Source organism: Streptosporangium sp. NPDC050148, assembly GCF_055586505.1.
In genome coordinates, this window is sequence record NZ_JBVJIA010000028.1 from 56,916 (window position 1) to 114,586 (window position 57,671).

Annotated in this window: 37 protein-coding genes, 4 tRNA genes and 1 pseudogene (2 of these 42 cut by a window edge); 15 read left to right on the forward strand and 27 right to left on the reverse strand. The window is 73.3% G+C overall.

The features are described from left to right. The 5 genes and pseudogenes from ACZ6RT_RS27795 to pgsA form a co-directional block, all read right to left on the reverse strand. Positions 1-255: the beginning of a DUF3048 domain-containing protein gene (locus ACZ6RT_RS27795; protein ID WP_470157038.1), read on the reverse strand. Its footprint begins 765 nt before the window's first position; only the first 255 of its 1,020 coding nucleotides appear in the window; the start codon lies at positions 253-255; its stop codon lies off the left edge, out of view. Between the two features lie 105 nt (positions 256-360). Beyond that, positions 361-897, reverse strand: coding sequence for a hypothetical protein (locus ACZ6RT_RS27800; RefSeq protein ID WP_399196018.1), 537 nt, complete (start codon positions 895-897; stop codon positions 361-363). A gap of 284 nt (positions 898-1,181) precedes the next feature. Continuing rightward, positions 1,182-2,273 (reverse strand): annotated as a pseudogene (locus ACZ6RT_RS27805) (glycosyltransferase family 4 protein); the annotation flags it as partial. Further along, positions 2,270-3,184, reverse strand: a complete 915-nt coding sequence (locus ACZ6RT_RS27810; RefSeq protein WP_470157039.1) for a phosphatidylinositol mannoside acyltransferase — start codon at positions 3,182-3,184, stop codon at positions 2,270-2,272. The gene ACZ6RT_RS27810 and the pseudogene ACZ6RT_RS27805, both read right to left, overlap by 4 nt. A 12-nt stretch (positions 3,185-3,196) precedes the next feature. Continuing rightward, complete coding sequence (gene pgsA, locus ACZ6RT_RS27815; protein WP_399196012.1) at positions 3,197-3,814, reverse strand: phosphatidylinositol phosphate synthase; 618 nt, start codon at positions 3,812-3,814, stop codon at positions 3,197-3,199. Positions 3,815-4,223: 409 nt separating this feature from the next. Between pgsA and ACZ6RT_RS27820 the strand changes: the two genes are divergently transcribed. The 3 genes from ACZ6RT_RS27820 (at position 4,224) to ACZ6RT_RS27830 (ending at position 10,405) form a co-directional block, all read left to right on the forward strand. Continuing rightward, positions 4,224-6,356: an elongation factor G-like protein EF-G2 gene (locus ACZ6RT_RS27820; RefSeq protein ID WP_399196010.1), complete on the forward strand. Its 2,133-nt coding sequence runs from the start codon at positions 4,224-4,226 to the stop codon at positions 6,354-6,356. 198 nt (positions 6,357-6,554) lie between these two features. Continuing rightward, positions 6,555-8,186 carry a glycoside hydrolase family 10 protein gene (locus ACZ6RT_RS27825; protein ID WP_399196008.1) on the forward strand — a complete coding sequence of 544 codons (1,632 nt, stop codon included), beginning with the start codon at positions 6,555-6,557 and terminating at the stop codon, positions 8,184-8,186. A gap of 92 nt (positions 8,187-8,278) precedes the next feature. Further along, on the forward strand, positions 8,279-10,405 hold the full coding sequence (locus tag ACZ6RT_RS27830; RefSeq protein WP_470157040.1) for a hypothetical protein: 2,127 nt from the start codon (positions 8,279-8,281) through the stop codon (positions 10,403-10,405). Here the strand turns inward: ACZ6RT_RS27830 and ACZ6RT_RS27835 are convergent. Continuing rightward, positions 10,348-10,899 (reverse strand): HIT family protein, encoded by a 552-nt coding sequence (locus tag ACZ6RT_RS27835; RefSeq protein ID WP_470157041.1) that lies wholly within the window; start codon positions 10,897-10,899, stop codon positions 10,348-10,350. The genes ACZ6RT_RS27830 and ACZ6RT_RS27835 overlap by 58 nt on opposite strands. Positions 10,900-11,081: 182 nt before the next feature. Between ACZ6RT_RS27835 and ACZ6RT_RS27840 the strand changes: the two genes are divergently transcribed. After that, a complete protein-coding gene (locus tag ACZ6RT_RS27840; protein WP_470157042.1) occupies positions 11,082-11,933 on the forward strand; it encodes an Asp23/Gls24 family envelope stress response protein in 852 nt (283 codons plus the stop codon). 151 nt (positions 11,934-12,084) lie between these two features. On the opposite strand, the gene thrS is transcribed toward ACZ6RT_RS27840, so the two are convergent. After that, positions 12,085-14,052: a threonine--tRNA ligase gene (gene thrS / locus ACZ6RT_RS27845; protein ID WP_399196001.1), complete on the reverse strand. Its 1,968-nt coding sequence runs from the start codon at positions 14,050-14,052 to the stop codon at positions 12,085-12,087. 176 nt (positions 14,053-14,228) lie between these two features. Between thrS and dapD the strand changes: the two genes are divergently transcribed. Both dapD and ACZ6RT_RS27855 read left to right on the forward strand, forming a co-directional pair. After that, on the forward strand, positions 14,229-15,206 hold the full coding sequence (gene dapD / locus ACZ6RT_RS27850; protein ID WP_399195999.1) for a 2,3,4,5-tetrahydropyridine-2,6-dicarboxylate N-succinyltransferase: 978 nt from the start codon (positions 14,229-14,231) through the stop codon (positions 15,204-15,206). 98 nt (positions 15,207-15,304) lie between these two features. Continuing rightward, positions 15,305-16,018: a hypothetical protein gene (locus ACZ6RT_RS27855; RefSeq protein WP_470157043.1), complete on the forward strand. Its 714-nt coding sequence runs from the start codon at positions 15,305-15,307 to the stop codon at positions 16,016-16,018. A gap of 105 nt (positions 16,019-16,123) precedes the next feature. On the opposite strand, the gene ACZ6RT_RS27860 is transcribed toward ACZ6RT_RS27855, so the two are convergent. The 9 genes from ACZ6RT_RS27860 to ACZ6RT_RS27900 all read right to left on the reverse strand — a co-directional run bounded on the left by ACZ6RT_RS27860 (position 16,124) and on the right by ACZ6RT_RS27900 (position 32,541). Then, the gene (locus tag ACZ6RT_RS27860) at positions 16,124-17,023 is read right to left on the reverse strand and encodes a TIGR03564 family F420-dependent LLM class oxidoreductase (RefSeq protein ID WP_470157044.1); all 900 of its coding nucleotides are present in this window, start codon (positions 17,021-17,023) and stop codon (positions 16,124-16,126) included. A gap of 108 nt (positions 17,024-17,131) precedes the next feature. Beyond that, positions 17,132-17,794, reverse strand: a complete 663-nt coding sequence (locus ACZ6RT_RS27865) for a potassium channel family protein (protein WP_399195993.1) — start codon at positions 17,792-17,794, stop codon at positions 17,132-17,134. Between the two features lie 132 nt (positions 17,795-17,926). After that, entirely contained in the window at positions 17,927-19,873 is a 1,947-nt protein-coding gene (gene recQ / locus ACZ6RT_RS27870; protein ID WP_470157045.1) for a DNA helicase RecQ, read from the reverse strand. Between the two features lie 291 nt (positions 19,874-20,164). Continuing rightward, positions 20,165-23,761, reverse strand: coding sequence for a galactose-binding domain-containing protein (locus ACZ6RT_RS27875; RefSeq protein ID WP_470157046.1), 3,597 nt, complete (start codon positions 23,759-23,761; stop codon positions 20,165-20,167). A 643-nt stretch (positions 23,762-24,404) separates the two neighbouring features. Next, positions 24,405-25,988 (reverse strand): S1 family peptidase, encoded by a 1,584-nt coding sequence (locus tag ACZ6RT_RS27880; protein WP_470157047.1) that lies wholly within the window; start codon positions 25,986-25,988, stop codon positions 24,405-24,407. Positions 25,989-26,306: 318 nt separating this feature from the next. Further along, entirely contained in the window at positions 26,307-27,833 is a 1,527-nt protein-coding gene (locus ACZ6RT_RS27885; RefSeq protein WP_470157048.1) for a S1 family peptidase, read from the reverse strand. Between the two features lie 708 nt (positions 27,834-28,541). Then, a complete protein-coding gene (locus tag ACZ6RT_RS27890) occupies positions 28,542-28,739 on the reverse strand; it encodes a trypsin-like serine protease (RefSeq protein ID WP_470157066.1) in 198 nt (65 codons plus the stop codon). Positions 28,740-28,751: 12 nt separating this feature from the next. Continuing rightward, positions 28,752-29,150: a S1 family peptidase gene (locus ACZ6RT_RS27895; RefSeq protein ID WP_470157049.1), complete on the reverse strand. Its 399-nt coding sequence runs from the start codon at positions 29,148-29,150 to the stop codon at positions 28,752-28,754. A gap of 487 nt (positions 29,151-29,637) precedes the next feature. Continuing rightward, positions 29,638-32,541: a helix-turn-helix transcriptional regulator gene (locus tag ACZ6RT_RS27900; protein WP_470157050.1), complete on the reverse strand. Its 2,904-nt coding sequence runs from the start codon at positions 32,539-32,541 to the stop codon at positions 29,638-29,640. Positions 32,542-32,741: 200 nt separating this feature from the next. Here ACZ6RT_RS27900 and ACZ6RT_RS27905 point away from each other — a divergent pair, with 200 nt between their 5' ends. Beyond that, positions 32,742-33,149 (forward strand): hypothetical protein, encoded by a 408-nt coding sequence (locus ACZ6RT_RS27905; protein ID WP_470157051.1) that lies wholly within the window; start codon positions 32,742-32,744, stop codon positions 33,147-33,149. Positions 33,150-33,310: 161 nt separating this feature from the next. Here the strand turns inward: ACZ6RT_RS27905 and ACZ6RT_RS27910 are convergent. Continuing rightward, positions 33,311-33,382, reverse strand: a tRNA-Val gene (locus tag ACZ6RT_RS27910). Between the two features lie 460 nt (positions 33,383-33,842). On the opposite strand from ACZ6RT_RS27910, the gene ACZ6RT_RS27915 reads away from it, so the two are divergent. Next, positions 33,843-34,259, forward strand: a complete 417-nt coding sequence (locus tag ACZ6RT_RS27915; protein WP_344903725.1) for an SsgA family sporulation/cell division regulator — start codon at positions 33,843-33,845, stop codon at positions 34,257-34,259. Between the two features lie 146 nt (positions 34,260-34,405). Here ACZ6RT_RS27915 and ACZ6RT_RS27920 read toward each other — a convergent pair whose 3' ends face one another. Then, on the reverse strand, positions 34,406-35,044 hold the full coding sequence (locus tag ACZ6RT_RS27920) for a DUF305 domain-containing protein (protein ID WP_470157052.1): 639 nt from the start codon (positions 35,042-35,044) through the stop codon (positions 34,406-34,408). A 70-nt stretch (positions 35,045-35,114) separates the two neighbouring features. Between ACZ6RT_RS27920 and ACZ6RT_RS27925 the strand changes: the two genes are divergently transcribed. Beyond that, positions 35,115-36,518, forward strand: coding sequence for an LVIVD repeat-containing protein (locus tag ACZ6RT_RS27925; protein WP_470157053.1), 1,404 nt, complete (start codon positions 35,115-35,117; stop codon positions 36,516-36,518). A gap of 18 nt (positions 36,519-36,536) precedes the next feature. Here the strand turns inward: ACZ6RT_RS27925 and ACZ6RT_RS27930 are convergent, their stop codons facing one another. The 3 genes from ACZ6RT_RS27930 to pdxR form a co-directional block, all read right to left on the reverse strand. Beyond that, on the reverse strand, positions 36,537-37,427 hold the full coding sequence (locus ACZ6RT_RS27930; RefSeq protein ID WP_399195971.1) for a class I SAM-dependent methyltransferase: 891 nt from the start codon (positions 37,425-37,427) through the stop codon (positions 36,537-36,539). A 117-nt stretch (positions 37,428-37,544) separates the two neighbouring features. Further along, positions 37,545-38,147: a helix-turn-helix domain-containing protein gene (locus ACZ6RT_RS27935; protein WP_399195969.1), complete on the reverse strand. Its 603-nt coding sequence runs from the start codon at positions 38,145-38,147 to the stop codon at positions 37,545-37,547. A 128-nt stretch (positions 38,148-38,275) separates the two neighbouring features. Continuing rightward, positions 38,276-39,853, reverse strand: a complete 1,578-nt coding sequence (gene pdxR, locus ACZ6RT_RS27940) for a MocR-like pyridoxine biosynthesis transcription factor PdxR (protein ID WP_470157054.1) — start codon at positions 39,851-39,853, stop codon at positions 38,276-38,278. 47 nt (positions 39,854-39,900) lie between these two features. Here pdxR and ACZ6RT_RS27945 point away from each other — a divergent pair, with 47 nt between their 5' ends. Together ACZ6RT_RS27945 and ACZ6RT_RS27950 are read left to right on the forward strand one after the other, a co-directional pair. Then, positions 39,901-40,353 carry a carboxymuconolactone decarboxylase family protein gene (locus ACZ6RT_RS27945; RefSeq protein WP_399195965.1) on the forward strand — a complete coding sequence of 151 codons (453 nt, stop codon included), beginning with the start codon at positions 39,901-39,903 and terminating at the stop codon, positions 40,351-40,353. A gap of 318 nt (positions 40,354-40,671) precedes the next feature. Beyond that, complete coding sequence (locus ACZ6RT_RS27950; RefSeq protein ID WP_470157055.1) at positions 40,672-41,865, forward strand: MFS transporter; 1,194 nt, start codon at positions 40,672-40,674, stop codon at positions 41,863-41,865. A gap of 91 nt (positions 41,866-41,956) precedes the next feature. On the opposite strand, the gene ACZ6RT_RS27955 is transcribed toward ACZ6RT_RS27950, so the two are convergent. From ACZ6RT_RS27955 to ACZ6RT_RS27965, 3 genes are read right to left on the reverse strand one after another with little or no spacing between them, the layout of a single operon-like run. Next, positions 41,957-42,787 carry an aminotransferase class IV gene (locus ACZ6RT_RS27955; protein WP_399195962.1) on the reverse strand — a complete coding sequence of 277 codons (831 nt, stop codon included), beginning with the start codon at positions 42,785-42,787 and terminating at the stop codon, positions 41,957-41,959. After that, positions 42,784-43,833: a chorismate-binding protein gene (locus tag ACZ6RT_RS27960; RefSeq protein WP_470157056.1), complete on the reverse strand. Its 1,050-nt coding sequence runs from the start codon at positions 43,831-43,833 to the stop codon at positions 42,784-42,786. Before ACZ6RT_RS27960 ends, ACZ6RT_RS27955 begins: the two co-directional genes overlap by 4 nt. After that, positions 43,826-44,725, reverse strand: coding sequence for a LysR family transcriptional regulator (locus tag ACZ6RT_RS27965; protein WP_470157057.1), 900 nt, complete (start codon positions 44,723-44,725; stop codon positions 43,826-43,828). Before ACZ6RT_RS27965 ends, ACZ6RT_RS27960 begins: the two co-directional genes overlap by 8 nt. A 73-nt stretch (positions 44,726-44,798) precedes the next feature. Between ACZ6RT_RS27965 and ACZ6RT_RS27970 the strand changes: the two genes are divergently transcribed. Then, complete coding sequence (locus tag ACZ6RT_RS27970) at positions 44,799-46,037, forward strand: NAD(P)-binding domain-containing protein (protein ID WP_399195956.1); 1,239 nt, start codon at positions 44,799-44,801, stop codon at positions 46,035-46,037. Between the two features lie 102 nt (positions 46,038-46,139). On the opposite strand, the gene hutH is transcribed toward ACZ6RT_RS27970, so the two are convergent. Beyond that, positions 46,140-47,696, reverse strand: a complete 1,557-nt coding sequence (hutH, locus tag ACZ6RT_RS27975; RefSeq protein WP_470157058.1) for a histidine ammonia-lyase — start codon at positions 47,694-47,696, stop codon at positions 46,140-46,142. A gap of 152 nt (positions 47,697-47,848) precedes the next feature. Here hutH and ACZ6RT_RS27980 point away from each other — a divergent pair. The 3 genes from ACZ6RT_RS27980 (at position 47,849) to ACZ6RT_RS27990 (ending at position 48,105) form a co-directional block, all read left to right on the forward strand. Then, positions 47,849-47,920: transfer RNA gene (locus ACZ6RT_RS27980), tRNA-Gly, on the forward strand. 26 nt (positions 47,921-47,946) lie between these two features. After that, positions 47,947-48,017: transfer RNA gene (locus tag ACZ6RT_RS27985), tRNA-Cys, on the forward strand. 13 nt (positions 48,018-48,030) lie between these two features. Continuing rightward, positions 48,031-48,105, forward strand: a tRNA-Val gene (locus ACZ6RT_RS27990). Positions 48,106-48,276: 171 nt separating this feature from the next. Here the strand turns inward: ACZ6RT_RS27990 and ACZ6RT_RS27995 are convergent. Both ACZ6RT_RS27995 and ACZ6RT_RS28000 read right to left on the reverse strand, forming a co-directional pair. Then, positions 48,277-53,958, reverse strand: a complete 5,682-nt coding sequence (locus ACZ6RT_RS27995) for a type I polyketide synthase (RefSeq protein ID WP_470157059.1) — start codon at positions 53,956-53,958, stop codon at positions 48,277-48,279. 84 nt (positions 53,959-54,042) lie between these two features. Beyond that, a protein-coding gene (locus ACZ6RT_RS28000; protein WP_470157060.1) for an SDR family NAD(P)-dependent oxidoreductase crosses the window boundary here: on the reverse strand, positions 54,043-57,671 show its 3' portion. Its footprint extends 649 nt past the window's final position; only the last 3,629 of its 4,278 coding nucleotides appear in the window; its start codon lies off the right edge, out of view; the stop codon is at positions 54,043-54,045.

A 57,671-nucleotide genomic window follows, 5' to 3' on the forward strand; every position in this document is an offset into this window, starting at 1 on the left:
CTTGAGGCCGAGCTGCGGCTTGCCCGCCGCGGTGTTCTCGATCTTCACCGCGACCACCGGCCTGCGGGCCGCGCCCGGCATGCCGGTGAAGGGGTGCGTCGGCTCGGGCTCCGGGGTCGGGGTCGCGCCGGGCTCGGCGCCCGAACCCTGGGCGTTGCCCGCGGGGGCCGCCGGCTCGTCGGAGGAGCAGGCGGCGGCCGGCGCGAGGAGCGCGACTCCCGCCACCGCGGCGGTGATCATCCGGGGCACCCGCACGACTCGTCTCCTCCAGGTAGGCCTCTGGCGCGAACGCCATGAGCCTACCGGTGTCCGACTTATCAGATACGCGGGTTTATGCACCGCCTATTAGGCGTATTTGGGCTATTCGGCGGCGAGCGCCTTGGGCGGCGCGTCGTCGATCTCGAAGAACTCCGGGTAGGCGGTGTGCCCGGCCAGCCGCAGCGTGCGGGCCAGCCAGCGGCGCTGCGCGGTACGGGTCACGCCCACCGCGTTGTTGTAGAACCGGCGGGCGTAGAGGACCTTCGCCACCGCGGCGCCCAGCTCCTCCAGCAGATCGGACCCGGCCCGCGTACCGGCCAGCCGGTCCCGGAAGCGCTCCTGGTCGACGACGGCCCGCAGGGTGCGCGACAGGTCGCTCTCGGCGTGCTCACGCTCCTCAGGGCCCGCGGTACGGGCCTCGTGGGCGGCGGCGGCCAGCACCAGGCTGGTCGCCGGGTCCAGCATCCGGGAGGCCGCCAGCTCCAGGCTGACGGCCGTCCGCCGCACCAGCGCGGCGTCCAGCGACTCGCGGGCCAGCTCCAGCCGGATGTGCAGCCGGTCCAGCCGGCCCGCCCGCCAGGAGACGTAGACGGCGAGGAGCACGACGAACGCGCCCGCCACCAGGATCGTGGTCGTCACGCCGTGCCGTCCCCTTCGGTCGCCGTGCCGACCAGCGCGGCGCCCGCGGGCTGTCCGGCCCCGCCGGACCGGGGAGCGGCCACCGCCACGCCACCGGTGGCACCGGTGGCACCGGTGGCACCGGTGGCACCGGTGGCACTGCTGTCGCCGGGACCGGCGGTGCCGCCGATGCCTTCAGGGCCGGTCGCCTCGCCGGTGCCGCGGGCGTCGGGGGCGTCCCCGAGGCTCTCGGCGTCCTCGGCGTCCTCGTCGTCCTCCTCGACGCCGGTCGTGCTCGCCGTGCTCGCGACCGTCTCGTAGACCCTCAGCACGTCGCGGGCGACGGTGGACCAGTCGTACTTGCGCACGGCCTGGCGGGCCTCCCGCGAGAGCGTGGCCCGGCGCTCGGGGTCGTCCAGCAGGGCGGCGGCCTCGCGGGCCAGCGACGCCGCGTCGCCCGTGGTGAACAGCGCCCCGGCCCGGCCCTCGTCGAGCACCTTGGCGAAGGCCGGGATGTCGCTCGCCAGGATCGCCGCCCCCGCCGACATCGCCTCGGTGAGCACGATACCGAAGCTCTCGCCGCCCAGGTTGGGCGCGCAGAAGACGTCGACCGTGTGGTAGGCGCGGACCTTGTCCTCCTCGCTCACCATGCCGAGCAGCCCGATCCGGTCGTGGTAGGCGGCCGGGACCCGCTCCAGCACCTCGGCGGCGTCCCCGGGGCCGGCCAGCAGCAGGCGCAGCGCCGGTCGTTCGGCGGCCAGCAGGGTGAAGGCCTCCAGCAGCACCGGCAGGCCCTTGCGCGGCTCGTCCATCCGGCCGAGGAAGCCGATCACCTCGCCCTCGTCCCAGCCGGGCAGCGGATCGCCCTCGGCGTAGCGGGCGACCGCCACCCCGTTGGGGATCAGCACGGCGTCGCCGCCCATGAACTCGACCAGGGTCTTCCTGGCCGCGTCGGAGACGGCGATCCTGCCGGTGATCTTCTCCAGTGCGCTCATGATGATCGCCACCCCGGCCGAGAAGGACCGGGAGTTGCCGTAGGAGGCGTGGAAGGTGGCCACGATCGGCCCCTTGGCCACCCAGCAGGCGAGCAGCCCGAGCGACGGGATGGCGGGCTCGTGCACGTGCAGCACGTCGAACCGGCCCTCGCGCACCCAGCGCCGTACCCGGTTCGCCGACAGGAACCCGAACGACATCCTGGCCACCGACCCGTTGAAGGGCACCGGGACGGCGCGGCCGGCCGAGGTCACGTACGGGGGCAGCGGGGCGTTGTCCGCCGCCGGGGAGATCACCGAGACGTGGTGGCCGTCGGCCATGAGCGCCTCGGCCAGGTCGCGGATGTGCACTTGGACGCCGCCGGGAACGTCCCAGGTGTAGGGGCAGACGATGCCGATCCTCATGCCCGGGGCTCCAGGTCCTCGAGCCAGAGGCGCTGCAGCATGTGCCAGTCCTCGGGGTGCTCGGCTATGCCCTTCTCGAAGACGGTGGCCAGGCTCTGCATCGCCGCGGCCACCCTCTCCTTCCTGTCGCCCTCGGCCGGGATCGCGATCTCGTCGTAGAACTGCAGGCCCCAGCCGGACTCGGTGAAGTAGGGCAGGGCCGGGATGAGCGGGGCCCCGGTGTGCACGGCCAGCAGGCCGGGTCCGGCGGGCATCCGGGTGGCCGCGCCGAAGAACTGCACCTGGACCCCCTTGGCGGTCAGGTCCCGCTCGGCCGGCAGGGCCACCGGCAGGCCGGCGCGCAGGCGCTGCGCCAGGGTGCCGAAGGTGTGGCCCTCCCCGCCGGTGAGCGGGAGCACCTCCATGCCCAGGCCCTCGCGGAAGGCGGTGTAGCGGTGGAAGAGCGACTCGGGCTTGAGCCGCTCGGCGACCGTGGTGAACGGGTGGCCCGTCTTGGCGAACCAGGCGCCGGCCTGGTCCCAGTTGCCCGTGTGCGGCAGGGCCATGACCACTCCCCTGCCCGCGGCCAGGTGGTCGTAGACCGCCTCGGCCCCGACCACGTGCATCCGGGAGACGATCTCCTCGATGGGCATCGAGGGCAGCCGGAACACCTCGTGGAAGTAGCGGAAGTAGGAGCGCATGCCGGCGCGGCTGAGCTCCCGGATCGCCGGGTCCGAGGGCGAGGTGCCCTTGACGCGGGCGAGGTTGGCCTCCAGCCTGAGCACGGACTTGCCCCGGCGCTTCCACAGCCGGTCCGCGGCGACGCGGAAGGCGGCGGCGGTGAGCCGCTCGGGCAGGCGGGGAACGACCGTCCAGCCGGCGCCGAACGCGGCCGCGACGAGACGATCCTGGAGGGAGGGCGTGTCGGTCATCGATCTTTCCGATCAGCGGAGGGTGCGGGGCGGGGCGGAGACGGCCTGCCGGCGCACGTGCAGCAGGCGCTGGCCCACGGTGACCGCGCTGGCCACGGCGAGCAGCCAGAGTCCCACGGGCAGGACGTACGGCACGCCGAGACCGCCGAGCCCGGTCGAGACCAGGCCGACGACCAGGCGTTCGGGCCGCTCGGCGAGGCCGACGTCGCACGTCATGCCGAGCGCCTCGGCCCTGGCCTTGACGTAGGAGACCACCGCGCCCGCCGCGAGGCAGAACAGCGCGACCCCGGCCAGCACCGGCTGGTCGCTCACGATGAACCAGCACACCAGCCCGGAGAAGATCCCGGCGTCGCCGACCCGGTCGAGGGTGGAGTCCAGGAAGGCGCCCCAGACGCTCCCCGGGCCCGTCATCCTGGCCATCACCCCGTCCAGGAGGTCGGCCAGCACGAAGAAGGTGATCACCACCGTGCCGACGAACAGCTGGCCCCTGGGGTAGAAGAACAGGGCCGCGGCGACGGTCCCGAGCGTGCCCGCCGCGGTGACCGCGTTGGGGCTGACCCCATGACGGGTGAGGGCCCGGCCCAGCGGGGTCAGGACTCGGGTGACGGCGGGGCGCAGAAGTTTCAACATCGCGCTCCGATCGTAGGCCAACCGGCCTGCACCCGCGCTACGGCCACCCGATGATCACGCACCGCTCGCGCGCCGTCCCGGCGACGGCCGCACGGGCGGCACGGGCGGCGGCACGGGCGGCGGCACGGACGGTCATACGGTGACGGCACGGGTGACGGCCGCGGGACGGCCGCACGGGTGACGGCGCGTCGGCCGGGACGCGCTCCGGAGTCGCCCGGCCATCCGTACGAACCGGATCAATAGCGATTCGATCTTCTTCTCGCAAGAGGATCGCCTCACCCCTCTTGTGATATTCGCCACATGGGTATTTGGTGAACAGACCGCGTCCGTCGGCGTACGGGCGCGGCTGCGACCCCCGGGGTGTGGCCCCACCGGGCCGTGCTCCTTCGGCAACGACGCGGGAGGCGATGTGGCGGAGAGAACATCCGGCGGAGCAGCGGGAGCCGCGGGGAGGGCACCCGCGGCCGACCGGCCGGACATGATCAGAAATGTCGTGCTGGTCGGCCATTCCGGTGCCGGGAAGACCACGCTGGTGGAGGCCCTGTTAGAGGCGACACGGACCGTCTCGCGGCCGGGCCGGGTCGAGGACGGAACCACCGTGAGCGACTTCGACGAGGTCGAGGTGCGCCAGCAGCGCTCGGTGAACCTCACCGTGTCCCCGGTGGTGCACAACAGCATCAAGATCAACCTCCTGGACACCCCCGGCTACGCCGACTTCGTCGGGGACCTGCGCGCCGGGCTGCGCGCGGCCGACGCGGCGCTGTTCGTGGTCTCGGCCTGCGACGGCGTGGACGGCCTGACCAGGATGCTCTGGGAGGAGTGCGCCGCGGTCGGCATGCCGCGCGCCGTGGTGATCACCAAGATGGACCACCAGCGGGCCGACTTCGAGGCCGCCCTGGCGGCCTGCCAGGACGCCTTCGGCGACGGGGTGTCCCCGCTGTACCTGCCGGTGGTGACCAACGGCCGGGTGAACGGCCTGATCGGGCTGCTGAGCCAGAAGTTCTACAACTACGCGACCGGCACCCGGACCGAGAACGCCCCGGGCCCGGCCTACGCCGACCAGATCGAGCTCTACCGCGGCGCCCTGATCGAGGGCGTCATCCAGGAGAGCGAGGACGAGTCCCTGATGGACCGCTACCTCTCCGGCGAGGAGATCGAGACCAAGGCCCTCGTCGAGGACCTGGAGAAGGCGGTCGCGCGCGGCGGCTTCCACCCGGTGCTGGCCGCCGGGGCGGGGGTGGGCGCGACGGAGATCCTGGAGCTCGTCACCCAGGGGTTCCCCTCGCCGCTCGAACACCCGCTGCCCGAGGTCGTCACCCTCGACGGCACCCCCGTCCCCGGCATCACCTGCGACCCCGAGGGCCCGCTGGTCGCCGAGATCGTCAAGACCACCAGCGACCCGTACGTGGGCCGGATCAGCCTGGTCCGGGTCTTCTCCGGCACCCTGCGCCCCGACATGACCGTGCACGTCTCCGGGCACGGCCTGGCCGACCGCGGGCACGAGGACCACGACGTGGACGAGCGCATCGGCGCGCTGTCCTGCCCGCTGGGCAAGCTCCAGCGCACCGTCGGCACGTGCGTGGCCGGGGACATCGTCGCGGTCGCCAAGCTGTCGCGCGCCGAGACCGGCGACACCCTCTCCGACCGGGAGAACCCGCTGCTGATGACGGCCTGGACGATGCCGGAGCCGCTGCTGCCGGTCGCGATCCAGCCCCGGTCCAAGGCCGACGACGACAAGCTCGGCCAGGCGCTGCAGCGGCTGGTCGCCGAGGACCCGACGCTGAGGCTGGAGAACAACCCCGAGACCCGCCAGCTCGTGCTCTGGTGCATGGGCGAGGCCCACGCCGACGTGCTGCTCGACCGACTGAGCAGACGGCACGGCGTGGAGGTGGAGAAGGTCGAGCTGCGGGTGCCGCTGCGGGAGACCCTGGGCGGCAGCTGCCGCGTCCTGGGCCGCAACGTCAAGCAGACCGGCGGCCACGGCCAGTTCGCCGTCTGCCACCTGGAGGTCGAGCCCCTGCCCTCCGGCGGCGGCTTCGAGTTCGTGGACAAGATCGTCGGCGGGGTGGTGCCGCGCCAGTTCATCCCCTCGGTGGAGAAGGGCGTGCGCACCCAGATGCAGCGCGGGGTCGTCGCCGGCTACCCCATGGTGGACGTGCGGGTGACCCTCTACGACGGCAAGGCCCACTCGGTCGACTCCTCCGACATGGCCTTCCAGATCGCCGGGGCGCTCGCGCTCAAGGAGGCCGCGGCCAAGGTGCCCACCCTGCTGCTCGAACCGGTCGACGAGGTCGGCGTGCTGGTCGCCGACGAGCACGTGGGCGCGGTGATGTCCGACCTGTCCTCGCGCCGGGGCCGCGTGCTGGGCACCGAACCGGTGGGCGCGGGCCGCACCCTTGTCAAGGCCGAGGTGCCCGAGCTGGAGATCACCCGCTACTCGATCGACCTGAGATCGATGTCACACGGCACCGGCACGTTCCGCCGGACCTTCCTGCGCTACGAACCACTCCCGTCCCACCTGGTGGAGAAGGTCACCGCCTGAGACCGCGGGAGGCGTGCGCCGGACGGGGGCCGACCGGTTCCGGGCCGGAAACGCGCCCCGCCGGGCACACGTTCCGGGCCGGGAACGCGCCCCGCCGGGCACACGCCTCCCACCCCGCACTTCCGTAACGAAGTAATCACGAAACGATTTCTTTTTTCTGGCCGGAGCACACCGGTCCGGATGCCAGACTGAGGAATCATGCGAAACGGACGCCCTCTGCTGGCCGCTACCGCACTCGCCGTTCTGACCACCGGCGCCGCCTACACGTTCGGCCCCGACGCCCCGCCCGGCAAGGCCGAGACCGCCGGGCGCGCACCGGCCCGGACCGGCGCGGACGGCACCGCCGACACGAAGGAGACCACCGGCGCCACCGACGGTGCGACGACCACCGCCTCGGCCTCGGCGCGCTGCGACGTCGACCCCAGGTATCCCAAGCGCCAGCTGCGCGGGGTCTGGATCGCCACGGTCAAGAACATCGACTGGCCCTCGCGGACCGGCCTGTCGGTCGCCCGCCAACAGGCCGAGTACGTCAGGATCCTCGACAACGCGGCCAAACGGCGGTTCAACGCGGTGTTCGTCCAGATCCGCCCCGCCTCCGACGCGCTGTACCGATCGTCGCTGGAGCCCTGGTCGCAGTACCTGACCGGCACCGCGGGCAAGGACCCCGGCTGGGACCCGCTCCCCTTCCTCATCGCCGAGGCCCACCGGCGCGGCATGGAGTTCCACGCCTGGTTCAACCCCTACCGGGCCTCCTACGACGGGAACCTCGCCGCGCTGCCCGCGGGTCACCCCGCCCGGCGGCACCCCGGCTGGATCGTCAAGTACAACGGCCTGGCCTACTACAACCCCGGCCTGCCCTCGGTCCGCGAGCACGTCACCAAGGTCGTCACGGACGTGGTGACGCGCTACGACGTCGACGGCGTCCACTTCGACGACTACTTCTACCCCTACCCCGTCGCGGGCGCCACGTTCGACGACCGCGCCGCCTTCGCGAAGTACGGCAACGGCAGGAAGCTGGCCGCCTGGCGCCGCTCCAACGTCAACACGCTGATCGCCCAGGTCGACAAGGCCGTGCACGCGACCAGGAACAGCGTGAAGTTCGGGATCAGCCCGTTCGGCATCTGGCGCAACAAGGCCCAGGACCCCACCGGCTCGGCCACCGGCGGCATGTCCGCCTACGACTCCATCTACGCCGACGCCCGGCACTGGATCCGCAAGGGCACGGTCGACTACGTCATCCCGCAGCTGTACTGGCCCCGCGCCTTCGCCGTCGCCGACTACGACGTGCTGATGCCGTGGTGGGCGAACGAGGTCAAGGGCACCGGCGTCCAGCTCTACATCGGCCAGGCCCTGTACCGGGTGGGCACCACCGACACCCCGGCCTGGACCAGGCCCGGCGAGCTGCCCTCCCACCTGGCCCGCAACCGCGCCTACCCGCAGGTCTCCGGCGACGTCTACTTCAGCGCCAAGCAGCTGTCCACCAACCCGCTGGGGGTGCTGGACCGCCTCGTCAAGAACCACTACTCGCGCCCGGCGCTGCTGCCGCTGATGAAGGACCGCGGCGGGCAGGCCCCGCCCAGGCCCTCCGACGTGCGGCTCCAGGGCACCTCGCTGGGCTGGAAGGGCTCGGCCGGGGCCCGCTCGTACGCGGTCTACCGGATCGCCTCGGGAAAGCCCGGCGAGTGCGCCACCGCCGACGCCCGCAACCTGATCGCGGTCGTGCCCGCGGCCGCCGGGGAGCGCCAGACCCTCGCCGTTCCCGGTGGCGGTTCCTACCTGGTCACCTCGCTGGACCGGCTGCAGAACGAGAGCGAGCCGGGCGGGACCTGAGCCCGGCCGCCGCCCGGCCCGCCCCGGCTGGACCCGGACGCGATCTTCCCCTACGGTGCCAGCCTTGACCGAAGCTGAAGGGGAGGTCGTTCGTGAAGCGGACGCTTGTCGCGTTTGCGGTGGTACTGGGCATGTTGTGGCCGGGGGCCGCGCACGCCGCCACGCAGGCGGACGAACGGGTGATGCTGATCGGCGTCCCCGGCCTGCGGTGGAGCGATCTCGATCCCGCCACCACCCCGAACCTGTGGCGGCTCGCCGGGCGGAGCGCCGTCGGATCGCTCTCGGTGCGCACCGTCGGGCGGGTGACCTGCCCCTACGACGGGTGGCTGACGGTCTCGGCCGGGGTGAGGTCGGCGGTCGGCTACGGCTGCGGCCTGCCGCCGGTGCCCGAGCCCTCCGGCACGGGCGCGGCCATCCCCGAGTACGGCTACCTGCACGAGGTCGCCGGGCAGCGCTACGCGGGCGCCCTGGGCGAGGCCGTGCGCGTCGCCGGGCAGTGCACGCTGGCGATCGGCCCCGGCGCCGCGCTGGCCCTGGCCGACCGGGCGGGCCGCGTCGGCGTGTACGCCCCCTCCCCCGAGCAGATCCCCTCCGGGGCGCTGACCAGGTGCCGGGTGATGGCCGCCGACGTCGACGACCTGATCAGGCCGTACGTGACCGGCGGGCGGCTGCCGGCGGACGGGGAGCCGCTCGGGCCGCAACAGCGGGCGGCGGCGCTGCGGCTGGCCGACGCCAAGGCCGGAGCGGTGCTGAGCGTGCTGCCCCGGGAGACGACCGTGCTGCTGGCGGGCCTGTCCGACCACGGCGGCGACCCGCACCTGCGGGTGGCCATGATGAGCGGCGAGAACGGCGGGCGGTTCTCCGGCCACTTCCTGGGGGCGGCCTCCACCCACCGCGACGACATCACGATCCTGCCGGACGTCACCGCGACCATGCTCTCCCTGGCCGGGGTGGCGACCCCTCCGACGGTGATCGGGGTGCCCTGGCAGGCGAGCGAGCGGCGTACCGGAGGCGTCGAGGCGGCGCGGGTGGAGCTGGACCGGGCCGACGTGGCCGGGCAGACGATCAGGCAGGCGGGCGGGGTGTTCTTCACCACGGTCGCCGTGCTCCAGGTCGCCTTCTACCTGGCAGCCTTCCTGCTGCTGCGCCGCGGGCGCGGCCTGACCGCCATCCGGGTGGCCGCGGTGGCGCTGGCCTCGGTGCCGGTCTCGACGTACCTGGTCAACCTCGTCGGCTGGCACCGCACGGGGACCCCGGTCGTGGCGCTGGCCGGTGGGATCGTCGTCTCGGCGCTGCTGCTGACCGCGGTGGCGCTGGCCGGTCCCTGGCGGCGCGCCCCGCTCGGCCCCCTGGCGGTGGTGGCGGGCGTGACCGCGGCGGTGCTCGCCGGTGACCTGCTGACCGGGACGACGTTGCAGCTCAACAGCGTGATGGGCTACAGCGCGGTGGTCGGGGCCCGCTACTACGGGCTGGGCAACATCCCCTTCGCGCTCTTCGCCACCTCGGTGCTGCTGCTGGCGTCCACGATCGCGCACCGGCTGACGCGCCGGGGCCGCAAGGGCGCGGCGGTCGCCGTGGTGGCGGGCCTGGGCGGCTTCGCGATGATCCTGGGCGGCTGGCCCGGCGTGGGCAGCGACTTCGGCGGCGTGATCGCGTTCGTGCCGGGCATCGCGGTGACCGCGATGCTGATCGCGGGCAGGCGGGTCTCGATCGTCAGGCTGGGCGCGCTCTGCGTGGCGGGCGGCGTCACCGTGATGGCCATCGCCTACCTGGACTACCTGCGCCCGCCGGGCTCGCAGACCCACCTGGGACGTTTCGTCGGCCAGGTGTTCACCGGCGAGGCCCTGGAGGTGATCGGCCGCAAGTTCGGCGCGATGATCGGCACCCTGCTCAACCCCAACCTGATGCCGGTCGTGATCGCCGCGGTGGCCTTCCTGGTGTACGCGCTGCTGCGGCCCGAGCGGGCGACCGCCGGGGTGCTGCCCGCGGCGTTCACGCACTCCCCCGCGCTGCGGGCCGGGCTGATCGGCACCTTGATCAGCGGCGTGGTCGGCATGCTGGTCAACGACTCGGGCGCCGCGGTTCTGTCGATGGCCCTGGCGCTGGCGGTCCCGCTGACGCTCTCGGTGGGGATCAGGGCCCTGGGCGCCGGCGACCCGCCCTACGAGGAGGAGGGCCAGGACCCGGCGAGCAGCTCCCTGGTGTCGCGCAACAACTGAGGCAGGACCTTGGTCTGGCCGACCACGGGCATGAAGTTGGTGTCGCCGCCCCACCTGGGGACCACGTGCTGGTGCAGGTGGGCGGCGATGCCGGCGCCCGCCACACCGCCCAGGTTCATGCCCACGTTGAAGCCCTGCGCGCCGCTGGCCTTGCGCAGGGCGACCAGGGCCCTCCGGGTGAAGTCGGCCAGTTCGGCGGTCTCGGGCCCGTCCAGGTCGGTGTAGTCGGGGACGTGCCGGTAGGGGCAGACCATCAGGTGGCCGGAGTTGTACGGGTAGAGGTTGAGCAGCGCGAAGACCGACTCGCCCCGGGCCACGACGAGCCCGTCCTCGTCGCTCATCCGGGGGATCTCGCAGAACGGGCAGCCGTCCTCAGGACCCGAGCCGCTCGGCTTGCTGGCCCCCTTGATGTACGCCATCCGGTGAGGAGTCCAGAGTCTCTGGAACGCGTCCGGTGTCCCCGCCCCGTGCTGCGCCTCCGGCTCGTTGCTCATGGCCGCCAGCATATTGCCACGCCGATCCGGCCCGGCTCGCGCCTCCCCGCCTTCCCTGCCCGGTCGCCCCGCCTCCGCGGAGCCCGGGAGGCCCCTTCCCGCATGTCCCGGTATCGGCGAACGAATACGGGGGATTTCCGGCAGAATCCCCCTGCACCACCAACGACAGCCGAGGAGTACCCATGACCGACGTCTCCGTCGAGGAACCGACCGAGAAGACCGCGTCTCCCGCCGAGGCGAGCGGCAGGCCCGCCCGCCCGTTCTCCCTGAGCCTGTCCCTGTCCACCCCGGAGCCGTCGCAGCCGTCCCCGGGCGGGCCCGCGCCCCTCCGGGACGAGCCGGACGCCTCCCCGGACGAGCCCGTCCTGACCGTGGTCGAGGAGGACCCCTCCCCGGCACCCTCGACGCCGTCCTCCCTGTCCTCCCTGTCCCCCATGTCCCCCGTGTCCCAGGGGTCCCCCGCGTCCTCGACGTCCCCCGCGCCTTCCGCGTCCTCGGTGTCCTCGGTGTCGTCGGCTTCGTCGGGCGCGTCTGACGAGCCGCTCCCCCCGTCCCCCGGCGACGACGCGGACGTCCCGGAGACCCCGCCCCAGTCGGTCTCGGTGATCTCCGCGGCCCCGCCGGCACCCGCGCCCTCCCCCGTGGCCGGGGCCGTGGTGAAGGGCCGGATCAAGGTGGCCGACGAGGTGGTGGAGAAGGTCGCCGCCCTCGCCGCGCTGGAGGTGGCGGGCGTGGCCGAACTCTGCGACGAGGCCGCTCTGGCCGCGGAGACGGTACGCCACCGGGCCGGCTCCGGCCCCGGCGTCAGGCGTGGCCCGCGGGGCGTCAGCGCGCACGTGCAGGACCGCACGGCCGCGGTGGACGTGACGATCGTGACCGAGTACGGGCACGTGGTGATGGACGTGGCCAACGAGGTCAAGACCAACGTGGCGCGGACGATCAGCAGGATGCTGGGCATGCGGGTCGTCGAGGTCAACGTCACCGTGGACGACGTCCGCCTGCCCGGTGAGACCGGCCGCACGACACCGGCCTGACCCGGCCGTCCGGGACGGTCGGGGATCCGGGACGGCCGGGACGTCCCGGCCGTCCGGGGGCCCTCCCGGCGAGGGCGTCGAGGGCCGGGGGGATCAGACGTGGCGGGGAGGCCCAGACCTGGGCGGGAGGGCTCAGAGCCGGCCGGGAGGGTCAGACCTGGGCGCGGCGCTCGATCGCGTCGACGATCTCCGCGAGCGCCTCGTCGACCGGCACCCCGTTCTTCTGCTCGCCGTTGCGGAAGCGGAAGGAGACCGCACCGGCCGCGATGTCCTCGTCGCCCGCCAGCAGCATGAACGGCACCTTGGACTTCTGCGCGTTGCGGATCTTCTTCTGCATCCGGTCGTCGGAGGCGTCCACCTCGATCCTGATGCCCCGGGCGCGGGCCTTCTCCGCGAGGTCCTGGAGGTAGGACACGTGGGCCTCGGCGATCGGGATGCCGACCACCTGGACCGGCGCGAGCCAGGGAGGGAACGCGCCCGCGTAGTGCTCGACCAGGACGCCGAAGAAGCGCTCGATCGAGCCGAACAGCGCCCGGTGGATCATGACGGGCTGCTGCCGGGAGCCGTCGGCCGCCTGGAACTCCAGGTCGAAGCGCTGCGGCAGGTTGAAGTCGAGCTGGATCGTCGACATCTGCCAGGTCCTGCCGATCGCGTCCCGGGCCTGGACGGAGATCTTCGGCCCGTAGAAGGCCGCTCCGCCCGGGTCGAGGACCAGCTCCAGGTTCTCCGACTCGGCGACCTCGCGCAGCGTCGCGGTCGCCTCCTCCCAGTCCTCGTCGCTTCCGACGAACTTGACCGGGTCCTTGGTCGACAGCTCCAGGTAGAAGTCGTCCAGGCCGTAGTCGCGCAGCAGGTCCAGCACGAAGCGCAGCAGCGACGCCAGCTCGTCGCGCATCTGCTCGCGGGTGCAGTAGATGTGCGCGTCGTCCTGGGTGAGGCCGCGCACCCGGGTCAGGCCGTGCACCACGCCGGACTTCTCGTAGCGGTAGACCGTGCCGAACTCGAACAACCGCAGCGGCAGCTCGCGGTAGGAACGCCCGCGCGCCCGGAAGATCAGGTTGTGCATCGGGCAGTTCATCGGCTTGAGGTAGTACTTGGCGCCTTCCAGCTCCATGGGCGGGAACATGCCGTCGGCGTACCACTCCAGGTGGCCGGAGGTCTCGTACAGCTTCTGCTTGGTGATGTGCGGGGTGTTGACGAAGGAGTACCCGGCCTCCTCGTGGCGGGCGCGCGAGTAGTCCTCCATGGCGCGGCGGATCACGCCGCCCTTGGGATGGAAGACCGGCAGGCCCGAGCCCAGCTCGTCGGGGAAGGAGAACAGGTCGAGCTCGGCGCCCAGCTTGCGGTGGTCGCGCTTCTCGGCCTCCTCCAGCAGGTGCAGGTACTCGTCCTGCTTCTCGCGCGACTCCCAGGCGGTGCCGTAGATCCGCTGGAGCTGCGGGTTCTTCTCGCTGCCGCGCCAGTAGGCGCCGCCGGAGCGCATCAGCTTGAACGCCGGGATGGACCGGGTGGTCGGCACGTGCGGGCCGCGGCACAGGTCCTTCCAGCGCAGCTCGCCGCTCTTGGCGTCGAGGTTGTCGTAGATGGTCAGCTCCGCGCCGCCCACCTCGACGCTCTCCTCGTCGGCCGCCCCGCCCTTGAGGCCGATCAGCTCCAGCTTGTACGGCTCGGCGGCGAGCTCGGCGGTGGCCTCCTCGTCGGAGACGGGCCTGCGGGAGAACAGCTGTCCCTGCTTGACGATCTCGCGCATGCGCTTCTCGATGCGCTTGAGGTCCTCGGGGGTGAACGGGTCCTTGACGTCGAAGTCGTAGTAGAAGCCGTTCTCCACCGGCGGGCCGATGCCCAGCCTGGCCTCGGGGAAGATCTCCTGGACGGCCTGGGCCATGACGTGCGCGGCGGAGTGGCGGACGATGGCGCGCCCGTCGGGGCTGCCCGCCTCGACCGGCTCGACCACGTCGCCGTCGGCCACCCGGGCCGCGAGGTCCTTGAGCTCGCCGTTGGCGCGGGCGGCGACCACGGAGCGCCCGTCGGCCTCCAGCGCCTCGCCGTACGTCGTGCCCTCCGCCACCACGCGCGCGGTTCCGGCGAGGGTGATCTGAAGTTCTGGCACGGCGGACACGGTTGCTCCCGAGAGGACGTCGTCGGATGTGACGAAAGCTGTAGGGAGTCGATGCTACCGGTGCCGGGGACGCCTTTTCCCGGCCCTGCCGGCGTGGTGCCGGCGTGGTGCCGCCGTGGCGCCGGCGCTCCCTCGGCGTACCGCCGTGGCGGTGGCTCTGGCTAGGCTTGGCCGATGTGAACGCAGCAGCCCAGACCTCCGGCGCGCACGCGGCCGGCATCGCGACCATCACCTCCGGCGGGACCGTGCTCGACACGTGGTTCCCGTCCCCGCAGCTGGGCGAGCCCCCCTCCCCCGGCACCGTGCGGCTGACCGAACGGGAGGCCGCCGAGGAGCTCGGCTCCGGGGTCGCCGCGCTGCTCGGTCCCGACGAGGACCGCGGCGTGGAGGTGGTGGCCGTACGGACCGGCATCACCAAGCTGTCGGAGGCCCCCGCCGACGCGCACGACGCCTACCTGCGCCTGCACCTGCTCTCGGCCCGTCTCGTCCAGCCGCACGGCCAGAACCTGGACGGGTTGTTCGGCCTGCTCAGCAACGTGGTGTGGACCAACCACGGCCCGTGCGCGGTGGAGGGCTTCGAGGAGGTACGGCTCCGGCTGCGCGCCCGGGGCCAGGTGACCGTCTACGGCGTGGACAAGTTCCCCCGCATGGTCGACTACGTGGTGCCCACCGGGGTCCGGATCGCCGAGGCCGACCGGGTCCGTCTCGGCGCGCACCTGGCGAGCGGCACGACCGTGATGCACGAGGGGTTCGTCAACTTCAACGCCGGGACGCTGGGCGGCTCCATGGTCGAGGGCCGCATCTCGGCGGGCGTCGTCGTGGGCGACGGCTCCGACGTGGGCGGCGGCGCCTCGATCATGGGCACCCTGTCCGGCGGCGGCAAGCAGGTCATCTCCATCGGGCGGCGCTGCCTGCTGGGCGCCAACAGCGGCATCGGCATCTCCCTGGGCGACGACTGCGTCGTGGAGGCGGGACTGTACGTGACCGCCGGGACCAAGGTGGCCCTGCCCGAGGGGCGGACGGTCAAGGCCGCCGAGCTCTCCGGCGCCTCGGGGCTGCTGTTCCGGCGCAACTCCACCTCCGGAGCGGTCGAGGTCGTGCCCCGCCATGGCACGGGCGTGGAGCTGAACAGCATCCTGCACGCCAACGACTGAGCACCGCGGCCCGTGCCGCGGCCCGTGCGGGCCCGCACGGGCCGCACGGGCCGCACGGGCCGCGGTGAGAACACCATCGGAACGCCGGAAGGGCGGAGATGACCGATCGACGGACCGCCGAGGACGCCGGGGACGTCCAGGGCGTCCAGGGCGCCGAGGGCTCTGAAAGCACTGAGGGCTCTGGAAGCGCCGGGGCCGCTGAGAGCCGGAGCCGCGCGGAGGGCGGGAACCGCGCGGACGCGACGGCGCGGCTGATCACCGGGCTGTTCGCGCCGCAGGTGCTGGTGATCGTGCTGCCCCCGCTCGTGGGGCTGATGGCCGACGCCCCGGCCGGCGCGGCCTGGGGTTTGCTGGCCTCGGTCCTGTGCGGCGGGGTGCCGGCCGCGGTGATCCTGGCCGGGGTCCGTGCCGGGCGCCTGGACTCCCACCACCTGGTCGACCGGGCGAGCCGGACCGGGCCGTTGCTGGTGGCGGTGGCCGGGGTGGTCGTCGCGCTGGTGCTGCTGGTCCTGCTGGGCGCGCCCCGGCTGCTGGTGGCCACGGTGACCGCGATGCTGGCCGCGCTCGCGGTGACGGTCCCGATCACGCTCAGGTGGAAGATCTCCTTCCACGCGGCCGTGTCGGCGGGCACCGTGGTGGTGCTCGCCCGGGTGCTGCCCGCGGTGCCCACCCTGGTCGTGGGCGCGCTGGTGGTGGCGGCGATCTGCTGGGCGCGGGTCCGGCTGACCCACCACACGCCCGCGCAGGTGGCCGCCGGAGCCGCCGTCGGCGCCGGGACGGCCTGGGCCGCGCTGAGCGCCTTCGGCCTCTGAGCGGGCCGGTCCCGCGGGACCGGCCCGTGTCACCCCCGGATCACCGGGGGCCGGACCTCGGGCCCGTGCCACCCGGGGTCGAACCCGGGCCGCGGGGACCCGGCCTCACAGCAGGCTCTTGAGGAACTCCCGCGTCCGGCCGTCGCCCGAGGAGTACTCGGAGGCGACGAAGTCGGTGACCCCGGCCTTGGCGAGCTCCTCGATCCGCGCCGACACCGCGTCCTCGTCGCCGACGATCGCCACGTCGGCGGGTCCGGCCGCGCCCTCCCGGTCGAGCACCGCCCGGTACGACGGCAGGTGGCCGTAGACCTCGAAGCGCTCGGCGGCCAGCGCCCTGGCCGCGCCGGCGTCGTCGGTGACGCAGACGGGCAGCGCGCAGACGATCCTCGGCGCGGGCCGTCCGGCGGCCCGGGCCGCCTCGGTGACCGCGGGCGCCACGTGCTCGGCCACGGTCCTGGGACCGGTCATCCACAGCACCGTGCCGTCGGCCACCTCCCCGGCCAGCCTGAGCATCCTGGGGGCCAGTGCCGCGATGAGGACGGGCATGTCCCTCGGGCCGGGCGTGGTCAGCCCGAGCTTGCCGGTGAGGGTCTCGCCCTCGAAGTCGGCGTTCTCGCCCCGTACCAGCGGCATCAGGATCGACAGGTACTCGCGCATGTGGCGGGCGGGCCTGTCGAAGCTGTAGCCGTACATGCCCTCGATCACGATCTGGTGCGAGAGCCCGATGCCGAGCACGAGCCGTCCGTCGAGGGCGGCGTTGGCGGTGAGGGCCTGCTGGGCGAGGGCGGCCGGGTGGCGCGGGTAGGTCGGGACGACGCCGGTGCCCAGCTCGATGCCGGGCACCTGGCTTCCGGCCACGGCCAGCGCGGTCAGCGCGTCGAGACTGAAGATCTGCGACATCCAGACGGAGGAGAAGCCGTCACCGGCCGCGCGGGCGATGCGCTCCCGCAGTCCGCCGAGTACGTCGGGTCCCTTGGGCTCGTTGATCATCAGTCCGAATCGCATCGCTACCGAACTCCATTCTAGTCGAGTCCGCCCAGTGTAGATCGAGGGGGGCGATCACACACCACCGCCGGGTCACCGGCCGTGCCCGCGACCGGCGAGGGGAAGGCGTCACAGGAGCTCGGTGAACCGCTCCACCTTCTCGATCCGGCCCGCGATCACGATGATGTCCCCGTACCCCAGCACGGTCCCGGCGTCGGCGTAGGTGAACTCCTCGTGCTCGCCCTTCACGCAGACGACGGTCACCTGGTACTTGCGGCGCAGGTTGGACTCGCCCAGGGGCACGCCGACGTACTCGCGGGGAGGACGGGTCTTGACCAGCGCGTAGTCGCCGTCGACCTCCATGTAGTCGAGCATCCGCCCGTTGAGCAGGTGGGCCAGCCGCTCCCCCATGTCGTGCTCGGGCAGGATCACGTGATGGGCTCCGACCCGCTCCAGGATGCGGCCGTGATCGCGGCTGGTCGCCTTGGCCCAGACGTCCTCGATCTCCAGCTCGACGAGCAGGGACGTGGTGAGGATGCTGGACTCCAGGTCGGTGCCGATGGCGACGACCGCCCGGTAGAAGTCGGGCACCCCGATCTGCCGCAGCGCCTCGATGTCGGTGGAGTCGGCGACGACCACGTGGGTGAGCTTCGCCGCCATGCTCTGGACCACCTTGGGACGGTTGTCGATGGCGAGCACCTCGGTCCCCCGGCGGCACAGCTCCATCGCCAGGGAGCCGCCGAAACGGCCGAGCCCGACGACCACCACCGGATCGTTCCTTCTGTCAGCCAACGACCGTCCTCTTCCGGGAGTCCGCAGCACGGCGGTCCGTCAACGAGAGAAGCCCGGAGGCCGACGTCCGCCTCCAGGCTCCCACCTGCGCACCGCTTCGGGCCTCCAGACCCGGATTGCCCCGATTCTACCTCAGGGGAACACCGGCAGACCGTCGTCGTGCTCCTGGGGCTCCCGGTCGGGACCGGCCCCCGGGGCGTCCGGGTCCGGATCGGTCTCTCCGGCCTCCCGCCGCGAACCGGCGAGGGTCTCCAGCACCTGGTCACCGTACTTGGCGAGCTTGTTCTCGCCGACCCCGCTCACCGTGCCGAGCTCCTGCAGGGAGGCGGGGGAACGGGTGGCGATCTCGCGCAGGGTCGCGTCGTGGAAGATCACGTACGCGGGCACGCCCTGTTCCTTGGCGGTGGCGGCCCGCCAGGAGCGGAGCAGCTCGAACACGCCGGCCGCCTCCTCGGGCATCTCGACCGGGTCGGCCTTGCGGCCGGTGGCGGTCTTCGCGGCCCTGGAGGCGCGCGCCGGTCGTTCCGGCTCGCGCCGCAGCGGGACCTGGCGTCGGCGGCCCAGCACCTCGGCGCTCGCCTCGGTCAGCACCAGGGTGCCGTAGTCGCCCTCGACGGCCAGCAGCCCCTGGGCCAGCAGCTGGCGCACCACGCCGCGCCATTCGGCCTCGCTCAGCTCCGTGCCGATGCCGAACACCGTCAGGGTATCGTGGTCGTGCTGGATGACCTTGGCCGTCTTCTTCCCCAGCAGGATGTCGATGATCTGGCCCGCGCCGAACTTCTGGCGGCGCTCGCGCATGAGGCGGAACACCGTCGACAGGACCTTCTGGGCGGCGACCGTGCCGTCCCAGGCCTCGGGCGGCGACAGGCAGGTGTCGCAGTTGCCGCAGGCGGTGCCCTCCTGGCCGAAGTAGGCCAGCAGCCGCGCGCGGCGGCACTCGACCGCCTCGCAGAGCGCGAGCATGGCGTCCAGGTGGGTGCCCAGGCGGCGGCGGTGGACGTCGTCGCCCTCGGAGGTGTCGATCATCTTGCGCTGCTGCACGACGTCCTGCAGGCCGTAGGCGAGCCAGGCCGTGGAGGGCAGGCCGTCGCGCCCGGCCCGGCCGGTCTCCTGGTAGTAGCCCTCGATGGACTTGGGCAGGTCCAGGTGGGCGACGAACCGCACGTCGGGCTTGTCGATGCCCATGCCGAACGCGATGGTGGCGACCATCACGAGACCGTCCTCGCGCAGGAACCGCGCCTGGTTGGCCGCCCGGGTGCGCGCGTCGAGTCCCGCGTGGTACGGCAGCGCCGGGATGCCGTTCGCCACCAGGAACTCCGCGATCTTCTCGACCGAGTTGCGGGACAGGCAGTAGACGATGCCCGCGTCCCCGGGGTGCTCGGCGCGCAGCAGCTCCAGGAGCTGCCGCCTGGGCTCGTTCTTGGGCACGATGCGGTACTGGATGTTGGGGCGGTCGAAGCTGGCCACGAAGTGCCGGGCCCGCTCCAGGTCGAGCCGGGAGGCGATCTCGGCGTGGGTGGCCCTGGTGGCGGTCGCGGTCAGCGCGATGCGCGGCACGTCGGGCCAGCGCTCGTGCAGCGCGGACAGCGCCAGGTAGTCCGGCCTGAAGTCGTGCCCCCACTGGGCCACGCAGTGCGCCTCGTCGATGGCGAACAGCGAGATCACCCCGCTGTCCAGCAGCCGCATCGTCGCGTCGACCCTCAACCGCTCCGGGGCCAGGTAGAGCAGGTCCAGCTCGCCGGCGAGGAAGGCCGACTCCACCCGGCGGCGCTCGTCGAAGTCCTGGGTGGAGTTGAGGAAGCCGGCCCGTACGCCGAGCGTGGTGAGGGCGTCCACCTGGTCCTGCATGAGCGCGATGAGCGGCGAGATCACCACCCCGGTGCCCTTACGGACCAGCGCGGGGATCTGGTAGCACAGCGACTTGCCGCCACCGGTCGGCATGAGCACCAGGGCGTCCCCACCGGCCACCACGTGATCGATGATCTCCTGCTGCCCGGCCCGGAACGAGTCGTAGCCGAAGACGCGCTGCAGGACCCTCGACGCGTCGCTCACCTCGGGGCCGTTCTCGGGGGAGATCATCGGATCAGTGTACGAGGGATCCTCCCCCGGATGACGGGGAACCCGAGGTCGACCGGCCGCGAAGGCCGGGCCCGGACACGGCCGGGCCCGGACACAGGAGGCGCGACGCGGCACGGCGGAGGTCACGGGAGACGCGACGCCGCCGGGCGCGCACCGCGGGGAGGCGCGACGCGGCCGGGCGGGGACGCGGGACACCGCCGGGAGGCGGGGCCTCCCGGCGGTGCCGGGCCGTCACCGGTCCCGCGGTCGCCCGCGGGTCACCGGCCGTCGGTGATCACCCGTGAACGGTGATCACGGGTTGACGTTGATCGTGAAGGTGGACGTGGTGTTCCTGATGTTCTGGGCGTTGTTGCTCATCTGGAGGTTGTTGAAGGTCGCCGAGCCGACCGCGGGCCCCTGGTTGGGCTCGGGCATCTCGTTGGCCCAGATGGCCCAGCCGGACTTGGCGTCGAAGGCGTCCCCGCTCTTGCGGGCACCGGTGATCGTGACGTTGGTGAAGATCGTGTCCTTGACCGGGTTCTGCGGCTGGCCCCCGACGTAGTTCGTCTGGAACATGATGCCGCCGTAGGTCGGGTCCACGATGTCCACGTTGCTGACGCGGATGCCCTGGAAGACCTTGGAGGCGGAGAACACCCAGATCGCCGGGAAGACCTGCTGGCCCCAGAAGTGGCCGCCGGCGCGGACGATCGAGATGTTCTCGAACCGGGTCGGCGGGCTGGCGCCGAAGCCGTTCATCGGGTAGCCGAAGTCCAGCGAGCTGATCGTGATGCCCGAGTAGACCAGCGTGTCGGCGATGTAGATGTTGCGGAAGACGTTGTCGTACCCGCCGTAGACCGCGACGCCCGCGGCCCGCCAGGTCAGGATGGAGGTCAGGTTCTCGTAGACGTTGCCCTTCATGTCGGCCCCGCCGGCGTCGATGGCCGAGAACAGCGCGAAGCTGTCGTCACCGGTCGCCCGGGCCTCGTTGTTGCTGACCAGGTTGTCGGTGCTGCCGTTGGTCATGTTGATGCCGTCGGCGAACATGTTGCGGATCCGGGAGTTCTTGATCGTCACCCGGTCGGTGTTGGCGCCCCAGTAGAGGCAGATCATGTGCTCGTTCCAGATGTTGTCGATCACCACGTCGGCGACGTTGGCGAAGTCGAACACCTTGCCGGGACCGTCGATGCGCGAGGTGTAGTTGCCGAAGTAGGCGAAGTTCGCGAACGACGAGCCGTTCGCGGTCCCCTCGGCACGGAACCCGATGTCGGTGTTGTCCTGGTTCGAGGGAGCGCGGAACTGGGTGTACCAGGGGCCCGCGCCGACCACCTTGACCGGCTTGCCGTAGACCTGGAACTTGCTCGCGGTCTGGTAGGTGCCCGCCGGCAGGTAGACGCCGACCAGCGTGCCGGTGGTGTCCATCCGCACCTTGTCCAGCGCGTTCTGCACGTCCTGGTGGGTGAACCCGGCCGGGACGGTGTAGCGGGCGGGGTCGGGGTTGGCGACCGGCGCGACCTGCTCGGTGTTGATGAAGTCGATCGCGTACGTGGTGGTGTTGGCGGGGTCCTTCTGCAGCCTGATCCTGCTGCCGGCCGGGACGGTGGTCCCGAGCATGAGATTGGCCTCGTCGTAGATGTGACGCGGCGGGCCTGCGCCGGGCGAGTTGCCCGGGGACGCCTCGGCGCCGTACAGCCAGGCGTACCTGGACGTCAGGTTGATCGCCTTGAGGAAGGTGTCGTCGACGTAGACGTTCAGCGTGGAGTCGATGCCGCCGCCGCCCGGGGCGTCGGGGATGGAGAAGCGGGTGACCAGGGTGTTGGTGCTGGCCTTGGTGGTGAACTCGACATAGCTGCCGGTGGTGTTCAGCGTCACCGCCCTGCGGCCCGACGCCTCGCCGGCCACGTCGCCGATGGTGCGGTTCGGGCCGACCACGGCCGCTCCGCCGCCGACCACGGCGTCCTCGGCCTCCAGCATGTCGTACGGCATGTTGGCGCCGCGGCCGACGAAGAACGGCCGGGTGGAGGTGTTGTTGGCGCGCTTGACCGGGAGCTCGTTGGCGTCGTCGGCCAGGACCGTCCTGACGGTGTACCTGCCGTTGCCGGCCGTCCAGGTGCCCAGGGTGACGGTGCCCGCGGTGGCGCCCGCGGCGATCACGCCGGTGTGCGAGCCGGTCAGGGTCCGCACGACCGTGCCGGACTCGTTGAGCACGGTCAGCGTGATGCCGTGGGCGCCGCCGGCGGAGGCCGCGGTGCCCTGGTTCTTGATCGCCACGGAGAAGGTGACGACGTTGCCCGCCGACGGGTTGCTCGGGGTCCAGCTCGTCGTCGCCACCAGGTCGGCGGTGTCGACGGGCCTGACGACGAGCGGGGAGGAGGCCGAGAAGGTGTTGTTGGACTCGTTCTGCTCGTTGACGCTCCCGCCCTCGTCGACCTTGGCGCTCAGCGGGTAGCTGCCCGCGTCCCGGGGACCGGCGCTCGCCGAGACGGTGACCGACGCCCCCGCGGCCAGCGCGCCGACCGCGGCGGTGCCGACCCTGGTGGTGCCGAGGTAGAAGTTGACGTTCGTCGCGCCTGAGGCCGCGGTGCCGCCGTTCCTGACCGTCGCCGAGAGCGTGACGGAGTCGGTCTCGACCGGGCTCGCCGGGGACGCGGTCAGGCCGGTGATCGTCAGATCCGGGTTCGGCGCCGGGGTGCCGAGGACCTGGAACTCCGCGACCTGCCCGGACGGGGCGCCGGAGTTGGAGGTGATCTTCAGCTGGACGTCGGCGGCGGTGCCGGAGACCGGGATCGTCACGGTGTTGCCCGTGGCCGGGTTGAAGGTGTGCTGCGCCGCCGGTGACAGGGTGGTGTACCCGCTCGCGCCCTGCCCGCGGCCGAGGACCTCGATGGTCTGGGTACGGGTGGCCCAGGCGCTGTCGGGGTTGAGCTTCACCACGACCGAGCCGAGGGTGGCGTTCGACCCCAGGTTCACCGTGAGGGTGGCCGGGTATCCGCCGCCCTCCCAGTAGGTGGCGGTGTTGTTGTCGTTGGCGTTGGCGGCCACGAACGTGAAGATCGAGGAGGAGGCGCTGATCGGCTTGCCCAGGGCCAGGTTGGTGCCGCCCGGCGTGGAGCCGTTGCGGGTCACGGTGTTGCTGTCGCCCGACCGGTTGCCCGCGGCGTCCCTGGCCCTGACGCGGTAGGACACGGTCGCGGTGTCGGGCTGGTTGTCGGTGTAGGTCAGCACGTTGCCCGCCACGCTGGCGCGCAGGGTGCCGTTGGCGTACACCTCGTAGCCGGTCACGCCGACGGCGTCGGTGGAGGCGTTCCAGGTGAGCCTGATCTGCCCGGCGGCGGGCTGGGTGTAGGCCAGGTTCCCCGGCGCGGTCGGCGGCGTGGTGTCACCGCCGGTGCCCTCCGGCCCGTAGATCTCGAACTCCGAGAGCTGCCCGGCGGGCCATCCGGTGTTGGCGGTGATGTTCAGCCGCACGTACCGGGCGCCGGCCGCGGTGAAGTCGATCGTCACCGTGTTACCGGTCGCCGGGTTGAAGGTGCGGCCCGCGGAGGCGGCGAGGGTGGAGAAGGACGAGCCGTTCGTGCTGCCCTGCACCGACAGGGTCTGGGTCCTGGTGGCCCAGTCCGTCGCCGGCGGCAGCTTCAGCACGACCCTGTTCACGGTGGCCGTGGCCCCGAGGTCCACCTGGACCCACTGCGGGAAGGCGTTGTTGGGGCTCTCCCAGTAGGTGGAGGCGTTTCCGTCGTTGACGTTGCCGGCCACGTAGGGGGCGTTGGAGCCGGAGGCCGAGGCCGCCTTGCCCGCCGCCAGGTTCGGGGCGGCCGCCGCCGTGGCCGGTGTGACCGCACCGGCCAGGGCGAGCAGGCTGGTGGCGGCCATCGCCGCCACCAGCCTCAGCGCCAGGTACTGCTTTCTCATTGTTCCTCTATCTCTCGTCTGGAACGACGGGGACGGGGAGAGGCTGGGGGGTGCTGGTCGCCGTGTACGCCGGGATGCCTGCGGGGGGACGGTCGGCGGGACGAGCGGTGCGCAGCGCAACGCTGGCAGAAGTTGCGAAGTAAGGAGAAAATTTAACAGTCATTTGCAATATTTTTGCATTGCGCTGGCCAAATGTTACATACGTGCTACGGGCACGTCAACGGGTCGAGACGGGGGGACGGCCGGAATACGCCGGAAAGACACCGCAGGCGCGACCGGTCCGCTTGCTGGTGGTGGACCCGGTGACTCGGCGCGGCGGGTTCGATCGGCCGAAGGACGTGGCCGGGGCCGCGTCGCCGAGCGAGTTCAAACAGCGGCCGGCGCTGCCGGCGGACTCGAGGCGATCGGGCCGACCCGGGTCCGGCTGGGGGGCGTGCCGCCGGGGAAGGTCGGGCACTTCGCAGGAAAGGCGCACGTCACCGACGTCGCCAGCATGCGCAAGGGGGCACCGGCAAGCAGCCGACGTCGCCGGCCGGCTTCGTGCACACGGCCGCGGCCGGGGCCCGCGACGACGTGGTGACGATGTTCTGCAAGCGGACCGCGGCCGTCCACGGGTCTGTCCAGTGAACGGCTCTGGCACGAGTCACGGCGACGTGTAGCTCAACGTGTAGGGGCCGGCGCCTTTGTAGGAGAGCAGCAGGTAGCGGTAGAGGCCGGGTGGGCCCCAGTAGCCGAGCTCCTCGAAAGGGCTGGGGGTCTCGGCGACCGCAACGGTTCTCCAGCTGGAGCCGTCGTGTTTTTGCAGGTGGAGATCGAAGTCACCGCTGGGACTGGCCTCTAGACAGCCGTAGTGGTTGCCTGCGACGGTCGTACGGTAGTGCAGGCCGCCGGGCTGGTAGACGGACCGGCCGCTGCTCAGCGCGCCGGTGGCGGAGTCGGGGTAACCGCTGCAGGAACCGGTGCTCGCCCGAGCCTTCGTGTAGGTCAGCAGGGTCAGACCGTAGGCGGTGAGGATGTCGTTGATCGGCTGGACATAGGTGACGCCGCCGGTGGCGCAGGTGCCGGAGCCGCCCGAGACGATGCCCTGGGCCTGGCCGATCGAGAGCATGGATGCGCCCGCGTTGCCGGGGTTGCCGCAGGCACTGGTGCGCATCACGTCCTCGACGACGCCTTCGGGGTAGGTGACGTCGGCCTCGCGCTGGGTGATGGTGCCGCAGTGCCAGTCGAGGCCGGCGGCGGAGGACCCGGCCAGGCAGACCGAGCTGCCCTCGATGGCCTCCTTGGCGCCGTAGACGTACATGATGCCGCCGCTGTCGTTGCCCACCAGCGGCCGGGACGTCCAGGTGTCGTCGAGGGCGACCCAGGAGTGGTCGCCGCCGGGGAACGTCGAGGCCTGCACGGTTCCTTGGGTGAGGCGGTTGAAGCCGACGGTGGCGGTGTGCGGGGTGCCGCAGTGCCCGGCGCTGACGAAGCCCTTCTGGGTTCCCCTGGTCACGGCGAAACCGACCGAGCAGCGGGTCGTGGCGCCGGCGTAGTAGGCCTGGCCGCCCACCAGATCGGTGGGCGGGACGCCGGGCGGGTAGGTCTGCGGGTTGACGGGCGTGCCGGCCTGCAGGAGCCGGGGCTGCTCGGCCGAAAGGACCACGCGCACCGCGGCGGGGGAGACTTTCGCGGCCTTGATCGAGCTCGCGGTGGCCCTGGGCGTGCTCGACGAGATGACGACCTTGTTGGCTCTGACGTCGATGTAGCGCACGCCGCTCACCTCCGCGAGGGCCGGCCGGGCGGTGGTGAGCTTCTCCTTGACCGCCCGCAGTTGCGCCAGCGATCGGCCGACGACGAGGGGCCGGGCGCCCGCGGCGGTGATCTGGGCGGCGTCGGCGCGGCCGGTGGTGGCCACCACCAGCGTTTGCCCGGTGGACCCCTGAAGCCAGGCACCGGCGAAACGATCCTCAAGTCCTGTGCGTAGCTGCACCGCGATCGAGGTCAGATGAGACTCGTTGAGCAGACGGCTGTGGGCCTGGTCCGCGGTGAGCCCCAGATCCCGCTGCATGGCCGCCAGCATGCCCATCGGAGGTTTCCGCGCCGCCGGTCCCCGCTCGGCGGGCTTCACCCCTGAAACGGCGGGGACCGCCTGAGCTGGATGGGCGGCCATGACCGGGGCCGTCATCGAGGCAAGGATGGTGATCGCCAGGGAACATCCCATGGCGGCGGCACGCGTGCGGAACATGACGATCTCCTCGGCCTGGGCTGCGATGAGCGTGAGGGGAGATCGCCGTGCGACACCGATCGATCCGCTATACCGGCGAATGCCACCCTAACCAGGCCGTTGCCGCCTAACTCCGCGAAAGCTCCCGACACATCGATGACGACTTCCGGACACCGGTCATCATCCCCGGGGCGTTGTCGGGGATGGGGGGAACGCGCTCCCGCGTGCGCGGGCTGATCGGCGCCCTGTCAGAGGCCGCGTCCCTGGCGGGGATTACCCCGCCTCCGTTCCCGCAGAGACCGGAGGCGGGGCGTTGAAGGTAGGGGGACCTGGGCGGGGTCAGGGCGCCTTGTAGCCCAGGACATAGGTGCCGGCGCCGCTCGCGGCGGTCACGCGGTAGCGGTAGAAGCCGGGTGCGCCCTGGTAGCTGATCGTCTCGTCAGGATTGGGACCATCAGCGCTGACGACGGTGAGCCATTTGGTGCCGCTGCGCTTTTCCAGGTGCAGGTCGAAGTCGCCGCCGTCGTTGCTGTCGAGGCATCCGGAGTGAATCCCGGCGGCGGTCGTGCGGTAGAAGAGGGTCCTTGGCTGGTAGACGGACTCGTCGACGACCAGGGCGCCGTTGGTCTTCTGCGGGTAGCCGGTGCAGGTTCCCGTGGTCGGCGGGGTGGTGGTGCCGTCGGTGGCCAGGGTCAGGCCGTAGGCGGTGAGGATCTCGTTGACCGGCTGGAAGTAGGTGGTGCCGCCGCTGCTGCAGTCACCTGAGCCGCCGGAGGTGACGCCCTGGGCTTGGTTGAGGGAGATGAAGGAGCCGCCCGAGTCTCCGGGTTCGGCGCAGACGTTGGTGCGGACCAGCTCGTAGACGGTGCCCTGGGGGTAGGTGACACTGGTGTCGAGTTGCTGGATGGTGCCGCAGCGCCAGCCGGTGGTGGAGCCGGATCGACAGACCGAGGCGCCCTCGATGGCGGGGCGGGAACCGCTGATCGACACCACGCCGCCGGTGCCGTTCTTCACCGATGGGGTGGTCGACCACTTGGGGTTGGTGAGGACGAAGGTGTAGTCGCTGACCGGGAAGACCGAGGCCTGGAAGATGCCTTGGGGGGATCGGTTGAAGCCGGTGGTGGTGTTGCCGATCTTGCCGCAGTGGCCCGCGCTGACAAAGCCCTTCTCGGTTCCCCTGGTCACGGCGAAACCGATCGAGCAGCGGTTCGAGGCGCCGATGTAGTAGGGATCACCACCTGTCAGGTCGCCCAACGGGCGGGGTTTCTCGGTGGAGGCGATCACTCTGATTCCCACCGGGTCCACGCCGGCATCGAAAAGGGAGGCCGTGGTCGCGTTGACCGTCGTGGACAACACGACGACCTTGTTGATCTTGGTGTCGATGTAGCGCACGCTCCCCGGTTGCGGAGCCGACGACAAGGGGTTCTGCTGTATGTTCGGCAGGGCGACGTCGACGTGTGCTTTGATCTCTTTCAAGTCCGCGAGCGATCGGGTGACGACTTCGGCCCGGGCGCCCTGGGCGACGATCAGCGGAACGTCGGCGGGAGCGGTGGTGGCCACCACGAGGTTTTGCGCGATCTCCCCGGCGAACCAGGAGCCGGCGAAGCGTTTGCCCAAAGTTCTGCGCAAGTTCGCCTCGACCGGCACCAGACGGGCCTCGTTCAGCAGGCGGGTCTGGGCCTCCTCCCTACTGAGGAACAGATCACGCTGCAGTGCCTGGAGCATGCCCGGCGGCGGTTTGAGAGCGAACTGGGCATAGGAGGCGCTCGCGGAGGTCGCGCCTTGGGCGATGGCGGGAAGGGCCGCCGTGGTGAGTACGCCGACCAGCAAAGCGCGGCCGGCCAGGACGATGTTTCTGCGGGACATGGGTCTCTCCTCGACCTCGGCTTTTACAGCGTGAGGGGGGAGATCACCGCGTATCGCTGACGATCACGCGATATGGGCAGCCTCACTCTAAGACCACCGATGCCGCTTCAGGCCCTAAAAGCCGCACGCCACGCGGGAGATGATCGCACCTGCAACGCAGCAGAACATGTGCGGCGGCGAATCATCCCGGTTTGGATATGCGCACCAGCCGAAGGCGGCCAACGTGTCCCCGCGCCAGGGTCGGCCGCAGGCGCCTGCCCTTCCTCGTTCCGACGGTGATCGCTCCCCATCCCTCGACCGGCTTCAGCCGGCGATCACCCATGGCGCTCCTGGTGCCTCCTTTGGCCCAGAAGGTGAGTCAAGGGGCGCTGAAGCCCAGGGTGTAGGCGCCGGAACCGGCCGTGGCACCCACCTTGTAGCGGTAGCGGCCCGCCGTTCCGGTGTAGCTGATCTTCTCGTCCGGGCCGGGGCCGTCGGCGGTGGCGACGGTCTGCCAGGTCGCGCCGATCAGCTTCTGCAGGTACAGGTCGAGGTCGGCGCCCAGGGGGCCGTCCAGGCAGCCGGCGTGAAGCCCTATGATCTTCGTCGTGTAGGAGAGCCCTCGCGGCTGGTAGGCGGACTTCCCGGCCTCCAGGGTGCCGTCGTGGGTGCTGGTGTAGCCGGTGCGGGTGCCGGTGCTCGGCGGAGGGGGGTTGCCCGCGGTCGTCCTCAGCTCCAGGCCGTAGGCGGACAGGACCTCCAGCAGGGCTGGAAGTAGGTGACGCCGCCCAGGTTGCAGTCGCCCGAGCCGCCCGAGGCGATGCCCTGGGCCTGGTCGGCGGAGATGAACGCCCCGCCCGAGTCGCCGCCCTCGGCGCAGACGGTGGTACGGGTCAGCCCGAAGACGGTGCCCTGGGGGTAGGTGATGCTGGCGTCGTGCTATTGGATCAGACCGCAGTGGAAGTCGGTGGTGGCGCCGGCCCGGCAGACCGAGGCGCCCTCGATGGCGGGCTTGGCCCCGGCGACGGGGACGGTGCCGCCCCGGCCGTTGTCCACGGCGGGGGTGGCCGTCCAGGCGGGGGTGACACTGACCCAGGCGTAGTCGTCGGCGGGGAAGTCCGACGCCTGGAAGACCCCTTGGGCGTCGCGGTTGAAGCCGGTGGTGGACATGCCCTTCGCGCCGCAGTGGCCGGCGGTGACGAACCCGGACTGCGCGCCCTTGAGGACGGGGAAGGCGATCGAGCAGCGGCGGGTGACGCCGATGTAGAAGGCGTTGCCGCCGACCAGGTCATGCAGCGGCAACGGGACCTCGCTGGAGGGCAGCACGATCACTGCCACGCGGAGGCCGGCATCAGCCCCCGATCACAAGGTGGTCCTGGCCTCGGTGAGGGTCTTGTGGACGACGCCGGCCGATACCCCCACACCGATGGCGATGGTGCGGACGGACTCGCCGCGCTCACGGCGGGCCAGGATTCCGGCCGCCCCCGAGGCGGGCCGCTTACCGGATGTCGAAGGGCCCGCAGAAAGGCTCGGCGGAGGGGTCCGCGAAGCCGCCGGTGGACGCGGCGATCCCCCCGTTCCGGGCCTGCCGGGCCGTTCTGGAGAGCCGCCCGAAAGGTTCCGGCACCGGGAACGGCCGGGCACGAACGGGTGCGGGCAGGCGCGGGCAAGCACGGCGGCATGGCGGGTGCGGGCCGGCATGGGCAGGCACGGTTGGGCACGGCTGGCCACAGACGGGCGCGCGGAGATCATTTGATCGCGGAAGAGGGTGAAAGATCCTCGCGGCAAGTGCGATCCGGCGAACGACAACCGGAAAAACGGGCCCCTACCGTTGGACCAGGTGCAGCCGGTGCGCGGTGGCCGCCGCCGCCCCGCGCGAGGCGACGCCCAGCTTGGCGAGGATGTTCGAGACGTGCACGCTGACGGTCTTCACCGAGATGAACAGCTCACCGGCTATCTCCCGGTTGCTGCGCCCGGCCACCACCAGGGCCAGCACCTCGCGCTCACGCGCGGTGAGCCCGAAGCCCGCCATCCGGGGGGCCGGGACCGCGGCGAGCGTCCGCGCCGGCTCCGCCCCCTCGGCGATCGCGATCCGCGCCCGTCCCGCCAGGGACTCGATCTCGGCGGCCAGCGGCGCCGCCCCCAGCCCGGCCGCGAGCCGGGCCGCCTTCGACAGGTCACCGGCCGCCGCGTCGCGCTCCCCCGCCGCCGCCGCGGCCCCGGCGGCACCGAGCAGGGCACGGGCCTCGGCATAGGGCTGGCGCAGCCCGGCCCAGGCCGAGGCGACCGTCCGCCACCGCCCGTGGTCGTCCGTGCCGTCGAGCCGGCCCAGCTCGGCGGCGAAGGTGAGGCCGTGCGCCCGCTGGAGGTCCCCCTCCGCGGCGAGCTTCTCCGCCAGCCTCCGCAGCCGGTCCACGGGCGCACCCGGCACCCGGACGGCGGTCAGCAGCAGGGGCCAGGCGTAGCGGGGCGAGACGGTCAGGTCGCGCTGGTCCAGGATCCGCCCGACGAGCGCGCACGCCTCGTCGTCCCGGCCGTGGGCGGCCAGCGACCCGATCTCCCTGCGCAGGGTGGGCAGGACCGCCTGGTCCTTGTGCGCCCCCTGGTGGAACACCGCCCGCGAGGCCGCGAGGAGCACCCCGGCCCGGTCCAGGTCACCGCGGGCCAGCGCGACGTCGACGGCCAGCCCCTGCAGGCTCGCGCGGAACGGCGCGGGCGGGGAGACCTCCAGGGCGTGCTCGATCACCTCCAGCGCCTCGTCCCAGCGTCCCAGCGAGACCAGGGGCTCGGCCAGGTTGATCGCCAGGAAGGCGCCCGAGGTGCGGGCCAGGCCGTACGCCTCGGCGTCCGCGACGCCACGGCGGGCGACCTCGGCGGCCCGCTCGTGCCAGCCGGCCCCCTCGAAGGCGTCGGACTCGGAGATGACGGCCCGCATCAGCGCGCCGTAGGTGCTGGCCCGCCCGGCGACCTCGCGCACCCGCGCGAAGGCGTCGAGCTGACCCTCCATGTCCGCGTAGCGGCACCCGCCACAGGTGAGCGTGATGAGCGCGTGGGCCTCGGTGTCGGTGTCGCCCACCTGGCGGGCGATGCGCATCGCCTCCTCGGCCAGGGCCTCCCTCTCCCCCGAGTGCCCGGAGTGATGGAGCACCCGCGCCAGTTTCTCCACGACCTGGGCGCGCAGGCCCGTCGGCGGTTCGGCGGGGACCAGCGCGACGGCGGCGCGCAGGTCCTCGACGGAACCGGGCCGGCCGAGGTCGTACCTGACCAGGCCGCGCTGCCGCAGCAACCGGGCGGCGCGGGTCGGGTCGGCCTCGGTGTCGATCTCGCGCAGCGCCGCCTTGGCCAGGGAGAGGCCCCGCTCGAACTCCCCCGCCAGGTGGGCCGCGGTGACGGCCTGCCGGAGCACCTCGACATGGTCGGTCTCGATCCGCCCGGCGGCGTCGGGCACCGTCTCCCACAGCTCCAGCACCCGGTCCAGCATCCTGAGCTGCTCGTCGTAGGCGGCCGCCCTCCTGGCCGCCGCGGCCGCGCGCCAGGCGCTCATCAGCGCCCACAGGTGGTCGCGCGCGGCGTACCAGTGGTGGGCCAGCTCGACGGCCCCGCGCGGGGCCGGCAGCAGGCCGGGGTCGCGCTCCAGCGCCTCGGCGAAACGGGTGTGCAGCCGGATCCGCTCGCCGGGCAGCAGGTCGTGGTGGACGGCCTCGCGGATCAGCGCGTGCCTGAACGCGTACGCCTCGCCGTCCACCACCAGGACGTTGCCCGCCACGGCGGGGCGCAGCAGGCGGGAGAGCTCGGCCTCCCCCGCACCGGCGACCGCGGCCAGCATCGCGTGCTCGACCCTCGCCCCGCCCGCGGCGGCCAGCCTCAGCAGCTCCTGGGTCTCCTCGGGAAGGCGCTCGACGCTGGCCAGCAGCAGGTCGCGCAGGGACTCGGGCAGCGCCTCGCTCCCGTCACCGCTGAGCAGCGCCTCGACGAAGAGCGGGTTGCCCTCGCTGCGCGCGTAGACCAGGTCCATGTCGGTCTCGGGGACGGCACCGGGCCCGGCGCCCAGGATGCTCGCGGCCTGCTCGTCCACCTCCCGCCGGCTCAGCCTGCCCAGCTCCAGGCGGCCGACCCCGTCGACCCGGCCGAGCTCGGCCAGCAGCGGGCGCAGCGGGTGGGTGCGGTGGATCTCGTCGATCCGGTACGTGACCAGGGTCAGCAGCCGGGTGTCGGCGCGCCGGTAGCGGACCAGGAACGACAGCAGGTCACGGGTGGAGCGGTCGGCCCAGTGGGCGTCCTCGACGACCAGCACCGTCGGCCGGCGCTCGGCGAGCCCCTCCAGCAGCCCCAGGACCTGCTCGAAGAGCCGGGCGCGCGCCTCGGCGCCCTCCCTGTCGGGCTCGCCGAACTCCGGCAGCAACCGGGCCAGCTCCCGGGTCGTGCCGCCCGGCAGCAGGGCGGCGACCCCGTCGTGCCCCAGGTCGCGGGCGAGCGTGCGGAGCACCGCGGTGAAGGGGGCGAAGGGCAGGCCGTCGGTGCCGAGCTCCAGGCACCCGCCGATGAGGACCAGGGCGTCGCCCGCGCGCCGGGCGAACTCGCGCACGAGGCGGGTCTTGCCCACCCCGGCCTCGCCGCCCACGAACACCGTGGAGGCCGATCCGGCACGCGCCCTGTCGAGCGCGCGCTCCAGGACGGCCAGCTCGGCCGCGCGCCCGATGAACCGGGGACTGACGGCATGGGCTCTCACGTCCCCAGGATGCCACCCCCTGCCGACATTCACGTGTCCGGCCGCCTTTACGAAGTAGATCAGAAATCCGGGCACGGGCGGGGCCGCGTGAAGGAGGGCCGGCCCGAACGCCGCGCTCATGATGCGGAGGTCCCGGGTCCGAGTCCAGGCGCAGGTACGTTCCGGCGCCGTCCGGTGCCCGTATTGGGCACGATGGAGCCATGATCGAACGCCCCGAGCCCTCCGCCCCCCGCGACGACCACGCTCCGCTGCTGGAGACGGTCGGGCTGCTGACCGTCTCGGCGGTCGCGATCACGCTGCTGACCCGGCTGCTGGGAGCGCAGGACGGCGACGGGGCCGGCTCGCTCAGGCTGCTGTTGCTCGGGCCGGTCGCCCTCGTCTTCTTCGAGGTGATGGTTCACGAGATCTGGTGGCGTCGCTGGTGGGGCGCGCTGCCCGGCGCGGTCGTGGGCCTGGCCGTGTACTTCGAGGGCCGTACCGCGCTGGAGGACGTCATCGGCGCCTCCTGGGCCGCGTCCCTCGCCTATGTCCTGGCCTGGGCCGGCTTCGGGGTGATCTTCGCCCTGGCCAGCCGGATCTCGATGGGACGGCACGTCCCGAACTCGTAGCGGCCGCCACGGGCGCGGGCGCGTTCGCCGGACGCGGAGAAACGGCGAGGCAGGGAGGCGGGGAAGCGGTCGTCGTGAGAGATGCGTCACGGCTTCGCCCGGACGCGGAAGAGCCCCCGGCGGGTGTCCGCCGAGGGGCTCTGACCTGGGTCTTGCTACTGTGGGCGATACTGGGATCGAACCAGTGACCTCTTCGGTGTGAACGAAGCGCTCTCCCGCTGAGCTAATCGCCCGCCCTGTGCGGCGCCTCACGGTGCCGACGTGGAAAACCATACAGCAATCCGGGACCGCTCGCGAAGCGGTTACGGCCCAAAAAAGATCTTGAGAACGACACGGCCGGGAGGCAAAGGTCCGAGGATGCATCCGGCGGAGGGCTACGGTGTCATAGCATCGTCCTGATCCGCAGAAGCACCGAACGACCCAGGCTCGACCCGAATCACCCTAGACGCCCCGCCGGAGAGTCGACGGTGACCAAAACGATACGCAAAACCCTTGCAAATACGGCCCTGTTGGTGATGTTTAGCCAGGTAGATGCCCAAATGTCTCGCTGTGATCTGTGTTACAGAAGGGCGTGGAGGCGGAATCTTTCCTACAGGTTCCTTCGTTCCGCGTGAGAGCTCACGCGGAACGAAGCCGTTCAGAGCAGTGAAAGCCCCGCAGAGGGGACCGACGACGAAAAAGGTTTGGCTGACGATGAACAGCGCCACCGTCTCTGCCGAGCTAGGCCTTCGGCTTGTGGTCCCCGACCGTACCACCGTCCCTCTTCTCGCCGGCCTGGGCTACACGGCCGGCGATCCGTACGCGATCCGCATGGCGTTCCATGTCGGGAACGACGAGCCGGTCGAGTGGATCTTCGCTCGTGAGCTGCTGACGGTGGGCATCGTGCGGCGGGTGGGCGACGGGGACGTCCAGGTGTGGCCCGCCCGCGCCGAGGGCGAGCGCACCCTGCACATCAGCCTCACCTCACCGTTCGGCCAGGCCCTGTTCGAGGTGCCGCTGGCCCCGCTCACGGAGTTCCTGCACCGGACGTACGAGCTGGTCCCGGCCGGTCGCGAGACCGACTTCATGGATCTGGACGCCGAGCTGAGCAACATGCTCTGGAGCTCCTGACCCGTCACGCCCGCCGTGTCCGCCGGATGGCGGACCCGCGATCCCCGTCCCGGCATCGGCCGTGACGGCCGGTGTGCGCGGGACCGTCACGGTCCCGCACGCCGCGCCCGTGTCAGGCCGGGACCCGCGTCAGGCCGGGGCCCGTGTCAGGCCGGGGACGTGAGCAGCCGCCGCATCCTGGCGATCTCGATGCCCTGGCCGGAGACGACGTCCTTGGCCGTGGCCAGCATGGCCCGGTCGGCGCCCTCGCGGAGCTGGCGCCCGGCCATCGTGACCGCGGCCTCGTGGTGGGCGATCATGAGGGTGAGGAAGAGCGTGTCGAAGGCCGCTCCCCTGGCCGTCCGCAGCCGGTTCATCTGCTCCAGCGTGACGACGTCCTCGTGACCCCCCTGCCCCGCGTGCCCGTCCGGCGACCGTCCGGCTGCCCTGAGCCACGACGTCATGGCGGCGATCTCCGGACGCTGCGCGGCGGTGATCCGCTCGGCGAGCCCGCGCAGGACGGGTGAGGACGAGCGGGACGGCACCAGACCGGCCATCTCCAGCGCCTGCCGGTGGTGCGGGATCATGTCCTCGGCGAACCTCACGTCGGCCGCGGTGACGCGAGCCTCGGACTCGCCGAGGTTCTCGCCCGGTGCGGCCGTGCGCCCGGCCTCACCGGGCCCGCCCGGGATGATCACGGGCGCGCCGCCGTCGGCGACGAGCGGCGCCGCGCGCTCCGGCTCGGCCCCCGCGCAGCCGCCGACCGCCGATATCGCCATGATCATCGCGATAACCTGACCCGGCATACGCATCCTCCACATACCTTCAATAATGGGGCAAGTGGAACAACGTAATGGGGGCACCGTGCGACCGACCGTGGCATTCGGACTGGCAGCGCTACTTCTGGTGGCCGGATGCGGGGCGGATCCGGCCTCCTCGGCTCCACCGGCCGCGGCGGGCTCGTCCGCCCCGGCCGCTCCCGCGCAGAGCCCGAGCCCGGCCGGAGGGTCCTCCCGGACCCCCGCCCCGGGCATCTCCGGTGACGGCGTCCACAGCGACAACGTCACCCACCTGGCCAACGTCCCGCTCGGCGCGCCGCTCAACGGGCCGCAGGCGTGGGGCACCGACCTGGCCTTCCAGGGGAACTACGCGTTCGTCGGCAACTTCGACGGTTTCAGCATCTTCGACATCTCCGACCCGGCCCAGCCCTCACCGGCCAGCCAGGTGCTCTGCCCAGGCGAGCAGAACGACATCTCGGTGAGCGGGGACCTGCTGTTCCTGTCGATCGACTCCGCCCGGAACGGTCCCGAGTGCGAGGCCCAGCGCGGCGAGCCCGAGTCCGACGGCTGGGAGGGCATCAGGATCTTCGACATCAAGGACAAGGCCCACCCGAAGTTCGTCTCGGCGGTCCGTACCGACTGCGGCTCGCACACCCACACCCTCGTCCCGGGCGAGAAGGCCGACCGGCTCTACCTCTACATCTCCTCCCCCGGCCCCGAGCCCACGTCGTCGACCTGCCCGGCCCCGCACAACAAGATCTCCGTGGTCGAGGTGCCGGTCGAGACCCCGGAGAAGGCCAAGGTGGTCTCCACGCCGGCGCTCTCCGACTCGGCGGGACAGGGCGGCATCGGCGGCTGCCACGACATCACGGCCTACCCGGAGAAGAACCTGGCCGCGGCCGCCTGCTTCGGCGACGGGATCCTGCTGGACATCACCGACCGGGTCAACCCCACGGTGCTCCAGCACGTGAAGGACGAGGAGAACTTCGCCATCTGGCACTCGGCGACGTTCAACAACGACGCCACCAAGGTCGTCTTCGGCGACGAGCTGGGCGGCGGCGTGGCCGCGACCTGTGACGCCGACACCCCGAAGACCAAGGGCGCCAACGCCGTGTACGACCTCACCTCCGAGCGCAGGCTGGAGCTCCGCGGCTACTTCAAGATCCCGAGGGAGCAGACGGCCGAGGAGAACTGCGTCGCGCACAACGGCTCGCTGCTGCCGGTGCCGGGCAAGGACATCATGGTGCAGGCCTGGTACCAGGGCGGGGTGTCCGTCTGGGACTTCACCGACTCGACCGCCCCCAAGGAGATCGGCTTCTTCGAGCGGGGCCCCGTCCAGGGGGTCGGCGGTTCGTGGTCGGCGTACTACTACAACGGCCACATCTACTCCAGTGACATCACCAGGGGCCTGGACGTGCTCCGCATCGACGACCCGCTGACCGACCCGGCGTCCAAGGTCAGGATCAGGGAGCTGAACGCGCAGACCCAGGTGTCCTACTAGGGTCCGTGCGGGCGAGGATCAGGAGCGTGCCGCCCAGACGGTGCGCTCCGTGCGGACGACGAGGTCGTCGCGGCGCAGGATGCTGCCGGGGCCGTCCGTGTCGAGCAGCCGGTCGAGCGCGGCGAGGTCCGCGGCGTCGAGCGTCTGCGCGGCGGCGCCGCGGATGCGGAGCAGGCCGCCGAGCGCGTAGCGGCCGACGGCCTCGTCGTGGGGGCCCTCGATGTTCACGGTGACGGTGCGCTCGCCCTCGAGGGTGAATCCGGCGGCGACCAGCATCGGTCCCCAGTCGGCGCCGCGGTGGGGCATGCGCTCGGCGTGGAAGCGCTCGGTCGCGGCGTGGCAGCGGTCCTCCAGGCCGGGCCGCTCCTTCGGGGCGTCCTCGGGCAGGAAGCGGGGGAACCCGGCCAGCTCGACGACGGCGAGCAGGCCGCCGGGCGCGAGCAGGCCGCGGACGGTGCGCAGCGTGCGGACGGGGTCGGCCAGGTGGTGCATCGAGGCCGAGGCCCAGACCAGGTCCGGCGTGCCGAGGTCGGGCCAGTCGGCGGCGTCGAGGTCGGCCTGCACGGTGCGCACGCGGTCGTCCGCGTTCCGGGCGCACGCCTTCCTCCGCAGGCGCTGCAGGTGTCCGGGAGAGGCGTCGACGGCCGTGACGTGCGCCTCGGGGAAGCGGTCGAGGAGGGCGAAGGTTCCCGCCCCGGTGCCGGAGCCCAGGTCCACGATGTGGCGCGGGCCGGTCTTCAGCGGCAGCCACGCGACGATGGACGCGATGTGCTCGCCGAGGACCTCCGCGTCCAGGTCGAGGATCTCCGCCAGGTCGGTGTCGTCCTGCGGGTGGTGGTCGTGCCGCGCGTCGTGCCGCGTCCGGTGCGGCGCGTCGTGGCCGTGGGTGTGCGGGTGTGCGTTGGTCATGCCGTCACCGTAGGCCCGTTTTGCCGGTACGGCAGGACCGCTCCCGGTATACGCAAGATGTCGGCGCGCTGTGGGGCCCGACGCGCAAGACGCGCCCGCGCCGGGGGCGCGCCGGCGTCATCCGCGGGTGCCGGAGGTGTCGCCGTCGCCGTCGTCGGCCTGGTGCCCTCGGCGGGCGTCCCGGTCGAAGATCCCCAGGATCTCGCACGGCCCGCCCTCGGCGCCGATGGCGTGCGGCATCATGGTCGGGAACTCGGCGGCCTGGTTGGTCTCGAGACGGAAGCGCCGGTGGCCCAGCATGAGGATCGCGGTGCCGGAGAGCACGACCAGCCACTCCCGGCCGGGGTGGGCGCGCATGCGGGAGGGGTTGTCGGGCGGCGGCTCGGTCACGCGCTGGCGTATGACGCTCATGCCGGGGTCGCTCTTGACGGGCCAGCGCATCCGGCCGTGGACGCCGTCGATCGTCGGGCTGGTCACGACGTCGTCGGCGGCGGTCTCGACGAGCTGGTCGAGGGTGGTGTCCAGGGCGCGGGCGAGGGTGACGAGCTGGTCCAGGGCGAGGCGGCGCCGGCCGTTCTCGATGCGGCTCAGCGAGGACTGGCTGAGGTTCGCGCGACCGGCCAGTTCCTCCAGGGACCAGCCCTGGGCGACCCTCAGGGCACGGATGCGTCTGCGGACGAGGCTCTCCATGTCCTCGATGTCTTGCGTCATGGACAACATCGTATGCCCGTGGTGCAAGCCGGGCGGGCCCCCACGCGCGACGGCGGTGGGGCCGCGGAGGCGTGCCCGACCGGCGGCACGCGTACCCGCGCCCGGCCGGGGGCTCGACCGGCGGCTCGGCCGGGGGCTCAGCCGGGGGCCGGGGGCAGGGCCAGGCACAGGGCCTGCAGCGCTCCGGCGAAGGAGTGCTCGGGCGGGGTGCCGTAGCCGATGACGAGCCCGTCGCGGGCGGGCATGGCGCTGCGGGGATGGCGGTACGCGCCGAGCCCGTCGAGGGCCAGTCCCAGTCGTCCCGCCGCCCGCAGCGCGTCCCGCTCGGTACCGGGCGGCAGGTCGAGGACGGCGTGCAGGCCCGCGGAGATCCCGCCGACCCTGATGTGCGGGGCCCGCTCCGCGAGGACGGCGAGGAGCTGGTCGCGGCGGCGCCGATAGGTCGGCCGCATGCGCCGCAGGTGCCGGTCGTAGGCGCCGCAGGCGATGAAGTCGGCCAGGGTGAGCTGGTCCAGCGCTCCCGACCACAGCTCGCGGGGACCCTTGACGGCCAGGACGGCGTCGACGAGGCGCTCGGGCAGGACCATCCACCCCAGGCGGAGCGCGGGAGACAGGCTCTTGCTGGTGGAGCCCAGGTAGACGACGCGATCCGGGTCCAGGCCCTGCACCGCGCCGATCGGCTGGCGGTCGTAGCGGAACTCGCCGTCGTAGTCGTCCTCCAAGACCAGCCCGCCCGAGGCGCGGGCCCAGTCGACGACGGCCGCCCGGCGCTCGGAGTGCAGGGGCCCACCCGTGGGGAACTGGTTGGCAGGGGTGAGCAGGACGGCCCCGGCCCCGGTGCCGGGCAGCTCCTCGATCCTGGCGCCGCGCGCGTCCAGCCGCAGGGGCACCGTGTCCCGTCCCGCCGCGGTGAGCAGGGACCGGTGGAAGTCCAGGCCGTACGACTCGACGGCCACCGTCCCGTCCAGCACCTCGCCCAGGATCCTCAGGGCGTGGGCGAACCCGGCGCAGACGACGATCCGGTGGGGCGCGGTCCGCACCCCGCGGGCACGGGCGAGGTACTCGGTGAGCGCGACGCGCAGCTCGACGCGGCCGCGCGGGTCGCCCACGCCGAAGGCGTCGCTGGGGGCGGCGGCGAGCGCGCGGCGCGACGAGGTCTGCCAGGCCTGCCGGGGGAACGCCGAGGCGTCCGGGGAGGTGGGCATCATGTCGTAGGAGGGCCGGCGTACGGGCGGCGCGGAGCGGCGGGGAGCCTCGGACGCGAGCGGGGAGCTGCGCCGGGCCACGCGGGTGCCCGAGCCCTGCCGCGCCGTCAGCCACCCCTCGGCGACCAGCTCGCCGTAGGCCGCCGCGGCCGTGTTGAGGGCGACGCCCAGGTCCCTGGCCAGGCTCCGGTACGGGGGGAGGCGGACGCCCGGGGCCAGCCTGCCCGAGCCGATCGCCTCCCGCAGCGCCCGCATCAGCTGCTCGCGCCGGTTCCCCTCACCGGTGAGCTCCAGGTGGATGTCCGTGCCGATGCCGGTGCCGGTGTCCGGGTCCGCGCCCGGGTCCGCGCCCGGGTCAGGGCTCGGATCAGGGCTCGGGTCCGGGTCACGGGTCGCGGCCGGGTCCGGGCTCGCGACCGCGACCGCGACCGGGTCCGCGACCGGGTCCGCGGCCGGGTCCGGTGCGGGTGCGCCGTGGCCCTCCGGTGAATTGCACCATCGATCCGACATGAAAATGCACCATACCCTGGGGCTAATGTCCCCGTAGGTTTCTGGACATGACAGCAGTCGAGATCGCCCAGCGCATGAACTTCGCCACCGCAGCACCCGCCGTCTTCAAGGCCGTGTTCGCCCTCGACACCGCGGCCCGCCAGGGTCTCGACCCGGTCCTGGTCGAGCTGGTGCAGATCCGCGCCTCGCAGATCAACCGGTGCGCGTACTGCATCGACTACCACACCGGTGACGCCCGCAAGGCGGGCGAGAGCGAGGACCGGATCTACCAGCTCTCCGCCTGGGAGGAGTCCAGCCTCTACACCGCGAGGGAGCGCGCCGCGCTCGCCCTGACCGAGGCGGTCACGCGGCTGCCCGAAGGGGTCTCGGACGAGGTGTACGACGAGGCCGCCCGGCACTTCGAGGAGCAGGAACTGGCCCGGCTCATCGCGCTGATCTTCACGGTGAACACCTGGAACCGCATGAACGTCACCACCCGCAAGACCCCCGGCACCCGGTAGCCGGCTCTCCCCTCCCCCTCGCACCTCGGGGGGGGGGGGGGGGGGGGGGGGGGGGAAGGGGGAGGGGGGGGGGGGGCCCCCCCCCCGCCACCCAAAAGAAGAAGGGAGCAAGGGGCGGAGGCCCCACCAGCCCGGCCCCCCCCCCCCCCCCCCCCCCCCTCTCCCCGCCCCAACACCCCCCCCCCCCCACACCCCCCCCCCCCCCGGCCCCCCCCCCCCCCCCCCCCCCCCCCCCCCCGGCCCCCCCCCCCCCCCCCCCCCCCCCCCCCCCCGAGGCGTGTCCACCCTCATCCCGCACCCGAACGGACGGATGGCGCAATGAGCGCAGTCACCACCGGCCCGTCCACCGCCACGGAGCCCTCCCCCCTGCGGGGCTGGCTCGCCGTGCTCGCGGTGACGCTGGGCATCTTCTCCCTGATGACCTCGGAACTGCTCCCCGTGGGCCTGCTCAGCCCGGTCGGAACCGACCTGGAGGTGTCGGCGGGCACCGCCGGGCTCATGGTGACCGTGCCCGGCCTGGTCGCCGCGGTCTCGGCACCGCTGATCACCGTGGCCACCGGCCGGGTGGACCGCCGGCTCGTCCTGGTCCTGCTCGTCGGGCTGGTCGCGGCGGCGAACCTGGCCTCGGCCTTCGCCACCTCCTTCGCCCTGGTCCTGGTGGCCCGGTTCCTGATCGGCGTCAGCGTGGGCGGCTTCTGGTCGATCGCGGGCGGCATCGCGCTGCGGCTCGTCCCGGAGCGGCACGTCCCGCGGGCCATGGCACTGATCTTCGGCGGCGTGGAGACCGCGTCGGTCCTCGGCGTCCCGGCCGGTACGTTCATCGGCGACCTCAGCGGCTGGCGCGTCGCGTTCGCGGCGGTCGGCGTCCTGGGCCTGCTCGCCCTGATCGGGCTGGTCGTCCTGCTGCCCGCCCTCCCACCGGTGCGGGCCATCACGCTGGCCGACCCGCCGAGGCTGTTCCGGGCCAACGCCGCCCTGCGCGCGGGCCTCGCGCTCACGTTCCTGCTCATCACCGGCCACTTCATCGCCTACACCTTCGTACGCCCCCTGCTGCAGGGCCGTGGCGTCGAGGACGCCCTGGTCAGCCCGCTGCTGATGGTCTTCGGCGTGGCCGGGATCTGCGGCAACTTCCTGGCCGGCGCCTTCGTCGCCCGGCACCTGCGGCGGACCGTCACAGCCGTCGTCGCGGCCCTGGTGACGGCCATGGCGCTGCTCGCGCTGGTCCCCGCGGGCACGGCCGTGTCGGCCTGCCTGCTGGTCGTGTGGGGCCTGGGCTACGGCGCCGTCCCGGTGACCCTGCAGACGTGGATCACCCGGGCGGCCCCCGTGACCACGGAGGCCGCCTCCTCGCTGTACGTGTCCGCCTTCAACCTGTCCATCGCCCTGGGCGCCCTGTCCGGCGGCCTGGCGGTGGACTTCCTGGCCCTGACGAGCGTCCTGTGGATCGGGTGCGGGCTCGTCCTGCTCGCCCTGCTCCCCGCCGGGCGGCCCGCGGAGGGCGTCGGCGGCTGACGTGCCGGTCCCGGGACCTCCGGCGATCTCCCGGGACCTCCGGGGATCTCCAGGTGTCCCCGGGGGATCTTCCGGGGTCTCCCGGGATCCCTCAGGGGTCGAGGTCCGCGGCCGCGCGCTCGGCGAAGACCCGCATCGCCTTGGCCGTGACCGGGCCGGGGGCCGCGGGCAGCACGGTCCCGTCGACCGCGCGGATCGGCTGGACGTCCCGGGTGGTGGAGGTCAGGAACGCCTCCTCGGCCTCGTACAGGGCCGAGAGCGGCAGGTCCTCCTCCACTCCCCCGCACCACTCCAGCGCGAGCGCGCGGGTGACCCCGGCCAGGCAGCCCGAGGCGAGCGTGGGGGTGACCGGCCGGCCGTCGCGTACGACGAAGACGTTGCTGCCGGTCCCCTCGCACAGGCCGCCCACGGTGTTCTGGAAGATCGCCTCGCTGCCGCCCCTGGCCTTGGCGTAGAACAGGGCCTTGGCGTTGTCGCCGTAGGAGGTGCTCTTGACCCCGGCGAGCACGCCGCGCTCGTTGCGCGGCCAGGGCACCACGGTCACGTCGGAGACCGGCGGGAACGGCTTCTGCTCGTCCACGATCACCACGGTCGTGCAGCCCTGGTCGCCCCGGTCGGAGCCGAGCGGCCCGGGACCGCTGGTGTAGGTGACGCGGACGCGGCCGAGCCGCCAGGGCGGGGCCTCGGCCAGGCAGGCGCGGATCCCCTCGGCGATCGCCTCGGTGTCGGGGTCGGGCAGGTCCATCCGCCGCGCCGAGAGCGTCAGCCGCTCCAGGTGGCGGGTGAGCGCGAACGTGGAGCCGTTCACGCACTTGATGGTCTCGAACACCCCGTCCCCGACCATCAGCCCGTGGTCGAAGACCGAGACGACGGCCCGGTCCGGGGCGAGAAGCGCTCCGTTGAGCCATACGGGTACGTTCATGGGACTCCCTCTGAGCCTGGTGTCGATGCGAGTGCGATGAGCCGGGACGCCTTCAGCTCGGTCTCGTCCCACTCCTGGCGCGGGTCGCTGCCCCACGTGATGCCCGCGCCCGTGCCGAAGCGGATCTCCCCGTCCGACAGCCAGAACGTACGGATCGCCACGGCCAGCGACGCGCGCCCCCGATCGGCGTCGACCCAGCCCACGGTTCCACAGTAGGGCCCCCGGGAGGTGGGTTCGAGCTCGTCGATGATACGCAGCGCCGAGGATTTCGGAGCGCCGGTCACCGAACCGGGAGGAAAGGTCGCCGAGAACAGCTCGGGCCAGCCGTACCCGGGTGCCAGCCGCGCCCGGACCGTGGAGACCAGGTGCACCAGGCCGGGGTGCTCCTCGACCTCGCACAGGGCGGGCACGCTCACCGAGCCGACCTCGGCGACCCTGCCCAGGTCGTTGCGGACCAGGTCGACGATCATCACGTTCTCCGCCCGGTCCTTGTCGCGCAGCCCGGCCGGGGTGGCCGCGGTCCCCTTGATCGGCCTGGACTCGACCACGTCGCCGTCCCTGGACAGGTACAGCTCCGGTGAGGCCGAGACCACGCTCACCCCCGGCAGGCTCACCGTCGCGGCGTAGGGCGCCGGGTTGCCGCGCGCCAGCCGCAGGGCCAGCGCGGGCAGGTCCGCCTCGCGCCCGGCGGGCAGCGGCGCGCCCAGCACCCGGCACAGGTTGGCCTGGTAGACCTCGCCCCGCCCGATCAGGGAGCGGATCTCGCGCACCCGCTCCTCGTACCCGGCCCGGTCCAGGGAGCTGCGCCAGGCCGACGGGCGCGGCCCGCGCCAGGGGCCGCGCGGCGCGGGCGGCGGGGCCGGGCGGACGCGGTCGAACCGGGCACAGGTGGCCTTGCCCTCGTAGTCGACCACGACGGCCCACCAGCCCTCGCCGTCCAGCGCTCCCAGGTCGGTGGTGACGTCGCGCAGCCCGGTCGCCAGGAGGCCGGGGCCCGCATGACCGGAGGCCGGGTGGCCGGTGACGTGCGCGAAGGAGTCATGCACCGCCCCATTGTCCCGCCTGCCGGGCCAGCAGCCTCACCAGGGTGCGGGCCGCGGGCAGCGGGGCGGGCGGCAGGGCGGCGTAGACGGTCCTGCGCGGGGCGAGGTCACCGAGGGAGCGGAGCACCAGGTCGGGCGGGACGGCGTGCGCGGCGATGGCGGGCACGAGCGTGATCCCGAGCCCGGCCGCGACGAACCCGAACTTGCCCGTCCACTCGCCGATCCTGACCGAGGCGCGGGGGGTGAACCCGGCGCGGGCGCAGGCGGCGGCCAGGGCCGTGGTCCGGCCCGGCGGGGGCGCCTCGATCCAGGTCTCCTCCCGCAGCTCGCGCAGGTCGACGATCTCCCGTCCCGCCAGCCGGTGGTCGCGGGGCAGCGCGACGAGCAGCTCGTCCACGGCCAGCTCGATCAGCTCGGCCCCCTCCTCGTCGGGCAGGTCGGCCGGATAGTCGCTGACCACGGCGAGGTCGAGGCCACCCTCGCGCATGCGGCGCAGCAGGCTCCGGCTGGGGCCCTCGACGGGGACCAGCTCGACGTCGGGGAAGTCCTCGCGGAACGCGCGCAGGGCCCCGGGCACGAGCGCGACGTTGGCGGTGGCGAACGCGCCCACCCGAAGCCGCCCCCTGTAGCCGCCGTGGATCCCGGCCAGCTCCTCCTCGGCCCTGGTCAGCCGGTTCAGCACCACCCGGGCGTGGTGGTGGAGCGCCTCACCCGCGGGGGTCAGCCGCACCCCGCGCGGCAGCCGCTCGAACAGCGGGCCCCCGGCGCGCTGTTCGAGGACGGCGATGCGCCGGGAGACCGCGGACTGGGTGTAGTTCAGGCTCGCCGCGGCCGCGGTGAACGAGCCGGTCCGGGCCACGGTGTCCAGCAGCCGCAGTCCCTCGACGTCGAACACATTCCCTCCTCGCATGGCTCACATGCAATCTAGTCGCTGGTGGAATGCCTCGGGGGTGCCTAGCGTGGCAGGCATGATCTCCTTTCTTGGTCTGGGACGCATGGGCGTCCCGATGGCCCGGCGGCTCGTGGCGGCCGGGTACGAGGTGACGACCTGGAACCGCACCCCCCGCACGGTCGAGGGGGCGGCCTCGGCGGCGTCGCCCGCCGAGGCCGTGGCGGGCGCGGAGGTGGTCGTCACGATGCTGAGCCACCCGGCGGCGGTACGGCGGGTGCTGTCGGACGCGGCACCGGGCCTGGGGGCCGGGACGGTGGTCGCGGAGATGTCGACGATCGGGCCCGAGGCGGTGGCCGGGCTGCGCGACCTGCTCCCCTCGGGGGTGGGGCTGGTCGACGCGCCGGTCCTGGGCAGCGTGGGACCGGCGGCCGACGGCACGCTGACCGTGCTGGCCGGCGGCCTGCCCGGGGACCTGGCCCGCTGCCGGAAGGTGCTCGGGGCGTTCGGCCGGGTGCTGGAGCTCGGCGGGCCCGGGTCCGGCGCGGCGATGAAGGTGACCGTGATGGGCGCGCTGGTGCCCGCCCAGGTGCTGCTCGCCGAGACCGTGGCGTACGCCCGCGGGACCGGCGTGGACACCGCCACCCTGCTGGACGTGCTGGCCGCCACGCCGCTGGGGCCGCTGGTCGAGCGGGTCCGCCCGGCCGTCGAGCACGGCCCGTCCGAGACGCGGTACGCCCTCGGGCTGGCGGCCAAGGACGTGGCGCTGGTCTCGCACGGGACGGGGACGATCGCCGACGCGGCCGGGGCGAGGCTGGCGGAGGCGGTCGCGGCCGGGCTGGGCGGGGCGGACCTGACGGCGATCTTCGCGCACCTCTCCCCGTCCGGTCCCACAGGGGCGGACCCGGACGGGGCGGGCCGGGCCGGGGTGCGGAGGCTGAACCCGGCCTCGGTGCCCGCGACCAACGGGTACTACTCCCACGCCACCAGGACCGGGAACCTGCTGTTCGTCTCCGGTCAGGTGGCGGTGGACGAGGACGGGAACGTGGTCGCCGAGGGGGACATGTCGCGCCAGTCCGCGTACGTGATGGACCTGGTCGCGCGCATCCTGGCCGACCAGGGGTGCACGTTCGACGACGTGACCCACATCCGGACCTTCCTCACCGACATGTCGCGGCTGCCGGAGTACGCGGCCGAGCGCGTGCGCCACATCACCGGCGAGCCCCCGGCCAGCACGACGGTGGAGGTGTCCCGGCTGTTCCGGCCCGGCCTGGTCATCGAGGTGGAGGTGGTCGCCGCCGTCCCGGCGGGGCGCTGACCGAAGGGCGGCGCCACGGCCCGTGCGGCCGGGTGGGGCCGGTGCCGGACCGGGGGGATCGGCACCGGCCCGGGGGGTGACGCCGGGCCGGGGACGCCGGGGTCAGGCCAGGGGGCCGGTGACGGTCTCGGCCGCGGCGACGACCGCGCCGGTCGCGACGAGCCGTACCGTCGCCTCGATCTCCGGGGCCAGGAAGCGGTCCGGGCCGGGGCCGGGGACGGCCTGGCGCAGGGCGTCCACCACGGCCGCGGTCGCCGGGGCCGGCCGGAGCGGGCCGCGCAGGTCCAGGGCCCGCGCGGCGGTGAGGATCTCCACCGCGAGCACCCGGGTCAGGCCGTCCACCGAGCGGCGCAGCTTGCGCGCGGCCGACCAGCCCATGGAGACGTGGTCCTCCTGCATGGCGGAGCTGGGGATGGAGTCGACGCTCGCGGGCACGGCCAGCCGCTTGAGCTCGGAGACGACCGCGGCCTGGGTGTACTGGGCGATCATGTGGCCGGAGTCGACGCCGGGGTCGTCCGCCAGGAAGGCGGGCAGGCCGTGGTTGCGGGACACGTCCAGCATGCGGTCGGTGCGGCGCTCGGAGATGCTCGCCAGGTCGGCGGCCGCGATGGCGAGGAAGTCGAGCACGTAGCCGACGGGGGCGCCGTGGAAGTTGCCGTTGGACTCCACCCGGCCGTCGGCCAGGACCACCGGGTTGTCGATCGCCGAGGCGAGCTCCCGCCCGGCGACCGCGGCGGCGTGCGCCAGGGTGTCGCGGGCGGCCCCGGCGACCTGCGGGGCGCACCTGAGGGAGTACGCGTCCTGGACGCGGGTGCAGGTGCCGTCCCGGTGCGACTCCATGATCTGCGAGCCCGCCAGCAGGGCCCTGAGGTTGGCGGCGCTGGCCGCCTGCCCGGGGTGCGGGCGCAGGCCCTGCAGGTCGGCGGCGAAGACCCGGTCGGTGCCGAGCAGGGCCTCCACGCTCATGGCCGCGCCGATGTCGGCCGCCTTGAACAGGCGGGCGAGGTCGTCCATGGCCAGGATCAGCATGCCGAGCATGCCGTCGGTGCCGTTGATGAGCGCGAGCCCCTCCTTGGCGGCCAGCTCGACGGGCTCGATACCGGCCCGCTTGAGCGCCTCGGCGGCGTCGGCGCGCTCCCCTGCGGCGTCCCGGACCACGCCCTCCCCCATGATCGTGAGGGCCACGTGGGAGAGCGGCGCGAGGTCGCCGGAGCAGCCGAGGCTGCCGTACTCGTGCACGACCGGGGTGATGCGCGCGTTGAGCAGGTCCTGGAGCACCCTGGCCGTCTTCGGGCGTACGCCGGTGTGGCCGGTGGCCAGGGTGTGCAGGCGCAGCAGCATCATCGCCCGGGTGACCTCGGCCTCCACCTCGGGGCCCGATCCGGCGGCGTGCGAGCGGACCAGGGAGCGCTGCAGCCGGGCGCGGAGCGAGGGGTCGATGTGCCGGGTGGCCAGGGCGCCGAACCCGGTCGAGACGCCGTAGGCGGGGACGGGGCTCTCGGCCAGCTCGTCCACCCGGGTGCGGGCCGCGGCCATGGCCGCCACGGCGTCGTCGGAAAGGCGCACCGGGAGGCCGTGCCTGGCGACCCCGACGACCTCCTCGAAGCTCAGCGGATCCGGCCCGATGGTCACGACCTCGTTGTCGCGGTTGCCGCGCATGCTGTCTGCTCTCTCGCGTAGGTGAAGCGATGGTAACCGGTGAAAGCGGTCTCCGCTCCTTACATCTCACGATAGCGGTCTATTCGGTTTGGGGAGTCGCCGGGTATTCGCTAGAGTTCTCACCGTGAGTCCGGGCCCGTTCCCGGGGGCACGCGGAAGTGGCTCAGTGGTAGAGCATCACCTTGCCAAGGTGAGGGTCGCGGGTTCGAATCCCGTCTTCCGCTCGGAAAGGGGCTCCGGCCCCCCACTCGGTGGAGTGGCCGAGAGGCGAGGCAACGGCCTGCAAAGCCGTCTACACGGGTTCAAATCCCGTCTCCACCTCTGGTTTCGACGAGGACGATTAGCTCAGCGGGAGAGCGCTTCCCTGACACGGAAGAGGTCACAGGTTCAATCCCTGTATCGTCCACCACCACCCCCCGGGGTGATCGAAGCAGACGCCGCCGGGCCTCCCGTGGGAGGCCCGGCGGCTTTTTCTTTCCCGGGGCGCCCCGGTGCCCCGGACGGCCCGCAGGACCCGGTGACGCGGACCGCCCGGGCGCCCACGGGCCCAGGGGTCCGGGGCGCCCGGGCGGTTCCGGGGTCAGCGTCCTTCCGGCAGGGACTCCAGCCAGCCCTCGATGGCGCGGGCCATCGAGGGGGCCCGGTCCTCCAGCATCGTGAAGTGGTCGCCCTCGACCTCGCGGGCGACGTGCTCGGTGTGCCAGGAGGCGCGCCAGTCCGGGGTGGCCGTCGGCACGCCGTCGGGGCCGGGCAGCGGGGTGTCCGGGCGCAGGAACAGGATGGGCGCCCGCACCTGCCCCAGCGTGCACTCGCGGAACAGCTTGTAGTAGCGGCCCATCGCCCCGAGGCGGGCGCTGGTGAACGGGCCGAACGAGGCCTCCCGGTCGAACATGCCCTGGACCATCTGCGTCCCGAGGTCGTCGATGACCTTGTCGTCCGGCAGGAAGGTGTCGAGCAGGACCAGGCCCGCGGGCCGGACGCCGAGGCTCTCCAGGTGGGTGACGGCGGCGTGCGCGAAGATCCCTCCCGCGCAGTAGCCCAGGACGACGAACGGCTCGTCGCCCGCGGCCCGCCGTACCGACTCGGCCCAGACGCGCACCGCGGCGTCGACCGTGCCCGGCAGGCTCTCCTCGCGGGCGAAGCCGAGCACCGGGAGCGCGTACAGGTCCCGTACGCCGCGGAAGTTCGCCGCCAGGCGGGCGAACTGGGTCGCCCCGCCCAGCGCCATCGGGGTGCTGAAGCAGAACAGGGCGGGCCCGCCGGGGCCGGAGGCCAGCTTCACCGGCGGCGGGATCTCCCCGAGCTCCTCGGGCGAGGAGAACGAGGGGCGCAGGTCGGCCATGGCCCGCAGCAGGGCCATGCCCTCGTGCATCCTGCCGGACAGGGCGGCCTCGTGCAGCAGGGCGCTCGGGGTGTCCGAGGGGTCGGCCCCGGTGCGCGAGGGCCGGTCGCCGGTGCCCTCCAGGCGGCCGGCCACCTCGCCCAGCAGGTGCTTGGCCAGGTCGGAGGGGTTGGGGTAGTCGAAGACCACGGTCGCGGGCATCCGCAGACCGGTGGCCTTGATGAGGCCGTTGCGCAGCTCCATCGAGGTCAGCGAGTCGAACCCGGCCTCCAGGAAGTTCTGGTCGGGATCGACCGCCTCGGGGCCCGGGTGGCCGAGCACCCGGGCGGCGTGGGCCCGCACCACCTCGCGCAGCGCGTCCAGCCGCTCCTGTTCGGCCAGGCCGGCCAGCCGCTCCGCGAGCGGCGACCCGCCGTCCTCCTGCTCGGCGGCACCGTCACCGCCGCCGTCCAGGACGGCCTCGACCTCGGGCAGGGCGCGCAGCAGCGGGCGGGACCTGGCCAGGGTGTAGGCCGGGGCGAACCGGGTCCAGTCGATGTCGGCCACCACCAGGTGGGACTCGTCGTGGTCGAACGCCTGGCCGAGCGCGATCGTGGCCGCGGACGGCGCCATGGCGCGCACGCCGAGGCGGCGCAGCCGGGCGCCGATGGAGGCGTCCACCATGCCGCCGCCGTCCCAGGCTCCCCAGGCCACGCAGGTGGCGGCCAGGCCGCGCGCGCGGCGCCGGGCGGCCAGCGCGTCGAGGAAGGCGTTGGCCGCGGCGTAGGCGGCCTGGCCTCCCTGTCCCCACACGGCCGCCCCGGAGGAGAACAGCGCGAACAGCTCCAGCGGGTGGTCGCCCAGCAGCTCGTCCAGGTTCCGGGCGCCCGCGACCTTGGCCCGTCCGACCTCGGCGAACTCCTCGACGGTGGTGCCGGCCAGCGTCACGTCGTCGTGGACGACACCGGCCGCGTGGACGACGGCGCGCAGCGGCAGCCCCTCGGGCAGCGCGTCCAGCAGGCGCCGCAGCTCCTCGCGGTCGGCGACGTCGCACGCGGCGATGGTGACCCGGACGCCCAGCGCCTCCAGTTCGGCCTCCAGCTCGGCCGCTCCCGGGGCGGTACGGCCCCGGCGGCCGGTCAGCACGAGATGCTCCGCACCCCGTCCGGCCAGCCAGCGCGCCACGTGCGCGCCGACCCCGCCGGTGCCGCCGGTGACGAGCGCCGTCCCGCTCAGGCGCCGGACCCCGGATTCCCGGGACTCCCCGGATGCCTCGGGTGCCTCAGACGTCCCGGCCTCGCCGGTACGCGGGGCGGGCACCGCGGGGGCGGCGGAGGGGGGCTCGCCGAGCGGGGCCCGTACCAGGCGGCGGGCCAGGATCCCGTCCTGCCGGACCGCGAGCTGCTCCTCGCCGCCCAGCCCGGCCAGCACCCCGCACAGCCGTGCCAGGGCCCGCTCGTCCGGGGCCGGGGGCAGGTCGACCAGGCCGCCCCAGGTGTCGGGGTGGTCCAGCGCCAGCACGGTGCCGATCCCCCAGACCTCGGCCTGGAACGGCGCCGCGTCCCCTGCGGTGGAGAAGTCGGCCGTGCCGGTGGCGCCGGTGTGCACCGCCCCGCAGGTGACCGCCCACAGCGGGGCGGTGACACCGGCGTCGGCCAGTGCCTGGACCAGCGTGACGGTCGCCGCCGTGCCCCGCGAGAGCGCCGGATGCAGCGGGTGGGGGCGCTCGTCCAGGGCCAGCAGGCTGAGCACTCCCGCCGGCGGGTCGTCGGGGAGGCGGTCGCGCAGGGCGGCGGTGAGCGCGGCCCGGTCGTGCCCGGCCACCTCGACGATCACCGCCCGGGCGCCGTGCCGGGTCAGGCCGGCCACGACCGCGTCGGCCGCCGCCACCTGGCCGTCCGCGGGCAGGGCGACCAGCCAGGAGCCGGTCAGCTCGGTGCTCACCGGCTCACCGACCGGCCGCCAGGCCACCCGGTAGCGCCAGGAGTCCACCGTGGCCCGCTCCCGCCTGCTCCGCCGCCAGGAGGCCAGCGCGGGCAGCACCTCGGCCAGCGCCGCGGGATCCACCCCCCGGTCGGCGGCCAGGCTCGCCACGTCGCCGCGCTCGACCGCCTCCCAGAAGGCGGTGTCCACCGGGTCGGTGCCCGGGGCCGCGGGCGGCGGCGCGGACCTCAGCCAGTAGCGGCTCCGCTGGAACGGGTAGGTCGGCAAGTCCACCGGCCGGGCACCCGGGTACAGGGCGGGCCAGTTCACGCCGACGCCCCGCACGTGCAGCTCGGCGGCGGAGGTCAGCATCCTGAGCGGCCCGCCGTCGTCGCGGCGCAGGGTGCCGGTGACCACGGCGTCGAGGCCGAGGGCGTCGAGGGTCTCCTGCAGGCCCATGGTGAGCACCGGGTGCGGGCTGCTCTCGACGAACACCCCGTACCCCTGCCTGGCGAGCGCGCGGACGGCGGCGTCGAAGCCGACGGTGCGGCGCAGGTTGGTGTACCAGTACCCGGCGTCCAGGGTGGAGGTGTCGATCCACTCGCCGGTCACCGTGGAGATCATCGGTACCTCGCCCCGCCGCGGCCGGATCGGGCCTAGGTCGCGCAGCAGGCGCTCGCGCAGTTCCTCGACCTGCGCCGAGTGCGAGGCGTAGTCCACCGGGATCCTTCTGGCCCGTACGCCGTCCGCGGTCAGCTCGGCGGTCAGGTCGTCGAGGGCGTCCGGGGCGCCGGAGACCACGACCGAGTGGGCGCCGTTGATCGCGGCGACGGAGATCCGGTCGCGCCAGGACTCCAGCCGCGCCGACAGCTCCTGCTCGGACAGCCCCACGGAGAGCATGCCGCCGCGTCCGGCGAGGACGTCGCCGATGGCGCGGCTGCGCAGGGCGGCGACGCGGGCGCCGTCCTCCAGGGAGAGCGCGCCGGCGACCGTGGCGGCGGCGATCTCGCCCTGGGAGTGGCCGATCACGGCGTCGGGACGGACCCCGTGGCCCTCCCACAGCCGCGAGAGCGACACCATGACCGCCCACAGCACTGGCTGGACCACGTCCACCCGCTCCAGCGAGGGGGCGCCGGGATCGCCGCGCAGCACCCCGGTCAGCGACCAGTCCGTGAACGGCGCCAGGGCGCGCTCGCAGTCGGCGACGTGCGCGGCGAAGGCGGGAGAGGACTCCAGCAGCCCGGTCGCCATCCCGGCCCACTGGGAGCCCTGGCCGGGGAAGACGAACACGGTCTTGCCCGGGGAGGACGACGCCGTCCCGGTGACCGCTCCGGCGGCCTCCTGTCCTGCGGCCAGCGCGCGCAGCCCGGACAGCAGCTCCTCGCGGTCGCGTCCCACCACCACGGCGCGGTGCCCGAAGGCGGCTCGGGAGGCCAGCGAGAGGCCGATGTCGCCGGCCGCCTGCCCGGGGTGGTGCTCGGCGTGCTCGCCGAGCAGGCCGAGCTGGGCGCGGAGCGCGGGCGCGCTCTTGGCCGACAGCACCCACGCCGTGGCGGCGCCGTCCGACAGGAGCGGGTGCTCGCCCCGCTCCCCGGCGGGCGGCTCGCCGGGCGACGCGTCGCCGGGCGTGCCGTCGGGGGCCTGCTCGATGATCACGTGGGCGTTGGTGCCGCTGACGCCGAAGGAGGAGACACCGGCCCGGCGCGGCCGGTCGGCGTCGGGCCAGGCGACGGGTTCGGTCAGCAGCCGGACGTTGCCGGCCGACCAGTCCACGTGGGAGGAGGGCTCGGACACGTGCAGGGTCCTGGGCAGCAGCCCGGCGCGCAGCGCCATCAGCATCTTGATGACGCCGGCGACCCCGGCCGCGGCCTGGGTGTGGCCGATGTTGGACTTGATCGACCCGAGCCAGAGCGGCCGCTCGCCGGGCCGGTCCTGGCCGTAGACGGCCAGCAGGGCCTGGGCCTCGATCGGGTCGCCCAGGGTGGTGCCGGTGCCGTGCGCCTCGACGGCGTCCACGTCGAACGAGGCCAGGCCCGAGTTGGCCAGCGCGCGGCGGATGACGCGCTGCTGGGACACGCCGTTGGGCGCGGACAGGCCGTTGCTCGCGCCGTCCTGGTTGACCGCGGAGCCGCGGACGACGCCGAGGATCGGGTGGCCGTTGCGGCGCGCGTCGGAGAGCCTCTCCAGCAGCAGCATGCCGGCCCCCTCGCCCCAGCCGGTGCCGTCGGCGTCCTCGGAGAACGCCTTGCACCGGCCGTCGGGCGCCAGGCCGCGCTGGCGGCTGAACTCGACGAAGGTCTCGGGCGTGGCCATCACGGTCACCCCGCCGGCCAGCGCGAGCGTGCTCTCCCCGCGCCGCAGCGACTCGCACGCCCAGTGCAGCGCCACCAGCGAGGACGAGCACGCGGTGTCGACGGTGACCGCGGGCCCCTTGAGGCCGAACACGTACGCCACCCGGCCGGAGATCACCGCGGTGGAGCTGCCGGTCAGCAGGTGCCCCTCGACCCCCTCGGGCAGCGACTCCAGGCCGGTGCCGTACCCGCTGGAGAAGGCGCCGACGAACACCCCGGTCTGGCTGCCCTTCAGCGAGGTCAGGTCGATGCCGGCCCGCTCGAACGCCTCCCAGGACACCTCCAGCAGCAGCCGCTGCTGCGGGTCGGTGGCCAGCGCCTCCCGGGGGGAGATGCCGAAGGAGGCCGCGTCGAAGTCCCCGGCGTCGTAGAGGAACCCGCCCTCGCGGGTGTAGCTGGTGCCCGGCCGGGACAGGTCCGGGTCGTAGAGCCCCTCCAGGTCCCAGCCCCGGTCGTCGGGGAACGCCGAGACGCCGTCACGGCCCTCCGCGACGAGCCGCCACAGGCCCTCGGGGTCGCGTACGCCTCCGGGGAAGCGGCAGCCCGCGGCGATGACCGCGATCGGCTCGTGGTCCCTGGCCTCCGCCTCGCGCAGCCGCTGCTGGGCCTGCTGGAGATCGGCGGTCACCCGCCGGAGATAGCCGAGGAGTTTCTGCTCGTCCGCCACGTCACGTCACCTTCTTCCCCACATGTCGCGCGGCCCCTCGGGCACGCACGGAAAGATCGTTCTTCACCGGAGAGCACGATGGGCTCACAGGCCCTTGTCGATCAGCGCGAACAGCTCGTCGGCGCTCGCCGACCCGACGTCCTCGCCCGCGGGCACGTCGTCCGCCTCCCGCTCGGGCCGGTCGCCGCGCCATCGGGTCAGCAGTCCCTGCAGCCGGGTGGCGATGGTGAACCGGGTCTCCTCGTCGGGCGTGAGCTCGCCGAGCACCCGGTCCAGCCGGTCGAGCTCCCGCATGACCTGCGTGTCGGTGGGCGCCTCGTCGGGCGCCAGCTCCGCGCGCAGGTACGCGGCCAGGGCGGCCGGGTTGGCGTAGTCGAACACCAGGGTGGCCGGCAGCCGCCTGCCGGTCGCGGCGTTCAGCCGGTTGCGCAGCTCGACCGAGGTGAGCGAGTCGAACCCCATGTCGTCGAAGGCGCGGTCGGCCTCCACCTGGTCGGCGGAGGAGTGGCCGAGCACGGCGGCGACCTCGGTCCGTACCAGGTCGAGCAGGGCGCGGTCGCGGTCGGCGGCGGGCAGCGCGGCCAGCGTGGCCCGCAGGTCCGCGGCGGAGCGCCCGCCCCCGGCCGACGTCGCGGTACGGCGGGCCGGGGCGCGCACCACGCCCCGCAGGATCGGCGGGAGCCGGTCGCCCCTGGCGGCCAGCGCCTTGGCGTCCAGGTGGATCGGCACCAGCACGGGCTCGGACCGGCCGGTGGCCGCGTCGAGCAGGGCGAGCCCCTCCCGCGCGTCCAGCGGCACGACGCCCTCGCGGGCCATCCGGGCCAGGTCGGCGTCGGTGAGGGTGCCGAGCATGCCGCCCTCCTGCGACCAGGGTCCCCAGGCCAGCGAGAGCGCGGGCAGTCCCTGGGCGCTGCGCGCGTCGGCGAGCGCGTCCAGGAAGGCGTTGGCCGCGGCGTAGTTGCCCTGCCCGGTGCTGCCGAACGTGCCGGCCACCGAGGAGAACAGCACGAAGGCCGACAGGTCCAGCTCGCGGGTCAGCTCGTGCAGGTTCAGCGCGGCGTCCGCCTTGGGACGCAGCACCCGGTCCACCCGGTCCGGGGTCAGGGAGGTGATCGCGCCGTCGTCCAGCACCCCGGCCGCGTGCAGCACGGCGGTGAGCGGGCGGTCGGCGGGCACCTTGGCGATCAGGTCGGCCAGGGCGGCCCGGTCCGCCGCGTCACAGGCGACGATCTCCACGTCCGCGCCCAGCCCGGCCAGCTCGGCCCGCAGCCGCTCCGCGCCCTCGGCCGCGGGGCCGCTGCGGCCGGCCAGCAGCAGGTTGCGGACGCCGTGGACGGTCACCAGGTGGCGGGCGACGAGCCCGCCCAGGCCGCCGGTCCCGCCGGTCACCAGCACGGTGCCGTCCGGGTCGAGCGCGACCGGCAGGGTCAGCGCGACCTTGCCGACGTGCCTGGCCTGCGACAGGAAGCGGAACGCCTCGGGGGCGCGGCGGATGTCCCAGCCGGCGACCGGCAGCGGCCGGATCGCCCCCCGCTCGAACAGCGCGACCAGGTCGCGCAGCATCTGCCCGATGCGGTCGTACCCGGCCTCGACGAGGTCGAAGTCGCGGTAGCGGACGCCGGGGTGCGCGGCGGCCACCTCCTCGGGGACGCGCACGTCGGTCTTGCCCATCTCCACGAACCGGCCGCCGCGCGGCAGCATCCGCAGCGAGGCGTCAACGAAGTCGCCCGCCAGCGAGTTGAGCACGACGTCGACGCCGTCACCGCCGGTCGAGGAGAGGAACCCGCCCTCGAAGTCCAGGGTGCGCGAGGAGGAGATGTGCTCCTCGTCCAGTCCCATGGACCGCAGGACGTGCCACTTGCCCGGCCCGGCGGTGCCGTAGACCTCGGCGCCGAAGTGCCCGGCGAGCTGTACGGCGGCCATGCCGACGCCGCCCGCCGCGGCGTGGACCAGCACCTTCTCGCCCGCCTTCAGCCCGGCCAGGTCCACCAGCGCGTAGTACGCGGTCAGGAAGGCGACCGGGGTCGAGGCGGCCTGGGCGAAGGTCCAGCCCTCGGGGACGGAGACCACCTGGCGATGGTCGGTGACGGCCAGCGGGCCGAACGCCCCGCCGTCGAACATGCCCATCACCCGGTCGCCCGGGGCGAACGCGGTGACACCCGGCCCGACCTCCACGACGCGGCCCGCGCCCTCCAGGCCCATCGCGCCCGCCTCGCCCGGGTACATGCCGAGCGCGTTGAGCACGTCACGGAAGTTCACCCCGGCGGCGCGGAGCGCGACGCGGACCTGTCCCGGCCGCAGCGGGGCCACGGCCTCGGGGGCGTCCAGGAAGGTGAGGTTCTCCAGGGTGCCCTTGTCCAGGCTGTCCATCCGCCAGGAGACCGCGCCCGGGGGCGGGGTGAGGACGGGGCCGGTCGCGCGGACCAGCCGGGCCGCGAGGACGCCCCTGCCCTCCCGTCCCTCGCGCAGCGCGACCTGCGGCTCGCCGGTGGCGAGCGCGGCCGGGAGCCGCGCGGCCGAGGCGGCGTGGCCGTCGAGGTCGGCCAGGACGAACCGGCCGGGGTTCTCCGCCTGCGCGGAGCGGACCAGGCCCCACACGGCCGCGCCCGCGAGGTCGCGGACGGTGTCGCCGGAACCGGTGGAGACGGCACCGCCGGTGACGAAGAGCAGCTTCGAGTCGCCGAGGCGGTCGTCGGCCGCCCACGCCTGCACCAGGTCCAGGGCCCGGTTCACGGCCGAGCGGACGGCCGGCGCCGTGCCGCCCGCGTCGGCGAGGGTGCCTTCCGTACCGGGGACGACGGCGTCCGGGCCGGTGGTCGGGTCGGTGAGGGCGTCCGTGCCGGTGGCGCCGGTGAGCGTACCGGGGTCGCGGCCGTCGTCGCCGGACGGCCAGGTGGCGCCCGCGGTCACGACCACGACCTCGGGGACGGGCGCGCCCGCTTCGAGGGCCGCCAGCAGCGCCGCCGGGTCGTCGTAGGACGCCGTGGAGACCCCGGCCGCGCGCAGTGCCGCGCCGGTGCCGGAGGCGTCGCCGCCGAGCAGCGCCCACTCCCGGGCCTCGGCCCCGGACTCGGCCTCGACCGGCGTCCACTCCACCCGGTACAGCGAACGCTCCGCCTCGGGGCGGGCGCCGCCCGCCAGGTCCGCGGTGTCGATCCGGCGCAGCACCAGCGAGCCGATCGACACCACCGGCCTTCCCGCCCGGTCGGCCGCCTCCAGGCGCAGGGAGTCGCCGCCGGTCGGGACCACGCGGACCCTCAGGTCGGACGCTCCCGCGGCGTGCAGGTTCACCTGCGACCAGGTGAACGGCAGCGCGGCGTGCTCGGCCGAGGCCCCGCTGAGGGCGAGGGCGTGCAGCGCGGCGTCCAGCAGGGCGGGGTGGATGCCGAAGCGCGCGGCGTCGGCGCCGACGCCCTCGGGCAGCGCGATCTCGGCGAACACCTCGTCGCCGTGCGTCCAGGCCGCCTTCAGCCCCTGGAAGACGGGGCCGTAGTGCAGGCCCATACCGGCGAGCCGGTCGTAGAGCCCGTCCACCGGCACCGGTTCGGCGCCGGGCGGCGGCCACTGGGCCAGGTCGAAGTGACCGGGCTCGGCGGACGGCGTCAGCAGGCCGGTGGCGTGCCGGGTCCAGGGCTCGTCGTCGGGGACGTCCTCCGGGCGCCCGTAGACGGTGATCGTCCGGGCGCCGGACTCGTCCGGGGCGCCCACCACGA

Excerpts from the sequence above, each read along its gene's own strand:
- ACZ6RT_RS27810 (WP_470157039.1), bottom strand. The coding sequence starts at position 3,184 with ATGACCGACACGCCCTCCCTCCAGGATCGTCTCGTCGCGGCCGCGTTC.
- pgsA (WP_399196012.1), bottom strand. The coding sequence starts at position 3,814 with ATGTTGAAACTTCTGCGCCCCGCCGTCACCCGAGTCCTGACCCCGCTG.
- ACZ6RT_RS27825 (WP_399196008.1), top strand. The coding sequence starts at position 6,555 with ATGCGAAACGGACGCCCTCTGCTGGCCGCTACCGCACTCGCCGTTCTG.
- ACZ6RT_RS27835 (WP_470157041.1), bottom strand. The coding sequence starts at position 10,899 with ATGAGCAACGAGCCGGAGGCGCAGCACGGGGCGGGGACACCGGACGCG.
- ACZ6RT_RS27840 (WP_470157042.1), top strand. The coding sequence starts at position 11,082 with ATGACCGACGTCTCCGTCGAGGAACCGACCGAGAAGACCGCGTCTCCC.
- ACZ6RT_RS27855 (WP_470157043.1), top strand. The coding sequence starts at position 15,305 with ATGACCGATCGACGGACCGCCGAGGACGCCGGGGACGTCCAGGGCGTC.
- ACZ6RT_RS27860 (WP_470157044.1), bottom strand. The coding sequence starts at position 17,023 with ATGCGATTCGGACTGATGATCAACGAGCCCAAGGGACCCGACGTACTC.
- recQ (WP_470157045.1), bottom strand. The coding sequence starts at position 19,873 with ATGATCTCCCCCGAGAACGGCCCCGAGGTGAGCGACGCGTCGAGGGTC.
- ACZ6RT_RS27875 (WP_470157046.1), bottom strand. The coding sequence starts at position 23,761 with ATGAGAAAGCAGTACCTGGCGCTGAGGCTGGTGGCGGCGATGGCCGCC.
- ACZ6RT_RS27880 (WP_470157047.1), bottom strand. The coding sequence starts at position 25,988 with ATGTTCCGCACGCGTGCCGCCGCCATGGGATGTTCCCTGGCGATCACC.
- ACZ6RT_RS27885 (WP_470157048.1), bottom strand. The coding sequence starts at position 27,833 with ATGTCCCGCAGAAACATCGTCCTGGCCGGCCGCGCTTTGCTGGTCGGC.
- ACZ6RT_RS27905 (WP_470157051.1), top strand. The coding sequence starts at position 32,742 with ATGATCGAACGCCCCGAGCCCTCCGCCCCCCGCGACGACCACGCTCCG.
- ACZ6RT_RS27915 (WP_344903725.1), top strand. The coding sequence starts at position 33,843 with ATGAACAGCGCCACCGTCTCTGCCGAGCTAGGCCTTCGGCTTGTGGTC.
- ACZ6RT_RS27920 (WP_470157052.1), bottom strand. The coding sequence starts at position 35,044 with ATGCCGGGTCAGGTTATCGCGATGATCATGGCGATATCGGCGGTCGGC.
- ACZ6RT_RS27930 (WP_399195971.1), bottom strand. The coding sequence starts at position 37,427 with ATGACCAACGCACACCCGCACACCCACGGCCACGACGCGCCGCACCGG.
- ACZ6RT_RS27935 (WP_399195969.1), bottom strand. The coding sequence starts at position 38,147 with ATGTTGTCCATGACGCAAGACATCGAGGACATGGAGAGCCTCGTCCGC.
- pdxR (WP_470157054.1), bottom strand. The coding sequence starts at position 39,853 with ATGTCGGATCGATGGTGCAATTCACCGGAGGGCCACGGCGCACCCGCA.
- ACZ6RT_RS27945 (WP_399195965.1), top strand. The coding sequence starts at position 39,901 with ATGACAGCAGTCGAGATCGCCCAGCGCATGAACTTCGCCACCGCAGCA.
- ACZ6RT_RS27950 (WP_470157055.1), top strand. The coding sequence starts at position 40,672 with ATGAGCGCAGTCACCACCGGCCCGTCCACCGCCACGGAGCCCTCCCCC.
- ACZ6RT_RS27955 (WP_399195962.1), bottom strand. The coding sequence starts at position 42,787 with ATGAACGTACCCGTATGGCTCAACGGAGCGCTTCTCGCCCCGGACCGG.
- ACZ6RT_RS27970 (WP_399195956.1), top strand. The coding sequence starts at position 44,799 with ATGATCTCCTTTCTTGGTCTGGGACGCATGGGCGTCCCGATGGCCCGG.
- hutH (WP_470157058.1), bottom strand. The coding sequence starts at position 47,696 with ATGCGCGGCAACCGCGACAACGAGGTCGTGACCATCGGGCCGGATCCG.